We start from the raw sequence: 57,671 nt of genomic DNA, 5'->3' as shown, positions 1-57,671 counted from the left end.
ATTTGAAATGGCGTCGGATGAGTGTATTACCGAGCGCGAGCTAGGCGGAATTTAAATTATTACAGCAAACGTAAAAAGGGCCCAAGGCCCTTTTTAAATGTGTACTAATTTAATGTAATTGGTATAACTATAAAACTAATAGCAGCCGATTATTAATCGTATTTAGCTTCAAGCTCTTGTGCGGTATGAAATTTTTCATGGCTTTGTAATTGCTCATCGTACTTAACTAGGTTTTTAAAGTGCGCTAGTTGACCTGAGTTTTTAACAATTTCGACAATAAACGACATCATAAAATCGGCGCCGGTTAGGGTATCGCCTACTAAGTAACGTTTGCCTGCTAGGCGATCGTTAAAGTAGCTTATTACTTTAGCTGTTTCGGCGTCGGCGTAACCTTCTAAAAACTGGGTTTTAGCGCCATCTTTTAATACAAACATTTTAAGCAGCAGCGGTAAAATAGCTGAGCTTTCGGCAAAGTGTAGCCATTGCTGATAATCAACATAATCGCTAGTGCCTGCTTTAGGCGCAAACTTTCCGTTACCGTATTTAGTAATGAGGTAATCGGTAATTGCGCCCGACTCGGCAACAATAATCCCATCATCTTCTATCACCGGCGACTTACCAAGCTGATGAATATGTTTAAGTTCATCTGGGGCTAAAAAAGTGTCTTTATTACGTTGGTAAGCAACTATTTCATAATCTACGGCTAATTCTTCTAGTAACCAGATAATACGTTTTGAGCGTGATTTATTTAAATGATGTAGCTTGATCATAGTAATCCTTGTTGCGTTGCTACTTTATATAGACAGCAACGCATTAAATTTAAAGTGGGCTGTTAATTTTAACTACGGTTTTGCCGAAGTTTTTTCCGCTGATCATATCGTTAAAGGCAGTAATGGTATTTTCGATGCCTTCTACCATATGTTCGCGGTATTGAATTTTTCCATCTTGTAGCCATTGCTGCATAGCGGTTGCAAACTCATCATAACGATGGCCATAATCGTCAAAAATAATAAAGCCTTGCATTTTAATACGCTTAGAGAGAATTTGCCCCATTAGCATACCCAAACGATCAGGGCCTTCTGGTAAGCTAGTTGCGTTATACTGCGACACTAAACCACACACAGGTACGCGTGCTGATGTATTGAGAAGTGGCAATACGGCGTCGAATACCTTACCGCCCACATTTTCATAATAAACATCAATACCGTTATCACAGGCTTGTTCAAGTTGCTGTGCAAAATCATCTGCTTTGTGATCAATACAGGCATCAAAACCTAATACTTCTACTGCGTGCTTACATTTTTCACTGCCACCGGCAACGCCGACGACTCTACAGCCTTTAATTTTTGCAATTTGGCCAACGGTAGCGCCCACAGGGCCTGTTGCTGCAGCAACGACCACGGTTTCACCTGCTTTAGGTGCACCAATATCAAGTAATCCCATATAAGCGGTAAAGCCCGGCATTCCCATAATACCTAGTGCATACGAAGGATTAGCAGGCTCTTTGCCTAATTGCATTAACCCTTCGCCGTTGCTAATAGCGTAGTCTTGCCAGCCAGTGTAAGCCAATACCCATTCGCCTTCGCTAAAGGAGTCGTTTTTAGACTCTTGAACTTGGCATACAGTTGCCCCAACCATCACGTCGCCAACATTTACTGGGTCGGCATACGATTTAGCGTCGCTCATGCGGCCACGCATGTAAGGGTCAAGGGATAAGTAAATAGTACGCAGTAATACTTCACCATTTTTTAATGGCGGCAGCTCTAGTGTTTTTAATGCAAAGTTTTCATCGGTAGGAGCACCGTGTGGGCGTGATGCTAACGTGAGTTGTCGACTGGTTACTGACATATAAAATCTCCAATAGATGAGTGAACTACTTTGATCTGAATGTTTTAGTTTGTGTTTAAAGCAAAGTTGAAACTAAACAATAATGCGCAGATAAGTAGTAAGAAACCTGAGCTCCGGATAATAAACTTATCTCAAGCAGCTATTTTCAGCGCTAACTGCGTTGAATTTACTTGCAATAGGCCAGCTATTGACGCGTAAATTCGCCTTGTTTTCACTGAAAACCTCTGGCTAGAGAAAATAAAAATCAAATATAACGATGATTCAATACGTTAGTAAATCTCTTAACCAGAGCTCAGGTTAAGTATGTATATCTTAATACAGGAGTTTTGGGCACACGGTTAAAAAATCAACCCCAAGGTGTGAGTATTTACTCTAAGGTGAGTTTATAAGTGGATTAACTGATTTTTATAGCGCTATAACTTTTATTTAAACTATTCTAAAATGAATGCTATTAACTCAACAACAATAGATGCGAAATTATTATGCACCCACACATTAGTAAGCTTTATAACAGTGCGTTAAAGCCAAGCCGATTAATTATAGGCCTAATGAGTGGTACCTCGTTAGATGGACTTGATGTTGCCTTATGTAAAATAACTGCCGCGGGTGTGCATACCCAAATTGAGGTTTTAAAGTTTACTACGGTTGATTATAGCGATGATTATAAAACAAAAATAAAGCAGGTATTTGCCAAGCGTGAATGCAACTTAGAATACCTTACGTTACTGCACCCTTGGGTTGGTAAATTACATGGCGACATGGTTAATCAGTGTTTAAACAGCTGGCAGGTAAACCCAGCCAATATAGATGTAATAGCCAGCCACGGACAAACTATTTACCACTGTCCTAAAAGCCAGCATCAGTATAACGATTTTAACAATGGCACTTTACAAATTGGCGACAGCGACCAAATAGCCGTTACTACAGGTATTACTACCATTGGCGATTTTAGGCAAAAGCATATAGCAGCAGGCGGCGAGGGCGCACCACTTGCCGTGTATGGTGATTATTTGTTTTTTTCAAGCTCTGACGAAAACCGTATTTTGCTCAATATGGGCGGTATAGCTAACCTCACTTTTTTACCCCAAAATGGCGATAGCAACGCAGTATTTAGCTCTGACATTGGCCCATGTAATACCATTATGGATGCCTATGTGCAGCGTTATTTTAATAACATGCATTACGATGAAAACGCTGCGATAGCGAAAGCGGGCGTTATTAATACTGCGTTACTAACAGCGCTTTGCGACAATCATTTTTTAACCCTAAAAATGCCAAAAACTACTGGCCCTGAAGTGTTTAATCTGGCTTATTTAGAGGCTGCGCAACAGGCTTCAAATACCCAAAAGTTAAGTCATCAAGACGTAATGGCCACCTTAAACCGCTTTACCGCAGAGGTTATTGCCAATGCGCTAAATACGTGTGTAAAAATGGCGCCCAATAGTGTGGTGTATGCCAGTGGCGGCGGCATTCACAATTTACTCTTAATGCAACATTTAGTAACGCTTTGTCCGGCCATAAAAGGTTTTAAAAATACTCACGCATTAGGGGTTGATCCCGACGCGAAAGAAGCGGTACTTTTTGCTATTTTAGCTAACGAATGCTTAGCCGGTGAGCAGCTACACCTTGATAATAAAGCCCAAGGAATTGCAGGCGTTACTATGGGTAAAGTGAGTTTTGCAGATTGAAACCACATATTCTAAGCTTAAGTTTTTAGGTGAGACCTAGCCAAACTCACTGTTTGGCCTTTGCATAACTGCGACTTACTGTTTTAGGGTAAGCTTATTTTTTTGCGCTGCCATTAGCGTGAATATTGTTTTGTAGTAATTAATTGCAGCTGCGCTTTAATTATTATAAAAATGTTATTGCTTATTTACTTTTTAAAGATGCACCAATCCTCCCTTAGTTTCGCCCCTCAGGCCTTAGTGGTGCACTTTTATAACTAAAAAGACCAAACCCATCCAAATCAACTATGCGCTTTTTTAAAACATAAGGCATAGTTATTAAATGCAGTGTAAATGGGCTGTTAATAACTATTTTAGACTATATATATTCATATAATCTGAATGTATATTCATTTCTTAGTTGACTCAGCGTTATTTTACGGCTAGTTTTTATCCCCCTTTGATTAAAGTTTTCACTAATAAATACTGCACTATACAAATTCAAAAAGATTTTACAGTGGCTGTTTTAGGCATTTTAACGATTTTTTGAATGAGATAAGCGCATACCTCGAGTATATAAAAATATATGACTTAATTAGTAAGCACAATTTAGCTGATAGCAATAGGCTGATGAAATAGGAATAAGTAATGAATGATATGAGCAAAAAATCCCAAGGTCTTTATCGCGCTGAATTTGAACATGACAGTTGCGGCATTGGCTTTGTCGCTAACCTTAAGGGTAAAAAGTCACACGATATTATCGAAAATGCACTCACCATGCTCAGCTGCATGGAACATCGTGGTGGAACAGGGTTTGACGTTAAAAGTGGTGATGGTGCTGGTATTCTTATTCAAATTCCTCATGAGTTTTTCCGTCAAGAAACCGCAAAGCTAGGGTGGACGCTGCCAAGCGCCTTAAACTATGGTGTGGGGATGATTTTTTTCCCGCGCGATAAAGCACTTAGCGACGCGTGTAAAAAAATACTAAATCAAAATATTGCCGAACTGGGTTTAACCTTAATAGGGTATCGGGATGTTCCGGGCGATAACTCTATGTTAGGCGCGGCTTCATTTGAAAGCGAGCCAAATATTGAGCAAGTGTTTATTGCTAAGCCGCAAGCGCTAAGCGCACAAGAATTTGAACGTAAGCTGTTTGTGCTGCGTAAATACACCTCGCATAAAATTAATGGTTTAGATTTCACCGAACGTGACGAATTTTATGTAACCTCAATGTCATCTACCAAAATTGTTTATAAAGGCCAGTTTACTACCGAGCAAGTGCGCCAGTATTACCTTGATCTGCAAGACGAGCGTACTATTTCGGGAATGGCGATGTTTCATTCTCGTTTTTCAACCAACACTTTTCCTGCTTGGCGCCGCGCGCAGCCGTTTCGTTATATAGCCCACAATGGTGAAATTAATACGGTACGCGGTAATATTAACTGGATGAATGCTCGTGAGGCATTGTTTAGCTCGGTTAATTTTAGCGATGCTGAATTGAATATGTTAAATCCGGTGTGTAATAACGATAACTCAGATTCGGCTAATCTTGATATGGCTATTGAGCTATTAGTGCTCAGCGGGCGGTCTTTGGCGCAAGTAATGATGATGATGGTGCCAGAAGCATGGCAAACACAAACCAATATGGATGCCACCAAGCGCGCATTTTATGAATACTATGCGTGTATTATGGAGCCTTGGGATGGCCCAGCATCGTTATCGTTTACCGATGGCAACGTTATTGGTGCAACACTTGACCGTAATGGTTTGCGCCCTTCGCGTTACTTGTTAACCGAAGATGGCACGCTAGTGATGGGCTCTGAAACCGGTGCATTGTGCGTTGATCAATCAACGGTTGTTGAAAAAGGGCGTTTGCAACCGGGTAAAATATTTATTGCTGACTTAGAGCAAGGTCGCATTATTAGTGATGACGAAGTAAAACAACACGTTAGCTCGGCTCAGCCGTATGCTCGTTGGTTAGCTGAAAACAAAATTGAATTAGACAATTTACCCGTTCCTAGCGCGTCTTTTGCCCAGCCGCCATTGGCAGAGCTGCGAAAAATACAAAAAGCATTTGGTTACACCAGCGAAGATCTTAACCTAGTACTGGCGGGTATGGTTGGTACGGCTAAAGAGCCACTAGGCGCTATGGGTACCGACACGCCGCTTGCAGTGCTGTCGCATCGCCCGCAACAATTATCACATTATTTTAAGCAGTTATTTGCGCAAGTAACCAACCCACCCATCGACCCTATTCGTGAAGAGTTGGTTATGTCGTTGCGCGGTTATATTGGCCGCTCACTTAACTTGCTCGATGAAACACCTGGGCATTGCCATAAGGTTGAAATAGAACAGCCTGTATTGACCAATGAGCAATTACGCAAACTACAGTATATAGATAACAATCATCTTCAAGCTAAAACGATCGACATTACTTTTAAAGCCAGCGGTGGGCCAGGTGCACTAAAAAGAGCACTGGATCGTATTTGTTTATATGCCAAAAATGCCGTTGAAGATGATTATGAAATACTCATTTTAAGTGACCGTGGCGTAGACAGCGACCATGTTGCTATACCTTCGGTATTGGCAACAGCAGCGGTGCATCACTATTTAATTCGTGAAAAACTACGCTCATCTGCCGATATAATTTTGGAGTCGGGTGATATACGCGAAACGCATCATTTTGCTACTGTTATTGGTTATGGCGCTGCGGCAGTTAACCCGTATTTAGCCCTAGAGAGCATGTATGGTTTACGTGATGAAGGCGTACTTGATACTAACTTAACAAATGAACAAATTACCCAAAAATACACCAAAGCGGTAGGCAGCGGCTTGTTGAAAACCTTCTCTAAAATGGGTATTTCAACGCTACAGTCGTATTTAGGTGCGCAAGTTTTTGAAGCCTTGGGCATTAACTCTGAGGTTATTGATCAGTACTTTACCGGTACGGTTAGCCGTATTGAAGGCTTAAGCCTAGATCAAATTGCCCAAGAGGCGCTATTACGCCACCGTGAGGGTTTCCCTGAGGCCAACCGCATTGCTATAGATAAACTACTGCCTACGGGCGGAGAATACTCGTGGCGTCATGATGGTGAACGGCACTTATTTAATCCCACGGTAATTCGCTTACTGCAGCATTCAACAGCCAGTAATAATGTTGAGCAGTTTAAGCAGTATGCAAAAACGGTGGACGATCAAAGTAAAGAAGCCTTTACCTTACGGGGTTTATTACAATTGAATAGCGATCGTCCTGCTATTGCCTTGAGCGAAGTGGAACCGGTTGCCAACATTTTTAAACGCTTTGCCTCGGGTGCTATGTCGTTTGGCTCAATTTCGTGGGAAGCACACACTACTTTAGCTATAGCTATGAACCGCATTGGCGGTAAAAGTAACAGCGGTGAGGGCGGCGAAGACCCAATTCGTTATACACCGCTTGAAAATGGCGATTCGATGAATTCGCGAATTAAACAAGTGGCTTCGGGTCGTTTTGGTGTTACTAGCCATTATTTAGCGAATGCCGATGAGCTACAAATAAAAATGGCGCAGGGCGCTAAACCGGGCGAAGGTGGGCAATTACCCGGCGATAAAGTAGATGCATGGATAGGTAAAACTCGTGGCTCTACGCCAGGGGTGGGCTTAATTTCGCCGCCGCCACACCATGATATTTATTCTATTGAAGATTTATCGCAACTTATTTTCGATCTTAAAAACGCCAACCGCGACGCGCGCATTAACGTTAAATTAGTATCAGAAGCGGGTGTAGGTACGGTTGCATCGGGTGTGGCAAAAGCCTATGCCGATGTGGTACTGATTGCGGGCCACGATGGCGGCACCGGTGCGTCACCACTGAGCTCAATTAAACATACGGGCTTACCGTGGGAACTGGGTTTGGCTGAAACGCATCAAACTTTGGTGCGTAATAAACTGCGTAGCCGTATTACGGTACAAACCGATGGGCAACTTAAAACGCCACGCGACTTAGCCATTGCAACGCTGCTTGGTGCAGAAGAGTACGGCATGGCTACCACAGCATTGGTGGTTGAGGGATGTATTATGATGCGTAAGTGTCATTTAAATACCTGCCCAGTTGGTATTGCCACACAAGATAAAGGCCTGCGCGACAAGTTTACTGGTCGTGCCGATATTTTAGTTAACTTTTTTACCATGATGGCAGAAGGTTTACGCGAAATTATGGCTGAGCTTGGCTTTAGAAGTATTGAAGAAATGGTGGGCCAAACTCAGTGCCTTACGCAGCGCAAAGATGTTGACCATTGGAAATACCAAGGCGTTGACTTAACTCCACTATTACACAAAGCAGAATGCGCTGAAAACGAAACTCTGTATCAATCAATAAAGCAAAAGCATTTAATCGACGACATTATCGATCGCAAAATGATCAAAGATGCTCAAGCGGCACTAGAGTCTGGGCAAAGTGTGGCGCTTGAATACGATGTGATTAACACCGACAGAACCATAGGGGCGATGATCTCTAACGAAATCTCTAAAAAGTACCATGCAGATGGCTTACCGCAAGATACTATTAAGGTTAAGTTTAACGGCTCAGCGGGGCAAAGCTTTGGTTGTTTTTCAACCAGGGGTTTACGTTTTGAACTTGAAGGCGATGCCAACGACTACTTTGGTAAAGGACTCTCTGGCGCAAATTTAGTGGTGTACCCTAGTAAACAAGCTAAGTTTGCTGCTAGTGAAAATATCCTCATTGGTAATGTGGCCTTTTTTGGAGCAACTTCTGGTAGCGCCTTTATACGCGGTATAGCGGGGGAGCGTTTTTGTGTACGTAACTCGGGCGCAACAGCCGTTGTTGAAGGTGTGGGGGATCACGGTTGTGAATACATGACCGGCGGTAAAGTGGTTATTTTGGGCGCAACTGGTCGAAACTTTGCTGCAGGTATGTCGGGCGGTGTTGCTTACGTACTTGATGTAAATAATGACTTTTCGGCTAAATGCAATATGGAAATGGTCGCACTTGAAAGTGTAGATACCGACGCTGAAAGCCACGAATTAAAAGTCTTAATTAGCCAACATTTTGATGCTACAGGTTCAGATGTTGCCAGTGATTTATTAAAAGATTGGAACAGCAATGTTAAGCGCTTTGTTAAAGTAATGCCGGTTGATTACAAACGCATGCAAGGTTATATGAATGATGTACGCAGTAGCGGAAAATTCACCTCAGAGTATGACATTGCCGTAGAAGCATTCGACATTCATTTAAACAACATAGCTAGCGCTAAAGCTTAAGCTGCCAAGGAGAATATATTATGGGAAATCCAACAGGGTTTATCAACGTAGGTCGTGCCTTGCCAACTGAGCGTAACGCAGGTGAACGTTTAATTGACTGGCTGGAAGTATATGAAGAAATACCACAAGCAGATGTAGAGCAGCAAGCTTCGCGTTGTATGGATTGTGGCGTGCCGTTTTGTCAGTCGGCAAAATCAGAATTTGCACCGGCAGTAGCTGGGTGTCCGGTAAATAATGTAATACCGGAGTGGAATGACTTAATTTATCGCGGCCGCTGGCAAGATGCAGTAGAGCTATTGCATAAAACCAATAACTTTCCTGAGTTTACTGGGCGTGTATGCCCAGCCCCTTGTGAGGGTGCATGTGTACTGGGTATTAACGCCGATCCGGTGGCTATTAAGTTACATGAAAAAGAAATTATTGATCATGCCTTTAAGCAAGGTTGGGTGGTTGCTGAGCCACCTGCATCTCGCACTGGTAAAAATGTAGCCGTAATTGGTTCGGGCCCAGCGGGCCTTGCCGCTGCAGCACAGTTAAATAAAGCTGGCCATATGGTTACTGTATATGAGCGCGCCGACCGCATTGGTGGCTTGCTAATGTATGGTATTCCAAACATGAAGCTACAAAAAGAATTAGTGCAACGTCGGGTAGATATTTTAGCCCAAGAAGGCATTGTTTTTGTTACTAATACTGAAGTAGGCAAAGACATTAGTGTGGCGCAGTTAGAAACTGACTTTGACTCAGTCGTGTTATGTATTGGTGCCACAGTACCGCGCGACTTACCCGTTGCAGGGCGCGAGCTTAACGGTGTGCATTTTGCTATGGACTTTTTAACAGCCAATACCAAAAGCTTGCTCGATAGCGAACATCAAGACGGAGCGTTCATTAATGCGAAAGGCAAAAATGTAGTGGTTATAGGTGGCGGTGATACCGGCACCGATTGTATTGGTACTGCGCTTCGCCATCAGTGTAAAAGTGCTATTCAGCTAGAAATTATGCCTCGTCCACCCGAACAACGCGACGAGAGCAGCAATCCTTGGCCACAATGGCCAAAACGTTTGTTGGTTGATTACGGCCAAAAAGAAGCTATTGCAGTACAAGGCCAAGATCCACGTCAATATTTAGTGATGACTAAAAAAATTGAAAGTGACGGGCAAGGTAATGTTAAAGCTGTGCACACTGTAGATATTACTTGGCAACTTAACGATAAAGGGCAAATGGTGCCACAAGAAGTAGCGGGCAGTGAAAAGATAATTCCTGCCGATATAGTACTGATTGCTATGGGCTTTATGGGGCCAGAAGGTGGCCTTGTTGCACAATTTGGTTTAGAGCAGGATGCTCGCTCTAATATTGCAGCACAGTACGATAAGTTTGCTACAAGCAAGCCTGGCGTATTTGCCGCAGGCGATAGTCGTCGCGGACAAAGCTTAATTGTGTGGGCAATAGATGAAGGTCGACGCTGCGCGCGTGAGGTTGACAGCTATTTAATGGGTAAAAGCTATTTGCCTTAAAGCGATTACAAGTCTGTAAACTTTAACTGCTTTAAAAGTTAAAACCATCTATTATAGCAAGCCCTACCGCATTAATTATGCAAGGTGGGGCTTGTTTTTATAATTTGTTCTATTAATAAACCTTGTAAAAAGTAGGTAAGGTAAGAAATGACTTCTGAAAAACCACGTAAATATTCACAAAAAATTGTAGATGGTAGCGCTCAGGCTCCTAGTCGTTCTATGTTACGAGCGGTAGGTTTTAATGATGACGATTTTAAAAAGTCTCAAGTTGGTATTGCCTCTACATGGTCTATGGTAACGCCGTGCAATATGCACATTAATACACTTGCCGAAGAAGTGGGTAAAGGCGTAGATAGCGCCGGTGCGAAAAGCGTTATATATAATACCATTACCGTATCCGATGGTATTTCTATGGGCACCGAAGGGATGAAATATTCTTTAGTATCACGCGAAGTAATTTGCGATTCAATAGAAGCGGTATCAGCGGGTATGGGCCACGACGGTATTATTGCTATTGGCGGTTGTGATAAAAATATGCCGGGTTGTTTAATGGGTTTAGCACGTTTAAACCGCCCTTCTATATTTGTGTACGGCGGTACAATTTTACCCGGTGAAAATCATACCGATATAGTCTCGGTATTTGAAGCGGTGGGCAGCTACGCGGCAGGCGATATTCCAATTACGCAATTAGAACATATTGAAAAAACAGCCATACCAGGGGCCGGTTCGTGTGGTGGTATGTACACGGCAAATACGTTAGCCTCAGCAATTGAAGCTTTAGGCATGAGCATGCCAAATAGTTCTGCGCAAAATGCTATTTCACAAAACAAAAAACAAGACTGTATAGATGCGGGTAAAGCGATTGTTTATTTGCTGGAGCATGACATTAAACCTTCCGATATTATGACCAAAAAAGCGTTTGAAAATGCAATTACGCTGATCATTACCTTAGGCGGCTCAACCAATGCGGTGCTGCATTTAATTGCTATGGCTGATGCGGTAGGCGTTGAAGTAACATTGGATGACTTTGTGCGTATTGGCGATAAAACACCAGTAATTGCCGACTTGCGCCCAAGCGGTCAATATTTAATGTCGGAGTTGATTGAAATTGGTGGCATTCAGCCACTGATGAAGCGTTTATTAGATGCCGGTATGCTGCACGGTGACTGTATGACAGTGACAGGCAAAACCATGGCCGAAAATTTAGCCGATGTAGCAGATTACCCAACAGGGCAAAATATTATTTTACCTTTTGATCAGCCAATTAAAAAAGACAGTCATTTAGTTATATTAGCTGGCAACTTAGCGCCAGAAGGAGCAGTGTCAAAAATTACGGGTAAAGAGGGTTTACGCTTTACCGGCAACGCAAAAGTATATGACTCAGAAGAGCAAGGCTTTGCCGCTATTATAGATGGGCAAGTAGTAGCCGGAGACGTTGTAGTAATTCGCTATGAAGGTCCTAAAGGTGGCCCAGGTATGCGTGAAATGCTAAGCCCCACTTCAGCTATTATGGGTAAAGGTTTAGGTAACGATGTGGCGCTTATTACCGATGGTCGTTTTTCAGGTGGTAGTAGGGGTTTTGTTGTGGGGCACGTTACACCAGAAGCTTACGAAGGCGGCGCCATTGCACTAGTAGAAAATGGTGACAGCATTACCATTGACGCGCAAAGCCGTGAAATGACTCTTAATATTACTGATGAAGAAATGGCCAGTAGGAAACAACGTTGGCAACAACCTGCGCCAAAATACACCCGCGGATTACTAGCAAAATATGCCAGAACAGTAAGTTCAGCTTCTACCGGAGCCGTGACCGATAAGCCAAGTCAAGGCATAATTAATCGCTAAAATTAGCGATTAAACTCCCCTAAATAGAGCGAGTTTTAATCCGCAAAGATCAACACGCCCTAGATAACCTTGTTACTTTATTTGTAATTTAAGTAACAAGGTTATAAATCGCTCAAGTTTTTAGTTGGCCGACCGATATATACTTAATAGCAGTTTGCGATTAAGGATGATCATGATTAACAATGGGTTAAATAACCACTCTAGTTTAGCGACAAAGCAAGTACTGCCAGTTGATAATGCAAACCATACCCTTAGCAGCAAACTGCAACATAGCCCACTCGAAATAGCGCCAAAATTAATACCAGAGTTAGCAACAAAGTTAACACCAGAGCTATCACCCAAAATAACGTCCGATTTTCTCAGTCAGTTTAGCGACGAAAAAGTTGCCCAATTACTGCAACAACAACTTTCGGTGCTGATCACTCCTGCAAAAAAAGCAAATATATCGAGCTACCACTACAGCGCTGAAGAGTTAGCTATACGTACTGTAATAACGAGTCAGCAAGAAGGGCTACTTAAAAATGAGCATAGCGATAAGCTCATACAACGCTTAAATAAATCGGTAACAGATATTCAGGGTGCTTACGCCAACACCAGTGATATTTTATTTAATCTGGGGCAATTAGGGCATCAACAAACATCATTTTTAGCCTCTAGTCAGCAGCGTGTTGAGCGTGCGCTTAATCCTTATATGGAAAGCCTTAACCGCACTAAGTATGAAGATGACGATAACTATTTATTTGAACTTTCGGTAAAAACCAAAGAGGGTGATGTAATAAATATCACTTTTAATTCATCGCAAGGTTACGATGAAAAAACGGGTGAAGCCGTTGATAGCTTTGGCATAAGTTACGAAGTAAATGGCGATTTATCTGAGGCTGAACATGCGGCTTTAACGCAGGTTATGGCGGGTGTTGGTGAAATGGCTGATGAGTTTTTTAAAGTCAGTCAATATGCTAACAGCCGTTATGTGCCGGTAAACCAAGGCGATATGAACTTAGACTTTTTAGCTGATTTTAATCATCAGCAGTTATCTGGTTTTGATGTGTCTTTTTCAACAACGCAAAATGATGTGCTTGATACAGGCGAAAACACGCTTGATTTAAGTTACTCAATTGATGAAGCATCGAATCAGCAAGCACTTGTGTTTAAATCAGAAAGTGGGCAAAACGAAATAGACTTTGCACTCGATATGTCGACCATTGGTGCTAAAGACACACAGCAAATGCAGCAGTATTTAGCGTCGCTCGATCAAAGCTTAGAAGATAGCCGAGTAAACAGTACCGAGGATAGTAAAGACTCGGCATTTGGTCGTAAGGGCGACAAGACAATGCAACAAGGCTTTGAATTGTTTAAAGGGGCTTTTGCAAGTATGTCGTCGGCGGCTGAACGTTATAGTAGTATAGAGTCACTTGCAGATAAGCAATTTAATGACGGGCGCGCTATGGTTGCCGATTTAGTCGATAACATGATCACGAACGATCCTCGCTATCAAGGGCTTGGCAACAGTACGCAAAATTCTTTAGGGGCGGGAATTTCTAAGTTAGCTGATTTTGATGCAAAATTTGAGTTTGCTATGGACAGAGGCGACTATCAGCCTAAAAGTAATGTTGCGCTAAGCCAAACCACCGAGCAACAAAAGTCAGGTGAGCTAAAAGGGGTTACGCAAAGTAAAAACGTAAGTAGCCATTTTGACTATCAAAATACTCGGCCCGATTATTACGACAGCGAAGAAAGTTACAATATTAATACCGCCGTTAAAAATAACGAGTTAGTTGGACTTGATCAATATCAGCAAATAGATATTGATAAAAAAACCTATCAATACAACCAAGATAAATCACAGTATGAGCTAAAAATGGCACTTACTGAAAAAACCACTCACGAAAGTAACATTCGCCTTATTAACGATATTTGGCTTGAAAACAACGAAAACAGCCACAAAATGGATAAAAAAGAACGTATAAACGAGATTGGTGAGCCAGATGATTTTAAAAATACCAACCATTATTCACATAATAAGTTAGTTACATTAATTGGTGATTTAGACAAATTAGCGCAAGATAAAGATGCAAGACGAGAGTATTTAACGCAGTTATCGCAAGTAAACTTTTTTATGGATAACAATAAATGATGGCTTGATTATAGTAATGCTATTGACTTTCTTTGGTTGTAAAATAGCCATATATCAACTTAACTTATACTCTTAAATCGAGTAAATAAAACACTCACAGTATTAATACAAAAAGGCGCCTTAATGTTTAAAAAATTAGTTTTATTCTTTTTTCTGTGTTTGCCACTGTCCACTTTTGGGGCTACAGTGCCTTATACTGGGGGGATTAGCGCGGCAGATTTACTTGCAGAATATGATAACTTTGCTCAGCAATATAAAAACTTTACCCCTAGCAAACAAGATATTACGCTAATACAAAAATTAAAGGGGAAGGAGTTAACCGTATTATTTGGTACTTGGTGCCATGATAGCGCGCGCGAAGTTCCGCGTTTAATTAAACTGCTTGAACAGTCGAAAGTACAATTAGAGAGTATTAAATTTGTAGCCGTAGGATACAACAAGCAAGATGCTAGCGGCGTAGCACAGGCTCATAATTTACAATACACACCTACTATTATAGTTAGCCAAAATGGCAAAGAACTAACACGTATGGTTGAAAAACCAGCGGGCACACTTGCGCAAGATCTTACAAAAAACCTACCTTAATAATCGAGTGGGCTTGCAGGTTAAAGGCGCTGAGTAATGTTCAGCGCCACAGACATCAAATAACGGACTTTTGTTGTGCAATCCATTCATTTATTACCGCTTCTAACACCGCCATTGGCAGTGAACCTTGGCCGATTACAGTGTCGTGAAACTGGCGTATATCAAACTTAGCACCTAGCTCTTTTTCAGCTTTTGCGCGCAGTTCACGTATTTTTAGCTCGCCCATTTTATAAGACAGTGCTTGGCCTGGCCAAGAAATATAACGATCTATTTGATCCTCAACCGCACTTTGCGGCAAGGCTGTGTGATCTGCCAAGTAGTCAATAGCCTTTTGGCGGCTCCAGCCAAAGGCATGAATACCGGTATCAACCACTAAACGCACTGCGCGCCACATTTCGTAGCCCAAACGGCCAAAGTCGCTGTAAGGGTCTTGATAAAATCCGGCTTCTTTGCCTAAACGTTCGCTGTACAAGCCCCAACCTTCGCCAAATGCAGAGTGGCTAAGTGTTCGTCTAAACTGGGGTACATTTAACTCCATGGCAACGGCATTTTGTAAATGATGCCCAGGAATTGCTTCGTGTAAACTCAGTGCCTCTAGGTTATATAAAGGCTGTATTTTAGGTGTTGAAGCTAAAAAATAAGTACCTGGTGAGCGGTTATCAGGTGGTGGCATATAAAACGCGCCGCGACTTGCTGAGCCTTTAATGGTAAAGGTGTTGCGCGGTAAATGGCCAAAATAGGTAGGTAACTTGCCATACATTTTTTGGGTAATGAAAGCGGTTTTTTCGAGCAAGTCTTGCGCGTCTGTTGCGTAAAATTGCTTGTCGTTCGCTAAAAACTCTAAAAACTCAGCGTAAGTGCCATCAAAGCCCACTTTATCAATGATGTTTTGCATTTGCGTTTTTATACGTGCGACTTCCTTTAAGCCAAGTTCGTGTATTTGTTTTGGCGTGGCATTGGTGGTGGTGTAATAATTTACCGTATATTTGTAGTAATCAAGGCCATCTTTAACACTTGAAATACCAGGCTCGGCTCTGCAATTAGGCATGTAATCGTTTTCAAAAAAGTCGTAAAAATGCTGATAAGCGGGTACTACTTTTGAGCTAATTAAAGCTTTTGCTTTGTTTTGATATGTGGCTTTTTGCTCTGCACTAAACGTACTCGGAATACGGGTAAAGGGCTCGTATAAGGCGCTGTTCTCAGGTTTTTTAACGATATGAGCGCTAATGCTACTGCTGTAATTTTCAAAGGTTTTACAGTAGTGCGTATAACCATTTTTAATCCCTGTTTTCATCAAGTTAATGTTTTCTTGATTAAAACGAGGGTAGTCGGCAAGGCTGACTAAAAAGTGATCATAATCATTAGCAGTTAAAAATGCCATATTAGCCGGTGCTTCAGCAAAGTAGGTATGCCAGCCGCTTAAAAAGTTTACTGGAAAATACTTATCCTGAAATAGATAGCTTTGTTGCTCGGTTTCTCGTTCATATTTAAATAATCGGTAATTCATTAACTGCGCGTCGCTGAGCTTGCTAGGATCAATGTTTTTTAAATTGTCGAGCACGGCATCATTGTACTGTTGACGCTGAGCAATAGCGTGCTCGGTCCAATTAGCTAACTTGCCATTGGGTTTCCAGCCGTCGGGATCGGTACGAAAAAATATTTTTTCGGCTTGGGCGTGTTGCCAATGTTTATCAATTATATTTTTTAAATCGGCATTGTTATCAGCCATACTTGGCAGCGAAACTAGGGTTAAGCAAATAGCTAAAATACTTTTTTTGAACATGTTTATCTCGTTTTAGCGAGTTAATTTTTATCGTTCAAGGTTAACACGTGCTGTTTATAGATAACACTTCGTTAGTGCGGTTAACGTTCAGTACTCGCTTATTCGTTTTGAGCGGCTTAGAATGGTGTAAAGTAAACTCAAGTTAAATATAAGTACCATGCTAAATAGCGCACCTAATAAAACAATGCTTAACCAAGTAATAACCTTAATTGATCAAGCAAATAGCCAAGACCCTAATACTGAAATATATAATGCTCAGAGCCTGCCAAAAGAAAGTTTATACGCAACTCGTATGAGCGAAATGTTAGCGCGTTTTAACCCTAATGCTGATGAGCTTATGCAAATAGCAGTACGCGGCCAGCATATTGAACGCTGGCAGTCGCCGCGCAGTAACTTTGCTATGAATAAGCAGGGGTATCATCAGTGGCGTAGTGCACTTTATATATTTCATGCCTCAAGGGTAATTGAGTTGATGCAACAAGTTGGCTTTAATGAAGCGCAGCAACAGCGGGTTTATGCCGCGGTAGCTAAGCAAGATATTAAACGCAACCCAGACAGTCAGTTAGTGGAGGATATTGCAAGTTTGGTGTTTATTGAACATTATATGTTGGCCTTTACCAGTACCAAACCAGATTATGATGAACAAAAATGGCTTGGCATTATTCGTCGCACGTGGCAAAAAATGTCAGTAGAGGCACGCGATTTTGTGCTCGCTGGTAATGTAACATTACCCGAACCGTTAGTTGGGCTTATTCATAAAGCGGTTGCGTAATACTTTATTTTAAACAAAAAAATGGCGTACATTTAATGTACGCCATTTAATATTTTAGTACCTAGTACCTAGTACCTAGTACCTAGTACCTAGTACCTAGTACCTAGTACCTAGTACCTAGTACCTAGTACCTAGTACCTATTTGTTACGGTTTTCTTTACTAAACGCACGAATTTTACGTTTTTGCGATAGTGTTATTTTATTAACACGTCCGGCAAATGGGTTATCACCTTCTCTAAATTCGATTTTGATAGGTGTGCCCATAATTTTCAGTGCTTTACGGTAGTAGTTCATTAGGTAGCGTTTATAGCTATCAGGTAAATCATGAACTTGGTTACCATGAATAACGATACGTGGTGGGTTATAACCACCGGCATGCGCATATTTAAGCTTAACACGGCGACCACGAACAAGTGGTGGCTGATGATCCGCTTGTGCCATGTCCATAATACGACGTAACATTGCGGTGCTTATACGCTTAGTAGCTGACTCGTAAGCTTCATCTACCGACTCAAATAAATGACCTACGCCAGTACCGTGTAATGCCGATATAAAGTGCAGGCGGGCAAAGTCGATAAAGCCTAAGCGACGATCTAGTTCTGATTTAATACGATCTTTAACATAATCGTCTAAGCCATCCCATTTGTTCACCGCAATAACCAGTGAACGGCCAGAGTTAAGTGCAAAACCTAATAAGCTTAAATCTTGATCAGAAATACCCGCACGAGCATCAACGACTAATAACACTACGTTACAGTCTTCAATTGCTTGTAGGGTTTTAATCACGGAGAACTTTTCAACCACGTCGCTTACTTTTTTACGCTTACGCACACCAGCTGTGTCGATTAAAATATATTCTTTGTCGTTACGGGTCATCGGAATATAAATAGAATCGCGGGTTGTGCCTGGCATATCGTAAACAATTACACGTTCTTCACCGAGTATACGGTTGGTAAGTGTTGACTTGCCTACGTTAGGACGACCAATAATGGCTAGCTTTACAGGTTTGTCTGCAAATGCTTGATGAGAGTCATCTTCACTGTCTTCTTGGTATAAATCGATAAGCTCTTCATCATCGTTACTTACATCTTCATCAAGCGCCGCTAATTCAGCAATTAAAGGCTGTAGCGTTTGCTCAAGTAATAACGTAATACCACGGCCATGTGATGCAGCAATATGATGAATTTCGCCCAGCGATAATTGATAGAACTCAGCGCAGTTTGAATCGGCGTCAATACCGTCGGTTTTGTTAGCAACCACAAAGCATTTTTTCTCTTGCTTGCGCAAGTGATTAGCAATGGCTTGGTCAGCTACTGTCATACCTACACGGGCATCAACTAAAAACAGTACTATATCGGCTTCTTCAATGGCGAGCAGAGACTGATCAGCCATTTCGATTTCAATGCCTTCTTCAGAACCATCAATACCGCCCGTGTCTACCACGATAAATTCATAGCCATCGTAATTTGCTTGGCCATATTTTCTATCACGAGTTAAACCTGGAAAATCGGCTACGAGCGCGTCACGAGTACGTGTTAAACGGTTAAATAATGTGGATTTGCCCACATTGGGTCGCCCCACTAGAGCGATCACGGGAAGCATAAACTACCTCTTTAAAAAACAACAAAAGGCTTCGCGTTGCGAAGCCTTACAAAAAATAATTAACTATTAGTGGGTTATACTAATAATCATAAGTTAGTTTGGTATTTGTACCGCACTAACTTCCCCATCTCGGGTATATAAAATCAGTTTATCGTTGGCAACAACAGGCTCAACAAAAAAGCCTGAACTGTCAAAGTCTTCACGAGATACTAGCTCGCCAGTGACTTTATTTAGCCAATGTAGGTTACCTTCTTGATCACCTAACGCTAAATATTCACCTGCAACTGCAGGGCCTGTTAAATACCAACCACGTAGAGCGGGTTGGCTCCAACGTTCAATACCTGAATCTTTATCCAATGCGTAAATAACACCGTTGCTATCTACTACATAAATACTTTGTGCATCCATGGCAATATCGCGGTAACTGCTGTATTCACGTTTCCATACAATATTACCAGAACGAATATCAACTGCCGCTAGGTTACCATTATAAGCAATAGCATAAGCGTATGGGCCGCTAATAAGTGGTTGTGTGTCTACATCAACTAGACGCTCAAACTCTGAAGCACCTTTAGCAACTGCAATTTCGGCACTCCATGCAGAGTAACCACTGTCTGAAATTAATACGCTTAATTTGCCGGTTTCTAGGCCAACTAATACACCACCATTTGCAACCGTAGGCGCGCTTTGTCCACGTAAGGTTAGCGCAGGTACTTCTTGCTCAAAGCGCCAGCGTTCTTCACCCGTATCAGGATGAAGGGCTAATAACTTACCCGAAGCTAAATTTACAAATACCAAACCGTCACCGGCAGCTGGTTTTGAAAGTGCTTCACCGGGTACGTTTTTACGCCAAACTTCTTCACCAGTTTCACGATCTAGAGCAATAACATAGCCATGCTCCGAACCTAAATATATTTTACCATAAGCTTGTAATATTCCGCCCGATAATTTTGCACTATCGTTATCGGCCCATGGCCAAAACGATACATCTTGGCGCACATCGCTTTTCCATAGCGTATCGCCATTTTCTAGCTTAAGTGCTTTTACTTGGCCTTCGCGGTTAGCAACGTATACGGTATCTTTATATACAGCAGGTGATAAGCGTGAAAAATAATGCTCTACACCATTACCAATTGATTCTTGCCATACAATATTAGTTTCGAACTGGTTGGCTATTTCAGGCAGAACCAGTTCTTCTTCGTCATCACTTGACGAGCAACCCATTAAAGTTGCCATGCAAAGTGCAAGCGTTGCGATTGTTATTTTTTTCATAGCTAAAACCTTATGCCGCTGGGCTTGTTACTGCTAGGTCATCTAACTTAATTTGTAATAGTGGATTACTGGTTAGTCCACCGGCATCAACCGCTGCTTGATATGCTGCGCGAGCTTGTTTTTTGTCGCCTTGCTTAGTGTAAATATCACCCTTAAGCTCTGCAACATTGGCAGAAAATGCGTCAGGTAATGATGCATTTAACGACGTTAGCGCTTCATCATACTGCTGCTGGGCAATTTGAACGCGAGCTAGGCGTGTAATAGCAATGGCTTTTAATTCATCGTTTTTTACGTTAGACACTATCCAGCTTAGCTTTTCGCTTGCAGCGTCTAGGTCATTTGCTTCTACAGCATCTTTAGCCGCTACAAATGCAGCTAACGTTGCGTAGTTGGTATCTTTATTTTCGCTAATAAACGTATCAGCTGACGATAATACACTTTCGCCTGAAACCAATGTTGTGTAAGCGTCTGATGCTTGCTCAGCTGTGGTAATTTGGTTTTGGTTATACGCTTTCCAGCCATATAAACCACCTAAACCTACAATTACACCTAGTGCAAGAGAAAGGCCGTTTTCACGGAAAAAGCGCTTTATGGCTTCGGCTTGTTGTTCTTCTGTTGAATAAATATCCATTTTTACCTCTGTGATAGCTTTGGCATTAATATGCTTTTATTAAAATATTAGCTATTAATAAGCTCTGCTAATAGCGCTTTAGCTTGTTCTAATTCTAATGTGACTTGTTCTTTACGCTCGCGTAAATACTTAATGGTCACAACGCCTTGTTCTAATTCATCTTCACCGATAATAACGGCAACGAGTGCATCGCTTTTATCAGCACGTTTTAATTGTTTTTTAAAGTTGCCGCCGCCAGCATGCACCATAACGCGTAAGTTTGGCACATCGCGTCGAAGCGTCGCTGCAATAATAGGTGCTTGAATACTGGCTTTGTCGCCCATTGATGCTAAATATACATCAGCATTACGACGAATATCACCTACACACTCAAGTGCTTGTAGCAGTAGCACTAAGCGCTCAAGGCCCATTGCAAAACCTACTGCAGGGGTCGCTTTTCCACCAAGTTGCTCAACTAAGCCATCGTAACGGCCACCGGCACACACAGTACCTTGCGCGCCTAAGCTGTCGGTGATCCATTCAAACACAGTGCGGTTGTAATAATCTAAACCACGTACCAGTTTTTCGTTAATCGTGTATTTGACGCCGGCTGCGTCTAAACGTTCACATAAATTTGCAAAATGTTCTTTTGATTCAGTGTCTAAATGCTCAGATAGCTTAGGTGCATTAATTAAAATTGCTTGCACGTCAGGGTTTTTGCTATCAAGTACACGTAGCGGGTTTGAATACATGCGACGTTTTGAATCTTCGTCTAGTACATCAAGGTGTTGCTCAAGATAGGCAACCAGTGCATCACGGTAATTGGCACGTGCTTCGTTTGAACCTAACGAGTTAAGCTCTAAACGTACATGTTCGCTAATCCCAAACGATTCCCATAATTGCGCTGTAAGTAAAATAACTTCTGCATCTATGTCGGCACTCGCAATACCAAAGGTTTCTAAACCAAATTGGTGAAACTGGCGATAGCGGCCTTTTTGCGGACGTTCATGGCGAAACATTGGGCCCATATACCAAAGGCGTTGCTCTTGGTTATACAGTAAGCCATTTTCGTTTCCTGCGCGTACACACACAGCGGTGCCTTCTGGGCGAAGCGTAAGTAAGTCGCCATTACGATCGGCAAAGGTGTACATTTCTTTTTCTACTATATCGGTTACTTCACCAATAGAGCGTTTAAATAGGTCGGTTGATTCTACAATTGGAAAACGAATTTCTTGATAACCGAACGACGCAACGGTTTCGCGTAAAATATTTTCTACTTTTTGCCAAACTTGAGTATCGCCTGGTAGGCAATCGTTCATACCGCGAACTGCTTGAATTTGTTTTGCCACTGCTAAATCCTAAAAACTGTTGTTGTACAATGCTTGACTGCGACAACATAAAACTAAAAAAATTGACCCGATATTATAACCCTAATTTACACGTAAATGCGAGCTTAGAGGCGCGCTATTGCTAAGTTACCCAGCGATAGCACAATTTAAATAAAGGCCAAACTAACTAATTAAAGGTGTTACTCAACGATTTTAATATCGATAGGTGTTTGGTTTTGTTTTTTTGCAATAAAATCGCGCACGTAGCCTTCAAGTTGTTCAACAATATTATTGTTATCTATGCGGGCTTTTTGGCGTTCGCCATTAATATATAATCCTGAGCGACGACTAGCGCCGGCTAAACCAATATCACTTACCAATGCTTCGCCAGGGCCGTTTACTACACAGCCAATCACTGAGACCGAAACCGGTTCAATAATATCCTCTAAGCGCTCTTCTAATTGGTTCATGGTGCTAACTACATCAAACTCTTGGCGAGAGCAGCTAGGGCAAGCAATAAAGTTAATACCGCGAGAACGAATACGCAGTGATTTTAAAATATCAAAACCAACTTTAATTTCTTGCACCGGATCGGCTGCCAACGAAACACGTAGCGTATCGCCAATTCCTTCGGCAAGTAACATGCCTAAACCGACTGCAGATTTAACTGAGCCTGAGCGCATGCCACCGGCTTCGGTGATACCTAAATGCAGAGGTTGGTCTATTTCTTTTGCTAGCAAGCGATAAGCACCTACAGCTAAAAACACGTCAGACGCTTTTACTGATATTTTAAATTGATCAAAGTCTAAACGGCGCAATATATTTACATGGCGCATTGCCGACTCTAATAATGCCTCGGGCGAAGGCTCGCCGTATTTTTCTTGTAAATCGCGCTCTAATGAGCCGCCATTTACACCAATACGAATAGGAATGTTGTGCTCGCGAGCCGCATCTACCACAGCCCTAATTCGCTCTTCGCTGCCAATATTACCTGGGTTAATACGCAGACAATCTACGCCATATTTTGCCACTTTTAAGGCAATTCGGTAATCAAAGTGAATATCGGCTACTAACGGTATAGTTACCTGCTCTTTAATGCTTTTGAATGCTTCGGCGGCGTCCATAGTTGGTACAGATACGCGCACAATATCGGCGCCGGCATCTTGTATTGCCTGAATCTGTGCTACGGTTGCATCCACATCCATAGTGTCGGTGTTAGTCATTGACTGCACGGCAATGGGCGCGCCATCACCTATAGGTACATTACCAACATTAATACGGGTTGATTTTCTGCGTTTTATTGGGGATTCTGAAAACATAGCGGCTACTCTGCTAGTGGTAATTTAAATTTAGCTAAACGATTTTTTGGAAAAGCTGATAGGTCAACAGCTTCACCGTTTAGAGTAATATTAACTGCATCATGCTTACCCAGCACAACCGAAAAAGGAGCTATGCCTGTTAAGGTCATTTCATAGCCTGCTTTTTTTACTCCAAACGCAATTTTTTCACCTTCGGCATCATAAATTTCTACCCAGCTCTCATCATTAAAAAGCATAACGATAGTACTACTATTGTTTGCTTCGTTAGGGGCTGTAGTAGTGGTGTTAATTGTACTATTACCGCTAGGTAGCGCACTTAATTGCTCACTTTGCGGTAATGCTACATTATTTGTTTCCAGAACTTGCTGCTGTGATGCGCCAATATTACTTTGCGCAGCCTGCTCTTGTTGTTCACTCATTATTGAGTTTTCAACATTAATATTACTTGTTTGCTCTTCGATAGGCATAGCAGTTTGCCACCACCACAAGGCAGAGGAGCCAATTACAATGGCTAAAATAATATAGCTGGCAATCATTAAACGACTGTCGTTAGCTTCTTTTTCAGTACGACGCGAAAAACTCTGCATATCAACGGGTTTTTCAGGCGTTGTAGGTGCAGGTAGCATAGCCAAAATAGGTGTATGATCAATTTTTAGCTCTCGGCAATAATTTTTTATATACCCTTTTACAAAGGTTGTAGGGCCAAGTAACTGATATTCATCATTTTCCATGCGTTGTACTTGTAACACAGTCAGTTTTAAATGTGTTGCCATAGTAGCAAGGCTAATGTCAGCGTTTTCTCTGTGTGTTTTTAATATTTGCCCAAGAGAAGGTTGTTCGCTTTGGGGCTGAGTAATTTCTTCATTCATAATAGGTATGAGTCTGGATCCACTAGTAAAAGATTGTGCCCTGGTGTTAGTGCTATATCAGGACTTAATTTATTCCATCGCATTAATTCATCAATTAATACCTGCCGCTGGGTAGCTATTTCAAAAAGGGTATCACCAGCTTTAATTTCATAATAAATGTTAGGATCGTTAAGGTAAATTTTACTGCCATTCATTACCCGATCTGACTCTTTTAATCCATTCCATAATAGGAGCTTTTGTAGTTTAACATTGTATCGTACCGAAATGCTAAATAGGTTTTCACCAAACTCTATAATATGAAACGGGACTGTAAGCGGCGCAACCTTAGGGTTGAGCATAGGTAGCTTATTGTCGTTACTTGTTGGCGCATTTCTCAGCTCTATGGTGTCAAGTTCGTTGCTGTTATTGCTAGCAAATACATCTGCATTTTTAGTGGGCTTATAAAAAACCACCTGACCATTATTACTAGGTTGAGCACTCGCTTGGCTGAAAGTAGTGTTAGTTGTATTTGCTTTATTAGCGCTGTTAATAGCAGGTTGAGGAGCACCAAAAGAAATTATTTTAACGTTATTATTAGCTGCAGCCTGTGCTGCAGGCAAGGTGCTTGGTGGTGTCTCAGGCTGCGCGCTTAAAGGGCTAACAATAGCTTGTTTACTGCTTTGGTTTGTTGAGTTTGTTATTGGTTTTGCGTTAAGCACAGCGTTCGCCTGGCTTGGTGGTGCGACAGTTTTGCTTGATGGCAGAACTGGTTTAACTTTGGCTATTACTGCAGCTGGGTCTGTTACTGGTGCAACGGGCGTTTTATTAGCACTAATTAAGCTTGTTGAGTCATTTTGTGATGGACGCTTTTTACGAATTATTTTTATTTTAGGCTGTGAACTTAATTGCGCTTCGCTACCATCTTGTTTTAATTCATTGAGCTGCGCTTGACGATATTTTTCGCGCAAAACTTCAAATTCGGTTTGTTTTATTTGGCTATCTCTAATCGCAAAAGCCTGCTCACTACTTGGGTAAGTTTGTAGGATAGTTGCAGCAATTTTCTCTGCTTCTTCAATTTTACCCATGCGCTGTTTAATTAAATAACTAAGTAATAAAGCACGCGGAGATATTTGCGCGGTATCGTCGTAACGCTTTAACAGTGCACTTGCTTTGTATAAATCGCTTTTAGCGTAATATAAAGCCGCTAAACTAATCAGCGTTGAAGCGCGCTGAGAACTGTGATTTATTGCTTGCTGAAAATAAGTTTCGGCGTTATCAAAGTCGTCAAATTCTATAGCGCACAACGCTAAGTTTTCGTAGCTTTGGGCAACACGGATATAGCTGGGTATTGCGATTGCTTTTAAAAACTGATCAGTAGCACGGTCGTATTCATCTATACCACATAAAAATACCCCATAGTTATTTAAGGTATTAGGATCGTCAGGTTTAATAGCAAGTGCTTTTTGATAGGCTAAATCGGCAAGTTTATTTTCACCAACTTGTTGATAGTAATACGCTAAAGAGTAGTGGACTTCGGGTAGGTTTGGCGCATATTCGCTGGCACGTTCAAGGTTATATTTTGCTTGAGAGTTATTACCCGTATTTAAATATTGTAAAGCAAGGGCAATGCGAGTTCGAGCTGCGCCTGCGCTATTAATTTTATTTTCGACAACGGGTTTATCACTGCCGTTATAACTATTTTCTGTAACGCAACCGCCTAAGGCGAGCGTAGATATAGTTAAAACTAGTAAAGGTCGCATTACCTTGTCTCTTTATTTTTTGTCCATAGCGCCTATCTTACCTAAAAGCATCTATGTTGCATCAATTATTTAAAAATAAACGACTTAAAAGCAATCAGTCTTGATATGAAGTATTAATTAAGACTGATTGCTATTTAGAGATGAGGTTATGCTTGGTGAATATTAACGGTAATCGCGTTATCGTCACGCATTTTCTTTTTAGCCAAGCGTTTTGTTCTATCAACAACATCGCCAGCTAATTGACCACACGCTGCATCAATATCATCACCGCGAGGGCGACGTACAATACAAGTAATGCCGGCTGCTTGTAAAACCTTAGAAAAACGGTCAATACGACTATTACTCGAACGCGTATATTCGTTACCCGGAAATGGGTTAAACGGAATAAGGTTTACCTTACAAGGAGTGCCTTTAAGCGTTTGTACCAATGCGTGCGCTTGGTCGGTGCTGTCGTTAATACCATTGAGCATAACGTATTCAACGGTTACGTCTTTATTTGCTTTAGAGCCATCGATATAACGACGACACGCCGCTAAAAACTCTTCAATAGGGTATTTTTTATTAACGGGCACTAAAATATCGCGCAGTGCGTTATCAGGAGCATGCAATGAAATAGCCAGTGCTACGTCAATTTTTTCTTTTAGTAAATCCAGAGCCGGTACCACGCCTGAAGTACTTAATGTAACGCGGCGCTTAGATAAACCAAAACCCCAATCGTCCAACATCAGTTCCATCGCGGGGACTACGTTTTTAACGTTAAGGAGTGGCTCACCCATGCCCATCATTACCACGTTTGTTACCGGGCGTTTTTCGCTGTGACCATCAAGGCCAATATCTTTAGCTACACGCCAAACCTGGCCAATAATTTCAGATACTTTTAAGTTACGGTTAAAGCCTTGTTGTGCTGTAGAGCAAAAAGTACATTCAAGCGCACAACCAACTTGCGATGATACACATAACGTAGCGCGTTCTTTTTCAGGGATCCAAACAGCTTCTACTTCTTGGCCGCCTTCAAGCACTAATGCGTATTTGATCGTGCCATCTTTAGCTTGTTGACGCACTGATATTTCTGGGGCAACAATTTCGCATTCAGCTTTAAGTTTTTCTTTAAGCTTTTTGTTTACGTTGCTCATATCGTCGAAGTTGTCTACGCCAAAATGATAAATCCATTTCATCACCTGGTCACTACGAAACGGCTTTTCACCGAACGATGCAAATAGCTCGCGCATCCCTTCTCGGTTTAAATCTAATAAGTTAATCTTTTTTTGCTCGGTCATGAAACAACCTCAATCGGTGACGGTGGAGATAAAAATTTACGAGGACGAATTGTACACAATTCACTCAGCTTAATCATTAAGTAAAACATTATAAGTTTACTGATTAATACCTTACATAATGACTAAAAAAGGGCCCGAAAGCCCTTTTCAATATGTTAACGAGTTCGAATTAACGAGTACGTGAACAAAGCTCTTCGTCAGCGAAGAAGTACGCGATTTCGCGAGCAGCAGATTCAACAGCGTCAGAGCCGTGAACAGCGTTTTCGTCGATGCTGTCAGCGTAGTCTGCACGTAAAGTGCCTGCTAGTGCGTCTGCAGGGTTAGTAGCACCCATGATTTCACGATTTTTAAGAACAGCGTTTTCGCCTTCAAGAACGGTAACCATTACTGGACCAGATGTCATGAAAGATACTAAAGCACCGAAGAAAGGACGTTCGCTGTGTTCAGCGTAGAAGCCTTCAGCTTTCTCTTGTGAAAGGTGAACCATTTTAGCTGCAACGATTTTAAGGCCAGCAGTTTCGAAACGGTTGTAGATAGCGCCGATGTGGTTTTTAGCAACTGCATCAGGTTTTACGATTGAGAAAGTACGTTCTAAAGCCATCTTAATGCTCCAATAATTTTAAGTGAAAGTGTGAATATTAACGGGCGCGAATTATACGCGTTTTAACGTAAAAATACTAATTATTATTAATAACCAATTTGATTGTTATTTTGTGATCTCGATCAAATACAAATAATTTGCTGCATTTATACTGCCGCGCTCTACACTTATTGTATTTGTTAATTATTCATGCAACTGGCTTGTAACCAGTTTTATGTATGGAGCGCTCATGCCATCAACTACTGTTAACTCTTCAAAAAACACGCCGCTGTTTGCGTTCACCCCTGAACTATTATCGCCCGCGGGCAGCTTAAAAAACATGCGCTATGCGTTTGCCTATGGTGCCGATGCAGTATATGCAGGGCAGCCACGCTATAGCTTAAGAGTACGTAATAATGAGTTTGATCTTGAAACATTAAAAGTAGGTATAGATGAAGCGCATGCACTGAATAAAAAGTTTTATGTGGTATCTAATATTGCGCCGCATAACGCTAAAGTTAACTCGTATTTACGCGACATTGAGCCGGTTATTGCTATGCAGCCCGATGCGCTGATCATGTCTGATCCGGGTTTAATTATGTTAGTGCGTGAAAAATGGCCGACTATGCCTATTCATCTATCGGTACAAGCGAATGCGGTAAATTACGCGAGTGTACAATTTTGGGCAAAACAGGGGATCGAGCGAGTTATTTTATCGCGCGAACTGTCGCTAGAAGAAATTGCCGAAATACGCAGGCTTTGCCCAAATACCGAGCTGGAAATATTTGTCCATGGTGCCTTGTGCATGGCGTATTCTGGACGCTGTTTATTGTCGGGTTACATAAACAAACGCGATCCAAATCAAGGTACATGCACTAATGCTTGTCGTTGGGATTACGATGTAAAACCGGGCGTTGAAAACGAAACGGGCGAAATGGTACATAAGTTCGATCCTAAAAGTATAATACCTACGCTTGGTGAAGGCGCGCCTAGCAGCGAAATAGTCATGTTAGAGGAGCAAGGTCGCTCCGGTGAATATATGCCTGCTTATGAAGATGAGCACGGTACTTATATTATGAACTCAAAAGATTTACGTGCAGTACAATATGTAGAGCAACTTACCCAAATGGGTATACATAGCTTAAAAATAGAAGGGCGCACTAAGTCTTTTTATTATGTAGCACGCACCGCGCAGGTTTATCGCAAAGCAATTGATGACGCAGTAGCTGGTCGCCCGTTTGATACCAACTTATTTAAAACCTTAGAAAATTTAGCCCACAGAGGCTACACCGAAGGCTTTTTAAAGCGCCATGCGCACCAAGACTATCAAAATTATGAATACGGCCATTCGGTATCAACTAAACAACAGTTTGTTGGCGAAGTGCTGGGTAGAGATGCTAACGGCTTAGTTGATATTGATGTAAAAAATAAGTTTTGTGTTGGCCATTCATTAGAGTTAATGACCCCACTAGGTAATATTAGCTTTGTACTTGAGCAGATGGAAAATAAAAAGGGTGAAAGTATTAGCGATGCTAAAGGTTCCGGCCATATTGTTAAAATAGCGCTGCCTCAAGCACTAGATTTAGCGTACGCTATTTTAATGCGTAATCTTGATGAGCATCAAGATACTCGCAATCCGTTTAAGCAAGCCGTTTAGTAATTACAGCAATACTTTAAGCGACTTTTATAGCGTTATGGTACTGAGGCTGAGTTATTAAAAAATACCTTGCAGCGCTTTAGCTAAAGTGTTGCAAGGTATAGTCTATTAGTAACCTCACACGATGAGGGATTTGTTTTCTGTCGCGATAAAGCATAGAAAAAGGCTGCCCTTCACTTTGCCAATCAGGAAGAATACGCTCAAGCGTTCCTGACTCTATTAATGGCAATGCAATATAATCAGGTATATAACTAATGCCAACACCCGATTCTACGGCATGTTTCATCATTTGAATTTCATCAACTTCAAGCCTAATGTGTTTTTTTGGCTCAACGTTATACACTTCATTAGTCAGTTTATTTTTTAATTGCCACGGGGCTAATCCAAAGCAAATAACTTTGGGTTGTTCTTCTAATTGCTCAGGGTGGGTAATTAAATGAGTGGTTTGGTTAGGGCGGCCACATATTATATTATGGGTGAGTTTCAACTCTCTAATAACCCAATTATCAATAGCTGGGTTTCGTACTCTAAAAGCAATATCAATGCCTTTTTTTTCGATATCAATTAAGTCATTTGAAAAACGTAAATCTAACTGTATTTCTGGATACAGCAGTAAAAAATCACAAAAAATAGCGCTTAAAAAATGCTTGCCCATGTAAATTGGCGCAGAAATTCTAATTTTACCTTTTGGTTGCTGCTTCTCATCAGATAACGCTTGCTCTATGGCGTCTACTTCCTCAAACAGTTTACAGTAGCGAGCGTAATATAGCTCCCCTGTATGAGTTAATGTAACGCGATGAGCGTCTCGATTAAGTAAGGTTAACTGTAGAGTTTGCTCCAATAAACGTATTCTGCGGCTTAAGGTTGATAATGATAGATTTAGACTTTCGGATGCTTTTTTAAAGCTACCTAATTTCACTATAGTGCAAAAATAACGTAAATCATCAAGGGAGTAATTAGGCATTATTAAAACCGCTTATCATTTCAAAACTTAATTATTGTTGAAGTTATGTTTAATCATAACAGCGGCGCTGTTAAATATCATTAGATGTTAAAAGTAGTGATTTAAAATTGGCCGCCCCCCCCGTGATTAGGGCGAAGCGATATCGCTGGCTAGTTCGCATTATGATATCTTGAGACAAAATGGCTTTGTTAAACAAGTATGCCTAGCTTTTATTTTCTCACTAGCAATTGTTTGCTTATGTTTGTAGCGATAAATTGAGACTTAAACTTAAGGGTATTATGAATTTTTGTGATGATATTTTTGAAGCTGTATTAGCTTTAGATGAGTCTACTAGCAACGTAGCTGATAGTGATTATAACCTCAACTTAAAAGAGGTTAATTTGGCTCACTACCTCAGTATTTCAAACAACGAAAAGCTAGTTTTATTAGAAAAGCTTGGCCTTTTTGATTTAGTAAAATTAGACAATAAAATTGCATTATTAAAACATGATACTCAAAGAGTCCACTTAAACGTTGTAACAAATACAAAAGTAACTAAAAGTTAGGGCATAAAAGTTACAAATTGCATTATGACGCGCTTTGATTCGGTATATACCCCAAGGGATATTGCTGATCATGTAATGTTCAAACACATACTCGCGAGCACAGAGGTGTTAATTACAGATTTCCATAAAGGAGGTAGTGATGGACGCTTTTCGAGTTCAAGAATTAACACCGCATTCGAATTAGGGCACTTTGTTTATTTTTTAGATTTTGAAAAGCCTGAAGTTTTGCATGCTACTGACGCAGAACATTTCAATGCCCTTGCCCGTTCTATGGAAATTAAAGGATCAGATATCAAAAAACTTAGAGTGATAAGAGCTAATAAATAGTGTTTAAATGGGAGCACAGCTTCAACTTCTAATTTAATAACAAGTACGCATTGGATTATAATCTCCAAAATGCATTAAACATTGCGCATAGGAATAAAACTATGCACTTGTTTTACATCGGTTTTAGGTGCTACTTCGAAGTTAAAGAACACCTAAAAATGAATTATTGAAAATTATAGATAAAGAAGTAAAACTAAATTATTTTAAGCATGTAATTTATTTTTTATCCCATCGTTCTAGATCGAAAGGCAAATTCGTAAAATATAATTTAATTCATTTTTTAACGAAATTTAAGTTAGTTTATATTGTTAACTAACAAAATACTTTTACAGGTAATAATTATGGAAAGCCTTTTAGTCAACTTAAGAAAGTATCGTCCTCGGGAAAATACGGATCCCCTTGAAAACTTTATAACAGAAGCATTTGCTTGGCTGTTGCGAAGTAACCGCGAGGTTTTACAGAGCGTATTCGAATGTATAAATAATAAATTGCAATCGTCAATTAGTGCACCCGATGGTGAAGTTTTTATATCAACGCAGGAAAATTTTAATAATAAGTTCCCTGATTTAGTTATAAGTTGGGAGACCTGCACCTTAGTGTTCGAACATAAAGTAAAATCAGACTTACATCAAAACCAGCTGAAAAACTATCGTGAGTATGCATCTGAAACTTATGACGATTACAGAATTATATTAATAACAGCTACTCCTTTTCAACATGCTCAAAATCCAGATGCAGCATTGTGCTGGGAGGATATTTATAAATGCTTAATAAGTTTAGTTGATAAAGTAAATTATGAGCACGCAAGTTGGGCAATAGAAGATTTTTTATCATTACTTAAATCTGAAGGATTAGGACCAAAGTCCCCAATGAATCGTTTCTCTATTGCTCATTATTTAGAAGCAGTAAAATTTATTGAGCAAGTTGACTCGATCTTTAAAACGGCTCAAAAACGAGAATGGCCGTTACAAACTATCGGGATGGAACCCGTATTTAAACGCCAAGGAACTGAGTCAAGAGTTGGGTTAGAATTTTGCCCTATCATTAAAAATAAAGGCAGGCAGTGGCTTCCCGGTATATTTTGCGGTGTGTTGCTCGATGGAAGAGATCACGGAGTTAAAGAATTTATAAATAATGAATTAAAATTATGCTTAGTTCTTGATTTCAATCGAACAGGCCAAGAGATGATAAAAAATTCAGACAATTATAATAATTTAAAAGCGTGTTTTAAATTATTATTTAATGATTGGGAGTATATAGATACTGCTGTAGATCCGAGAGCCAAGCATAATAAATGGCATCCAATTGTTATTTTAAGGTCAATGCTTTCTTTGTTTGAACATGCCAATACTCATCAAGAGCAAGTAGATATAGTGCTAGAAGTTTTTACAGAATTACAAAATACACTCATGATACAGCCTGAATTTATAAAGCTAGTTGAAGAGCTCACAGTGACAAAATAAAACGTTAGTGATTATATAAATGGGTTTAATAATAATCTTAGACCATATCATTATAGCGCTAGCGTAGTGCTAAACGAGTTTAGGTTAGATACAAAAACTCTAAAACTGTGGCCAAATTTTATTGACCACTTGTATCTTGAGGCTTCTGGTACACAGTCAATGGGAGTGATTTTTTAATGAATGGAAAATCTGTTGTGGAGCCTGTACGGATTCTGTGTAACTGCCCGTTTTTAGATTTTATTCATTATTAAAATTCAAATTCTAATGCGAGCCTAAAACTATGATTTTTTTCTGATTGGCTTATCTCAGTGATAAAACCCGCTTCCCATTTTAATTGTTTTTGTCCATCAAAACGTTGCAAACCTATAAAACCAGGGCCAATTCCTACAAAGTCTTCACCTACGTAAACCTCAATAGATGGTTGAAAAGCAGAACGATACCGGTAGCGATATTGTGCTCTAAACTCACTTTCCCATTCGTTTTGAATATCCTGCCCCCATTCATAAACCAAAAAAGCGTTTAATGTTAGGCTTGTTTTTCCAAACTCTTTTTCGATCACAAAACCCGAGGTTGCTTCGTATACATCTTCGTTATGTTTTTTTTCAAGCTCAAATAATGCGCCCCAATCAGCCCATAACTTACCTTGCTCAATTAACTGCCAGCGCAATTCAAGCTCGTAAGCTTCTAAGCTAAAATCGCCGTTATCGTCTCGCTCACCAACTAAATACCCTTCTAGTGCCATTGTATCGCTAATAGCACCACCACCACCTAAGCGCTGCGCTAATATATTGCCACTATCAGTTTGATGCGATACCAGTCGCCACTCAAACTCACGTTCAAAAGGTAAAACATAGGGGTGATATACCTTATCAACAACAATACCATCAGCACTTGCCTGGGTTGGAAGTAACAACACACAAAAAGCGGTAAAACTAAGCGCTAAATATAGGTTGAGTGCTTTCATACACGTTCCTTAGTCATTGAAGCTGGAATAACGTAACAAATTAATAAAAATAACACGCTGCTTGTACTATATATAAGTACACTCATTAAATCAGGAGTGGCCTCGTAACCAACAAGAGCACGCAGTACGCGGCCTAGCTCAGAGTTTTCGCTTAACAAATCACGTAAATCCCACACGGTTGAGGTGTTGGTAATTAAGTCTATTTGGCTTGCCAAATCCAGTGCGACTAATAACTTAGCCGCGCTGTTAAAAGCAAGCAAAGTAAAAAGCGGGTACATACCAAAACGGTGCTTAATTGCATTCATTAAAAAGTACAGCAATACGCTAAAACTTAAACAAATTCCAACACCTAATAAAGTGCCAATAAATAAGCTTTGCCCTGCATCATTATTTTGCCAAAAACTGGTGAGGTAAATAATATAGTGGCTTAAATACAGCGTTATTGTGCTTATAACTGCGATATAAAATGCCGCTGACTTTTGCTTTAGTGCAAATACCAACACAGCAATAAATATAGTAATACATAGCCCTATTTGTGAGTACTCTAACCCTTGGTATTCAAACCACTGGCTCACCCACGATGCGCTTTGCATGTACAAAAACGACATTACCGCGCCAATTAATACAGCAGAGCATATTCGCAAAGAACTCTGTTTTTTTACTACTTGTAGTAGCACTAATAAAATAGCCACAGGTAGTAATTGATTAAGGCTCATGACTAAACTATTTATTAACATGCTGTGCCCCTTCATCGCTAACTATTACAACGCCCCTAGCTGTATTTGGCGAAAACTCACCAAAAAACTTGTAATACCCTTTACTAAGCGGTCCTATATAAATAATGCTTTTACGATTTGGGTAGAGCACTTTTTCTCTGTTTAGATCAAAGCTATCAAACTCTTCTGGTGTACTATCTTGGTTTTCTATCAATAGCTTTACTTTTTTATTCGCGGGAATAGTAATTTGTGAGGGATAGAACAAGTGATCTTTTAAAATAATAAGGTACTCTTTACTCGCCGCGTTAAACGACAAAAATAGCAAACAACAAAGGCATTGATTAAATAAACGTCTAGTCACTTTTTACTCCTGTAAAAGTAATCTTCACGGTTAGCCCGCCTAAATGACTATTCGCTAAATGAATATTTGCGTCATAAATAGCAATTATGTGTTGAACAATCGCCATGCCTAAACCCGCGCCTTGCTCGCCTGATGGATGCTGATCGCCACCTACGCGATAAAAGCGATTAAATATTCGGTCTTTTTGCTCTTCAGTCATGCCTGAACCTGAATCATCTATTTGCCAACTATAGTCATTATTACTAGATGCTAATTTAATTATTATTTGACCATCATTAGGTGTGTATTTAATAGCATTACTGAGTAAATTAGAGATAAGCGTCGTTAATGTAAACTCATCACCATTAATTACAAAATCATTACCTTCGAGGCTAATAGTTTGGTTTTTTTCGTCTATTTTATCGTATTGCTCCGACACGGCTTGTTGAGTAATAGTTAGCAATGACTGTTCACTAAACTGCTTTTGCCACTGTTCTGGCTGAGTGCGTCCTAAAATTAGCATTTGTTCAACAATATTACTTAAGCGATTAATACCTTGTGACATTGCTTTTAATTCTTGATTATTTTGCGAGTTACTTTGTTTATTAGCTAAATTATGTACATTAATTTTTAGACTACTAAGCGGAGTACGTAACTCATGAGCTGCATCTGAGGCAAAAAAGCGCTCTCGTAAGTAGGCAGTTTCTACTCGTTTAAATAAATCGTTTAAACGATTAATAACAGGTTTAATTTCTTCGTCGGTTACTTGCCAGTTAATTGGGGTAAAGTCGTTTGCTTGGCGAGAAGCCAACTGCCTAGACAGTCGGGTAAGAGGGGCTAATGCGTATTTAACAAAAAAGCTTATAAAAATAGCAAGCAGAGGAACTGCCCATAACATAGGTAACATTGCCGATAAAATAACGGCTTCAGCTAATTCAAACCGCTTTGCCATAGGTTCAGCAACGATAACCTTACGAGTATTTTTTCTCATTACAAACACTCGCATACGTTGCCCTGCTAAATTTGCAGTTTGAAGTCCTTCACTAAAATTAACACAGTTATTTGATAAACTCGATGAGCCACTAAGTAAACGATTATTATGCCAAATTTGGTACAACAACTGAGCACTATTACTACTTACTTGTGCTGCATTTGTGGTTAGTGCTAATGGTTGTTCAATTAAAACGCCAGCCACTATTTTAAGCTCATTATCAAGTAAGTTTTCACCGTGGTGCATGCTTTTTTGATAGCCTTTTACTAATGCTAAAAAACAGGTTAGCACCATCATTGAAAGTAAAATTAAGGTCAGGCGTTTACGAATAGACATTTTCAACCTCGAAATATAAACATACTCTAACGCTTACCAACCACGTAGCCGATACCACGTAAGGTTTTAATAAAATCGCTAGGGAATTTTTTACGAAGATGATGAATATGTACCTCTATGGCATTAGAGCCAACTTCTTCACCCCATTGGTAAAGTTTATTTTCGAGCTGTTGTTTTGATTGCACCCTTCCCAGATTTTCCATCAGCGCTTTTAAAAGCATGTATTCTTTTCGTGGTAGGGTAAGTGATTGCCCACTTAGCAATACTGTATGGGCAGAAGTATCCATTACTACATCACCACAGCGCAATAAGCTTGATTGTGTTTGATTAATGCGCCGACTTGCTACTCGCAATCGAGCAAATAACTCAGCGGGGTCAAACGGCTTTGCAAGGTAGTCATCAGCCCCCATATCAAGCCCTTTAACTTTGTCGTCAATACCGCCGCGAGCAGTTAAAATAACCACCGGAATAACTTTTTTTTGCGATTTAATATGTTTTAAAACTTGCGAGCCGTCGCCATCAGGTAATCCTAAATCGAGAATAACAAGCTCAATTTCACCACTAGAAAGGCACTCTAAGGCGTGTTTTACTGTGCCACTGTGCTCTACGCTGTAGCCCTCTTGGCGCAAAGAGCGAATAAGCCCTTGTGCCACTAAGGCATCGTCTTCAACAAGTAATAAATGCATTGTGTGTTTATCTTTTTAGTTTTTTATCTACTTTTACTAATAGCTGGCTAATTGCTTGTTGACGATATTCATCTGCTTTTGCACGAGTATCACGAATGCCCGCTGCTTGTGCTACAAGTAGTCGTGCTTTAGCTTGTTTATAATCGCCTTCGCCATACAAGTATTCACCGTATAAGTAATTAGTATCAATGCCTTTGAGATTAAAAGCGAGTGCTTGTTTAAATAATTTTTCAGCTTTGTCGTCATCACCAAAACCAATTGGCCAACCAGGTACTTTGCTGTAAAGCGTTGCAAGGCTTGCGTAAGCCGATCCATTTAATGCAGCACCATCTATTGAAAGTGCATTTTCAAGTGACGCTTTTGCCTCTTTTGCTAAACCAAGTGCACCCAAGCCACCTTTTGCGCCGGCAAAACTAGCTAACACAATACCATTCCAAATATGCGGTTGTGCCGAGTTAGGGTAGTTTTCAACAAATAACGCGCTTTGCTCACTTAATTGCGTAAACGCATCTATTTGCGCATCGTCTTCAAGCTCGTAGTTGGCAATAGCCCACTTTTGTTGAATAGAAATTAGGTCTTGCGCTTCATCTGCCTGTACTACGGTGGTAAATATAGCCGTTAATATTAAATAAAATGCGAGTGTAAATTTATACATAATTTTGCCCTTGTGTGTGTTTGTTAACTTAAAAAGCGTTTAATTTTAGGAAGTTGCTTTGCAATAGCGTTATCAACAACGCTTGGGAATACGCCATTTATGCGTGCAAATAATTTTTCAGGAAAACCAATAAAGCGCCTTGTTTGATTCGAATTTATTAGTGCTAATAACTCTTGAGCAACTAATTCTGGCGAGTCCATTTTATTACCGAGCTCTTTATTTATTGCCCGCGCTTTACTGCTATTAATAGATGTATCTGTTGCTCTTGGTGCTAAATAGGTCACTTTAACGCCTGAACCATTCAACTCACGTGATAATGCCTCTGTAAAGCCACGTAAACCAAATTTACTGGCGCAATAAAGCGTTTGAAACGGGTAGCCAATACTGCCAAACGATGATCCCACATTAACAATAGTGCCTTTGGTATACTCTAACTGTCCTAAAAATAGCTGGCATAGTTTAATAGGCACCGACAAATTAGTCATGAGCATATTATCTATTTGCTCATTACTTGTGTGCTCAAGGCTTTGCATTGTATTTATACCTGCGTTATTAATAAGTAATTTAACGTCACCGAGTTGCTTGGCTTTTATTGCTAGGTCAATACGTGTTGTATCGTCGGTTAAATCGCCTGTAAATATTTCACTGTCTGGGCATTCACGGCTCAGTTTTTCAAGGGCTTGGGTATTTCGCCCTACAAGTAGTAACTTCCACCCTTTTGCATATAGGGCTTTAGCAATTGCTTGCCCTATTCCGCCTGTTGCACCAGTGAGCACACATAAAGAACTACTCATGCCAATTTGCCTTGTGCACTTGCTTTAAAAAGTGGTTCGTCATCGAGTCCACGAAATATATCGCCGTATAAACGATAAAAGCGCTTTGCACCATGAAGTATGGCTTGTTGATCCGCCTCGTCTGTTATTTGGTTCATAAGGTTTTCAAAAAACTTTACATGCTCTATATCAAGTGCACCGTGAGAGGTTAAATAACTAAATGCTTTTTTAGGTAAGCCCACAGCATTTGCAATGTTTGAAGCCGCGCCATCAGCAAGCGCTATAGAAGTGCCTTCAAGTACATGCACCATGCCAAAAAAACTCAGCGGGTTTTTACGTGCAATGGAGTCGTACGCATACGACACCATCATTTCGGTAGCAAATTGCGGCTGACTACACCGTACTGTTTCTTTGTCAAAACCACAGGCTGCAATATCATTAAGTACCCATTCTTGATGACCTATCTCTTCTTCAATGTATTCTGCGACGGCTTCGCGCAGCCACTCTTGTTCGTCGGTTAATCGTGCACCAACCGACATCATTAAAGGCACAGTGTGCTTAACATGGTGATACGCTTGCACTAAAAACGAGGCATATTCTTCAAGTGATGCTTCGCCTTTAAAAACACGCTGGATAATCGGCGCTGCAAGCAGGTAATTTTGCTCTTGTTTAGTTTGCTCTTTAAGGGTGTTAAAAAAATCACTCATTAATTACTTCTCCAAGTCGGTAAAATTGCTCAAACACATCATGGTACTGCTTACTTATGGCATCTCGTTTTGGGCGATTATTTGTTGTTAATAATCCTTGTTGCACACTTAATGGGGCAGCTAAACGATGCCACTTTTGAATTCGAGCATAGTCGGGTAGTTGTTTATTAATTGCGTTAATGTATTGAGCTAACACTGGGTTACTTAGCTTTGTATCGGCGTAAATAATGGCACTCAGAAAAGGTCGCCCCTCACCAAACACAACCGCTTGTAAAATACCGCTTTGACTGAGTAATAGTGATTCAGGCCACTCGGCACTGATGTTGCGCCCCATGCTGGTAATAATTAGGTTTTTTAATCGGCCTTTAATAAATAAGGTATTTTGATGCTGCTCGACTAGATCACCGGTTCCATACCACTGTTTTTTGTTGTGAGGTTGATGGTTTAAGTAGCCTAAAAACAAATCGCCTTTTATAAAAAGCTGGCCATTTTCAATTTTGGTTTGAATATGAGGTAACACAGAGCCTGCACTTTGGCGGTTATCGTTTGTGGGGGTATTTAAACTCACTACAGATGCCGCCTCAGACAGCCCATAACCTTGATACACCGGTAAGTTTAAGCTACGCGCTTTAACTATTAGCATTTCGCTGACAAGCGCTCCACCCACTGCAATAAACTGCAACGAACTAGGCGGTTGCCAACCTTGCTCAGCAAAAGTAACTAAGCATGCTAATAGTTCAGGTACTAAAATAAGCGTATTTGGCTTAACTTTATCAATAGCAGCAATAAGCTGTGCGGGCTGTTTTAATGCAGTTCCAACAAAGCCTAATTCATTTAATGGTATTAAGTGTACTGTACCGCCACTTTTTAAAGGGGCATACACACCAGCTATATTTTCAAGCAATACAGCTAGTGGCAATAAACATAAATGAACAGGCTTTTTAATATTAATTTTATCGCAAAGAGATTGAGCTACCTGCATTTGGCTCTTTGCAGATAAACACACGCCCTTTGGCTGCCCAGTTGAGCCTGATGTAAATGTTACTTTTTGAGTTTCAGGAAAGTAACTGTTCGGTTTAGCCACAACTATTTCGTAAATATATAACGTGTAAAGTTCAAACACAGTAATAGAGGCAACAGGCTCCTCAAGTAAATGGTTTAGCGTGTCGCTAATAAATAAATTAGCGCCGCATTGCACTAATACATATTGAGTTTGTTGTTCACTGAAAAAGTGAGCAATTGGCACAGCCACTTTATTAGAAACCGCTGTAGCAGCATCAATAACAAGCCAAGCGGGTGTATTATCAAGCTTATAAGCGATACCTTTGCCGCTAAAGCCTTGTAGTATTTTTACTACTTTTTGTATTTGCTGGTTAAACTCATCGCCGTTAATTTCACGTGTTTGATCTTTATTATGGGCAATAATTAATGGCGATACTGAATGAGTATTATAGTAATTCATACATTCACCAATGCATTTACCAAAGAATTGATATTGCAGTGGTTTTGCTGCATCAAACTATAAAGCATTGGGGTATTTAATACTTGTTGGTGAGCTTGCTCTAGGCTCACAATGCATACTGTTGGTTGGTTGGCGTAATAGCTGCCCCACTTTAATGGGTTCTCAACTACAAAACTGCTCGCAAGTGCAATTTCAGTACACGTAACACCAAGTAAGCGCAATAAAGCACGCACTTTGTTGGTTGCACAAAACACTAAATGTTTTGCCCCCACACTTTGCAGAGCTTCGTTAACAATAATAAAATGTGCAAGAGTTGCTCTTCGATTTGTAGAGCAGAGATTACCAAGTTCAAAAATTTTATTGCGAGAAATGCTCTCATCTAAAAAATCTTCAACGGGTGATGCTAAATATTGCTCAATAAACAATGGCGAAGTTGCTTGCCTTAGCCCTAACGTGCACTTTCCTTGCTTGGTAACATATTGGCAAAGTAGTGGCATAAAAGAAGTAAGCTTAGCGTTATACGCAACTAAAAAACCTTCTTTCACTGTGTTTTCGAGATTTTTTCGATGCACATCATCAATACGAGCACTAATAAACTGACTGTTATTTTGTGTTAAACCTAATGATGTAGAAGTGTGGGCTAATTGCATAAGCTCGCTCATTTAAACCTGTTTATATTTCAGGGTTTAAACTTAACGAGTGAAACTTAAAGAAAACTTAAGAAATTTAATTTAAATGAAAAAAGCGCCTAACCACTACAATACAGATTAAGAGTAGAGCCTGCTTCTATTTATAAGTGATTCTATTACTTTTGGTTGGATGACCGAGTGGACTCGAAATACCGACTCTAGCATGTCAAGGCTTTTTTAGATTAATTTATAGCTGTACTTTTTGGTTGATAATGGTTTTGTTGCATAAAATCTTCTAAAAACCATGCAGCAAACTCGTGTCGGCCTTCTACATCGGCTTTGCTGTAAATATCGGAAGCTTGTTGACGGACGGTTTTTTCTTTTGTGCTTCTTAGCGCGCTTATTTCTTTAAAGCTTAGGCCTTTAAGTAACAACATGGCGACTTCTTGCTCACTGCGTGTCAATGCCCACTGTGAAAACTGGGTTTGAATAACGCCACTGTATTCATGGCGCGCATCCATCATTGTTTGTGATATGTTTTTAAGTTCTTTTTTTGAATGAGCTAATTTTTGTTTCAGCACATTGATATTGGCGGTACTCGAACGAATATCTCTAAATAAGTAAATAGCACCGGCTGCGGAAATGGCAACGATTAAGCTCTCAGAAAAAATATGCCACAGTGGTACTCCTAGTTTCAAATCTATTATCACATCAAAAAAGTTTAGCACCATTATTATTAACAAGGTGGCTGCGATTAACTTGTCTTTCATTAAATCCTCTATTATCAATTGTTTATAAATACAATGGACATATGTCCCATACCGTGAGTCACGCTTTTTTTGGGTACGTACGGCGTTTGCCTGATGATTTAACAGTCTAAAAAAGTCATGGTTCATTCTATGAAATTAATCAAATGTGAACAAACGCAATGCTGTTAAATTTTACAACAAAAATTCTTCACTTTTTACGTATTCAATATACGTTATTTTTATTCTTTATGGTGGCTTTATTAACACTTATCCCTGTGCATGCTTCACAAAATTTAGCACCTGTAGAGCTTTCTTCACTCAGTGGTTTTGATGTCGAATTTGCGCCAATTCAAAAAACAGAGTTTATTAACGGGCAAAGTTTAATTGGTGAAGTCAATTTCAAACCCGGGGTCAATTACACGGTGCTGTTTGCGTTTGATGTACAGCAGGTTCGTTACTTATACCCTAACGGCAGCATGGTAGAAAAGGGCGCCACTATCGCAAGCGTTGAGGGCAGCGATGTACACCATTTTTTAGATGCCTATCAATCAGCAAAAGACATGCTCGCTATTACTAAAAGCCATTACGACATAAACCAACAGCACTTAAAAAACAAAATAATAAGAAGCTCTGAATGGGTTGAAATTACTAAAAGCTATTTTGAAGCCAAGCTAAATTTTGAACATATGCAACATCAAATGGCATTTTTAAACATTGATGATAATGAAAACGTGACCTTAGTGAGTCCAAAAACGGGCATTTTAAAACTCACTAATGAGTCGGGAAACCGTGTGATGGGTGACACCGCGTTTGATATTATCGATGCAAGTAGTATTCGCGTTAAGATTAATGTCCCCCTTAGTTTTACCAACACGTTAGCGCATTTTAAGCTGTCACAAAATTGCAGCTTAAATATTGAGAGCTATGACAGTATTGTAGATAAATACCATCAAATAGTATGGGCGTCGCTAAGCTCGAATGAGTGCCAGCTGACACTGGGGCAAACCATCAAAGTCACACCGGTAAATAAATTAACAGGCTTTAAAATAGCAAAGTCAGCGGTGTTTGAATTTGAAGATGTTAATTACATTGCTTTAAAATCTGGCGATAACCTTGAGTTACTGCCGATTGAGCTCAAAGGTACACAAGGCAAAGACTACGTGTTTACTGCCAATAAAAACCTAGATGATCAGAAGATACTAATAAGCTCGGTAAGTGCGCTACAAGGTATGTTGCTTCACTTAGGGGGAGAGTAAATGTTAAACCAGCTTATTAAGTTTTCACTTACTCAGCGTTTGTTTGTTAGTATTTTTGTTATTGTTGCTATGGCCATTGGCGCTAAATCTTGGTTAAGTATTCCGGTGGATGCTTTTCCAGAAATATCGCCCACCCAAGTTAAAATAGTTTACAAATTACCCGGCATGAACGCCCTTGAAATAGAATCGCAAGTAACACGGGTGATTGAAACCGAATTACTGGGTATTCCGTCACAGCAAATGCTGCGCTCTACTACTAAATATTCTATTACGGATATTACCATTGACTTTAAAGAGGGCACCGACATTTATTGGGCCCGTCAGCAAGTTAATGAGCGTTTATTAAATATTTTGCCCACCTTGCCCAGTAATATTAGTGGCGGCATGGCGCCAATGAGCACGCCTTTGAGCGAGGTGTTCATGTTTACTATAGAAAGTACTCACTTATCGCTGATTGAAAAAAGAGAGCTTTTAGATTGGCAAATTCGTCCATTGCTGCGCACTGTAACCGGCGTTGCAGATGTGAATAGTCTTGGCGGCTTTTCAAAAACCTATGAAATACTTCCCAACACCTTATTGATGCAACAGCATCAAGTTAGCTTTGATGAAATGAAGTTAGCAATCACGCAAACGAATCAAAACGGTGGCATAGGGCGCTTAGAAAAAGGCAACGACACTTTTATTTTGCGCACTGAGGGCAAATACACCGATATAACCGCCATTGAAAATACTGTGATTAAGTCCACTCAAAATAAGGTTATTCGGTTAAGTGATATTGCCACGGTACACGTTGGCAGTTTAACCCGTTATGGCGCAGTCACTAAAAACAGTGAAGAGGCGGTACAAGGGCTTATAATTGCGCTTAAAAATAGTAATACAGCGCAAGTTGTTGAAGATGTAAAAGATAAACTTCGCACCATTGAAGCTTCATTACCGCAAGGCACAAAAATTAATGTGTTTTACGACCGCTCTAACTTAATAAATACCGCAATTAGCACCATTACCAGCGCATTAGGCCAAGCTATCATTTTAGTGATAGTGCTACTAGCCTTGTTTTTAGGCGATATTCGCTCTTCATTGGTGGTATCTTTGTCTTTACCTATGTCGGCATTGCTGACGTTTATAATGATGAATCAGTTTGATTTATCGGCTAATTTAATGAGTTTAGGTGGCTTAGTGATTGCCATTGGTATGCTGGTGGACTCATCGGTAGTTATTGTTGAAAACATAGTAAATCGGCTGGCTAATAATCAGCACCTCCCTCGGCTGCATGTTATTTATCGCGCATGTAAAGAAGTCGCGACGCCAGTGTTTTCAGGCACAATCATTATAATTATCGTGTTTTCACCGCTATTAATGTTAACAGGGCTAGAAGGCAAGTTATTTACCCCAGTGGCGTTAACTATCGTGTTTGCCATGCTAAGTGCGCTGTTGTTGTCGTTAACGGTTATTCCAATTTTAGCCTCGTTGTTATTAAAAAATGAACCCGTAACCCAACCTAAAATGGTGACGCTATTACAAGGCTTTTATACTAAAACACTTGCCCAAGCAATTAAAAAGCCGGTGGCTATTAGTGTTATATCAGTCGCTGTTTTAGTGCTCAGTGGGGTGTTATTTCAGGGGCTTGGCAAAAGCTTTATGCCCGTTTTAGATGAAGGCGACATTATTGTGCAACTGGAAAAATCGCCGAGTATTTCCTTGCAAGCCTCGCTGGATATCGATAAACAAATTGAAGCCACACTGCTAAAAAACACCCCAGAAATCGTACAAATTGTTGCCCGTACCGGCTCCGATGAACTCGGGCTTGATCCTATGGGGTTAAACGAAACCGATGTGTTTATGGAATTAGCACCAAAAGATACGTGGCGTTTTGACTCCAAAGCGCTGCTAATCGAGGATATTCGACAAACACTTACGCAATTTCCAGGGGTAAATATTGGCTTTACTCAGCCAATACAAATGCGGGTATCAGAAATGCTCACCGGTGGTACCGGTGATATTTCGATTAAAGTATTTGGTAATGATATTGCGACACTTGCCTCATTAGCTGAAAAAATCACTGCACTTGCCACTAATATTGACGGCGCAAGTGATGTGCAAATGGCGCTTATTGAAGGGGGTAAATACGTAAATATTAAACTTATTCCTGAGGTTGCTAGTCAGTTTGGTTTAACCACCGAAGGATTAAGCGATTATTTAAAGTCGCAATTAGAAGGCTTGCAGGTATCGGCACTTCAAGAAGGAAACCGCGTGATCCCAATTGTGTTTAATGCACAAAAAAGCGAAAGCGCAGCACACTTTGAGTTATCGTCAATGAGCGCATTAAAGCAAAAGCTAATTTTAATGCCCGACAACAGCCTACTACCACTTGAAGAGGTGGCTAATATTAGCTTTAAAACGGGGCCATTGTTAATAGAGCGAGAAAAAGCAAAACGCTTTGCTTCTGTAAGCGTTAATGTGGATAACCGCGATGTGGTTAGTTATGTGAATGAACTGGAAGCTAAAATTAATAGCAGCATAAAATTACCCAGTGGTTTTACCTTGTCGTTTGGTGGCGAATTTGAAAGCCAGCAACGTGCAACACAAAACTTGCTGGTGCTTATTCCGGTGGCATTAATACTGATTTTCATTATTTTATTTACCACGTTTAAATCGTTATCTAAATCAACGCTGATAATTGCTAATATTCCGTTTGCGTTAATGGGGGGAGTGATTGCCCTGTTTATTAGTAACGAATACCTCTCGGTGCCTGCATCGGTTGGTTTTGTTGCTTTACTTGGCGTAGCGGTACTCAATGGTATTGTGATGATCAGCCACTTAGAGCAAATGAAAATGTTTTCTGCCAATGTAATGCAGCGCATTTTAGATGGCGCAAGCAGACGCCTTCGCCCAGTGTTAATGACAGCCACAACCGCAATGTTTGGTTTACTGCCACTGGTATTCGCTACCGGCCCTGGCGCTGAGATTCAAAAGCCATTGGCGATTGTGGTTGTTGGCGGGTTAATTACCTCAACAATTACAACACTTTATTTACTGCCTATCTTTTATGGTTGGTTGGAGAAAAAACATGGCTGAACAGTTACTTTTTACCCTAAATGTACCCACAAACATAAAAGATGAAGTGGTTGATATATTAATTGGCATAGACTGCATTACCGGCTTTAACTTAAAAAACATTGAAGGCTACAGCAAGGAGCACAGTGAATTTGATATTGCTGAGCAAGTAGAAGGGCATCGCAGCTTTTATCAGTTTGAGGTGCATATATTATTAGCGCAGCTACAAATTATCAAAACAGCATTAAGCCCTGTATGCCAACACACATCATTAAAATACTGGGTTACGCCTATATATGAAAGCGGGCGTCTTAGATAATTAATACCCTTATAGTTAGATCATGATATGTATATTTAGTTAGGGGCTCTCTACACGGTCAGATACATAAAAGTCGTCAATATCAGCTGCTGGGTTATTGGATTCTGCCTTATTGATGTTATCAATAACTTTTTCTAACTCTCCAGCTGAAAGAGATTGGAACGCTCGCTTAAGCCGGGAGATGATGCCTGAGCTTTTTTATTCTGCATTGATATGTTCTGAGCGATGAAGCTGCAAATTTGGTAGGTGCGGTGTTATGGCGCTCTATTAAGCTTTGTTCAGTAAGCTTACGCGCTTTTGCTATCGTTAATTCAGGTACTTCACCTAATTTGGTATTGGCTATGCCAGATGGTTTAGGGAAATTAGAATAGAAAATGGCTGTACCAGACTTGGTGAAAATTAGTCGAATATGGTGTTGTGCTTCGTATTTCGATAATTTTTTAGTCCGACTAGATTTAAGGCCTTGTTTTCCAATGCTTTTTTCTTCAAAAAATATGATATTTTGAGCCAGCGTAGCACACCGATTTATGTGCTGCATAGAAAACGGCGGTTTGAGCTGATTCCATTCTATTTTTGCCTTAGTGTACTGAGCCTTGGTAAGTGTTGATAAAGAGTTTTTCACTTTGTTGTAACCTATATAAATAAAGGCCTTACGGCTATTTTTATTGATTAAGATCAACAAAGAAACAGAGAAAAATAGGCATAATCCGCGGCTGTAATTTACACCCAAAAATAAAATGGTGTGTTACGAATGTGTGCTACGATTTAATGAAAAACAGTGGTTTTTATTAAACTAAAGTTGTTTTAAAATCAGTCTAATTGCATCTGTTTTTATTTTATCTATATGTTTTATATGGATTTTAATTGGAAAGGCTAAAAAGTGGCTCTACTCATAAATAGTAAATGCATTAACTGCGATATGTGCGATCCAGAGTGCCCAAATGAGGCTATTTATATGGGGGCTAAAATATATCAAATAGATCCCAGTAAATGCACTGAATGCGTAGGTCATTATGATAAGCCTACTTGCGTAAGTGTCTGCCCAATTGATTGTATTAAGCCAGACCCAACCCATAGTGAAACTATTGATGAGCTTGCCGATAAGTACGTAAGGTTAACTAGTAGTTGTTAGGTAATTTGAAGCTAACTTATTGAGGATTGACATTTTTAATTGGCAGATTAAAACTCACTATAAATCTGTCTTCGTCATTTGTAAAAGCAACTGAACCTTGGTACTTTTCGGCGATGCTGGCCACAATTGATAGGCCAAGCCCAGCGCCGTTTGCTGCGCCTTTACGCCAAAAACGAGTTGCCATATTAGCTAAATCAGCTTGGTTAATATGGGCGTGGTTACTAATGGTTATTTTTAGTGCTGTGGCTGTTAAATTAGCGGCTAAAATGACTGGTGTATTCGCTTTGCTGTACTTAAATGCGTTATCAAGTAAATTACGACACACTATAGTGAGCATGGCACTGGGAATACAGTACACTGGCTGGCTTGCTGTTATATTATAGGTTAAGCGGGCGTTATTGTTGTTTGATTCTGTTACCACAGTAGTAATTAACGAATCAAGCTCCCAAGGCTCTGTAATGTTTAGCGGCGTGTCGGCATCTACATGGGCTAACACCAGTAGATTGTCTAAAATAGTATTTAATCTATGCGCACTTTTTTTAGCTTGCCCTAGTGCTTTTTGCTGGGTGGTATCTTGCGTAAGCTCAGCTAATTGTATTTGCGCTAAAATACCCGCTAGTGGGGTTCTTAGCTCATGCGCGGCATTACTGGTAAAGTGTTTTTCGCGGCTGATCCCTTTTGCTAAGCGGGCCATTAAGGCATTTTGGCTAGTTATAAGCGGTTGCAGTTCTTTTAAAGGCTGGTTTAACTGTATCGGTTCTAAGTCGTGACTGCCGCGTTTTTCAAGCGCGTGTATTAATAACTTTATTGGCCGTATTCCTGTGCCAATTGCAAACCAAAGTAATATTAGGGCAACAAAAATAGCTAACGCCGGTGGAATGAGTATGCTAATGAGCAAGTCGTGATAGAGCACATCGCGCTCGGCCACTTTATCGGCAATGGTAATTTTATATTGCGCAGTAATTAAGGTGAATGTACGCCACTGCGCTTGCTCAGAGCTTAAATAACTAAAACCTTGGTTTAAGCTAGGCTGATTGGGAAACGATTGGCTGTTACTGCTGGCAATTATACTGCCTTGCAGGGAGCTAATTTGACAGGTTAGGCCTTTTTCAGTGTTTACCCCACTGGCATTTATAATATCAGGGAGGCTTTTACTGAGCGCATCTTTGGGTACGTGGGCTAAAATGTTACCTAACATAAAAGCGGTTGAGCGCAGGCGCTGATCAAAGTTAACCTCTAACTTATTGTTTAACCCCGATATCATCCACACACTGGCGATAAGCCAAAAGCCTAAAAAGACCGCTGCAACCAATACCGTTAACCGTAACCGCAAGCTCATTAGTGGCTCACCTCTATTGTGCCTAATCTAAAGCCTAGGCCACGTATGGTTTCTATTGCCGGTGCGCCTAGTTTTTTACGTAAATTAAAAATATGTACGTTAAGTGCGTTACTCGCTACATCATCGCACACGCCATAAAGTACATTTTTTAACTGGCTTTGGGTTAAAATTTGTTGCGGACTATTTAAAAAGGTTTGCAGTAATAAGTCCTCGTTACGTGACAAGCAAACAAGCGTGCCATTGAGTAATGCTTTATGTTGCTCTAAATCGTATTGCAGTGCGCCGTGAGTAATTGTATTGCTGAGCCTATCGCTTGCGCGGCGCTTTAAGCTTAATAGCCGCGCTAATAACTCTCTTAAATCAAAAGGTTTTACCAGGTAGTCGTCGGCGCCTTTTTTTAATCCAATAACTTTGTCATCTATGGTATTGCTCGCGGTAAGAATAAGCACGGGTAGCGAAAAACGATTGTCACGCAGCCAGCTTAACCAGTTAATGCCATTACCATCGGGTAGGTTTAAATCAAGAATGCATAAATCAAAATTGCTCGATTGCATATAAGTAGTGGCTGCGCTTAGTGTACTAACGTGCTCAACGGCTAGCCCTTGGTGGGTTAAGTAAGTACAAATAGCGTCGGCTATTACGTCATCATCTTCCACTAACAATACAAACATACTCGCTACCCTGTTTAAAATACCCTAGCTAGAATACCTGTTTCCATTGGTGAAGTAACTGCTATATGCTTATTTACTATTAATTTTTGCTCTTAATATTGGCTTAATTAACGCTTTGTATACTATAGCGGCTAACCGTATTTAAAGAAGATTTATAGCCATGTTAAGTATTTCACTCGGGCCGTTTGTTATTGCCATTTCGCAGCTTATTATTTTATTAGGCTTAGGCGTATTTTGGTTGCTTACTTATTTACAAACTCGTAAGCAACCACAGCAAAAAGCAATTTTAGACACTGTATTTAAAGCATTTGTAGTGGGCTTTATTGTTGCGCGATTAATGTTTGTTTTGATTATGTGGGATGCGTATCAAGAAAACTGGTGGCAACTTATTAATATAAGTGATGGCGGCTTTATGCCTACCTATGGCTGGGTGGCGGGTGCGCTTGTGTTGGCGCTGTATGCGCGAGGCAAAAAAGCAGTGCTGAAAACCTATTTCATAGCGGCTATTGTCGCGTTGCTTACCATTATGGTGCCTACCTTTGCTGCCTCTATTTATAAAGCTGGGGTTGAGCTGCCACAATCTGCGGTATATAACCTGCGTGGTAAAGAGGTTGATTTACAGTCATTTAAAGGCAAACCTGTCGTTATTAACTTTTGGGCGTCGTGGTGCCCACCGTGCCGTAAAGAAATGCCGGTATTACAGGCTGCGCAAAAAAACAATCCTAATATAGCTTTTGTTTTTGTTAACCAAGGAGAGGATTTATTTACGGTACAAAAATTTATTAATGCTGAGCAGCTCGACTTACGCAATGTGTTTTTTGATCAAAACAGTAATGTAAGTCGTGAATCCGGAGCTGCTGGGCTACCAACCACGCTTTTTTATAGCAGTGATGGCAAATTAGTAACCAGTCACATGGGAGAGCTCTCACACGCGAGTTTGCGTTATTACATGCAAGCTATAAATCAACAGTCTGCACAATAAGGATGCCTCATGAAGTTAATTTATTTATTGCCATTACTTGCGTTTACCTCGCCCCTATTGGCTCAACAAAAAGCACTGCCAGCCCCCCTTAAGTTAGTTACTGAGCAAGGCGGTGAAATAGTCAGCGAGTTTGCAGCGCCTGCCAACATGAAAGGCTATGTTGCCGACTTTAAAGGCCAAGTTATTACTTTATATATCACCGCCGACGAGCAATATTTATTTACCGGCCCTATGCTTGACGCCAATGGTAATAATGTAGGAGAGCAAGCGGCAAACGACTACGCTACAGGCCCTAAAGCGCAAAAAGACTGGCAAACATTAGAGAGTAGCCATTGGATAGTCGATGGTTCAGCCAAGGCAAAGCGAGTAATTTATACCTTCACCGATCCCAATTGCCCTTACTGCAGACAGTTTTGGCAAAATGCGCGTCCTTGGGTGGATGCGGGAGAGGTACAAATACGCCATATTTTAGTGGGTATTTTAAAAGCCGACAGTTTAGGCAAAGCGGCGGCTATTATGAGTGCCAGTAACCCTGAAGAAGTATTAAAAAAGTTTGAAAACGATAATTTAGCGCGTACATTACAGCCGCTAAAAAATCCCCCTGAGCACATAAATGCGCAATTAATGAAAAACCATCAAATAATGATGAGTGTTGGTGCCAGAGCAACCCCCGCTACTTTTTATCACGATGCTAATGGGGCGGTAAAAATGCAAATGGGTTTACCGCCTGCGTCATTAATGACTGAGATCCTTGGCCCACTGCCAAGTAAGCCAACCAAGTAAGCCAACCAAGTAAAAACCCAACTTAGTACATAGTGTGCAACGTCAAGCCGGTAAAAGTTTTACCGGCTTTTTTATAAATAACGTTAAACATTGTTACACTTTGTTATTTACATAAGCTATTCAGTAAGTTATCGACTTTATTAATCGGCCATTAAGTTTGGCGCTGTAGACTTAGCAGCAATTTTTGACCCGCTATTGACCTTTATTGATAGCGCTGCCGCTAAGTATCAAAAGCGCATAAAACGGAACCGCACACTGTCATGAGTACTTGCAATAATCGCCCCTTTTCACTACCAGCATTAACATTTATAAAATCAGCGCTGTGTTTATCTGTTTTATCTGCAATAGGTAGCGCGTATGCGGCGCAACCAGCCATACCTGTTAAAAATAATGCCGATATAGAAGTAATAGAAGTACGCGGTATTCGCTCCAGTATGGCCGAAAACCTCGACATTAAACGTATGTCTAGCTCAGTTGTTGATGCCATAACCGCAGAAGATATTGGTAAGTTTCCAGATAAAAACGTAGCCGACTCATTGCAACGTATACCAGGGGTAATGATTGAGCGTGATGGCGGCGAAGGCGCATCGGTAAGTATTCGTGGTTTGTCGTCTGAGCTTACTTTTACTCAGCTTAACGGTAATTTTATTGCCTCGTCACCAGGCGAGCCTTCGCGTTCGTTTGATTACACGCTACTTCCTTCAGCCATGATAGCCAGTGTTGAGGTATATAAATCGCCCGAAGCGCGTTTAGATGAAGGTGGTGTAGGTGGCACAGTATTAATGCATAGCCGTAAGCCGCTTAGCATGGAGGCAAACTCTGGAGTACTCAATGTTGAAGGTACTTACAGTGATGTAACGCAAAACAGTGAGCCACAACTAACCGGTTTATATTCTTGGAAAAACGATGCAGAAACGCTTGGTTTTTTAGTAGGGTATACTCGCCAAGAGCGCACCAACCGTACCCTCTCTGGTGGCACCGATGCCAATGTGTGGCGCTACACGGGCGATGGCCAACCGGTAGATGTAAATGGTAATGCGGTCAATAACAATAATAGCTGGGATACAATTACCGATACCAATGGTAATAATTATGATGGCGTGTGGTTTCCACAAGTCGTGCGCGGCTCGGTACTTAATGAAAAACGTGAACGTGAAGGCATACAGTTTAGTACGCAGTGGCGTCCAACCAATCGTGTAGAAATAGGATTAAACTATTTTGGCTTTACGCTGGGGCAAAACAGAACTGAGTCGGTTATTGATATGCCAGAGTGGTCGTTAAATCCCGATTACCTAACCGATGTGAACTTGGATGAATCGGGCACGATTGTTAATGGTATGCAGTTTGATGCTACAGCGAGTGGCGCACAAGGTGACATGCAGTTTCCGTGGATGCGTGGCAGTTATGTTCGTGAGGAGTCGAGTTCAGATACCTTCGATTTTAATTTAACTTACGAAGGTGATGATTTTAAAGCGCGCTTTGTTGCGGGCAATACTCGCTCAAAAGGCGGCCCAGAAGAAAGTTGGGAGGCCGCCTATAAAAGCTCAAATACCAGCGAAAACCCAACAACCATTGAAAACGCAGCGCAAAATGCTGGTTGGCAACTTGGTAAAAACGATGTAACCCTCAATATAGACCCAAATACACTGGCTAATTTACTCAGTGGCGTAGGCGGTGGGCGCGATCCGGGTTCATCAAACTCAAGCTTTGTACGCAGCGAGCTTGAAGAAAGTTACTACCAAGGCGATCTAGATTTTTACACCGATTGGGGCTTTTTAACAACCATTAAAACCGGCGTAAAATACCGCGAAGCCACATTACACCGCGAAACCGGTAATACCTTCTTTTTAGATCCTCGTTTTGATATTGTCGCTGGGGAAGCCAAAGAGGGCGGCATAACTCGCTTTGACAGTTACCAGTGGAATAACGGTATGCCGGCAGCGCAAGATGTTTTTATTAACCAAGGCAATATTGCAGGGGGCTTTAATATAAACCAAATGCCCAGTATTGATTGGGATAAATACCGCGATATGATTACCAGTAACTACGTGCCTTACACCCGTATGGAAGACAACTTTGTATACGATATAGAAGAAAAAATAGCGGCTTTTTATCTGCAAGGTGACTTTGAATTTAATCAAGTTAGAGGTAATTTAGGAGTACGGGTTGTACGCAGCAAAACCATGAGTGCTTCTACCGATTTATATACCTACTTTTTAGATCATACCAATGATGAAACAGGGGAGCCTGTTACCGGTGATGATCGCTCAGTCGAGGATTACCAACTTGTAGTGCAACAAAACACCGACACCCAAGTACTGCCTAGCTTTAACATTGCCTGGGATGCCACAGATGACTTAGTTATTCGTGGCGCGGTTGCTAAAGTAATGTCGCGCCCCGATTATGCTGATTTAGGCGCGCAGCAACGCATTAGTTATATTTCAGACGAGTGGGCACAAGACAGAGCCGATTTTAACGAGCAACCTGGCTTTAGTGGCAGTGGCGGTAATAAAAACTTAAAATCGTTTATATCGGTACAAGCCGATTTATCTATCGAATATTATTACGCTGAAGGCTCAGCAATTGGCTTAGCGCTATTTCATAAAAAAGTTGATAACTTTGTAGTGCCAGTGGTAATTAACGCCCAACAAAATTTTGCTGGTAAAAACGGTATTGTAGAGGCGGGTAATATAAATATTACTCCTTACAGCACAGTAGGTAATGGCACTAACGCGGTATCTAAAGGAGCCGAGGTGTTTTTGCAACATGCCTTTGATAGCGGCTTTGGTTTTTACGCTAACTACACCTATAACAAAACCAATAAAGCAGAAGTAACCGTAGATGGCGAAGCATTTGGACAATCGCCACTGATCGGCAGTGCTAAGTATCAATATAATACTTCGGTTTATTTTGAGGGTGATGATTTTAACATACGTGCCTCATACAATAAGCGCGGCGAAACGGTACTGGGCTTAAATAGTGGCTTAAACGTGTACCAAGACCCATACGATCAAGTTGATGTTAATGCCTCAATTAACTTATACGAAGGCCTTAGTTTTACCGCAGCAATTATAAACTTAACCAAGTCAGAGTCGGTTACCCGTTTAGGTAACGATAGTGACGCACGGTTACTAAACTCAAGCTACTCGGGCAGGCGTTATTACGCTGGGTTTAACTACAGCTTTTAAACTGCTCCCTAAAGCAACTTTTAATAAGCCGGCTTAAACATAAAGTTGGCTTATTATTTGTGTTTACCTTGTTTCTTAACGGTATGAATACTATGATGAATTTATAATTAAAATTGAGTAATCACCGCGAGTAACTAATATTGATAACCTATCAGCCTTTAATTAATGACTCTGCGTCCTTAATCGAATTTACCCGCATTTATTTAGCCGTTTTTTATACCTTTGTAGCGGGGTTCTACACCGTTAGAATACTCTATAAAAACAGCAATACACCATCGGGAGTGATTTTTACAGGGACAAAATATTGCGCTAATTGGTGGAATCACTTCGTTTTTCGTTTTTTTAGAGCTGCTATTTGGTTGGTGTGTGTTGTAAGAGTATTTATACCTGCAACCGATAACTACCTCGGAATTTTTGTGCCGTTAAATACATGGCCAGGCGTAATGCTAGGTAATGCTTTATTAACTGTTGGTTTTATATTAACTATGGTGGTGCATTTTAATATGGCATCACTTTGGCGTTCAGGAATAGACCCACAAGGGCCCGATGAGCTAAAAGTAAACGGCTTTTATGCGTATTCTCGTAATCCTATGTATTTAGGCGTTGCTGCGGCGCAGTTAGGCTTTTTTTTAGCATTGCCGAGTGTGTTTAGCTTAGTGTGTTTACTGGTTGGGCTTACTGCGTTATATCGTCAGGTGTTGATTGAAGAGCAGCATTTAGTGAGCATATTTAACACCCAATATAAAAAATATAAAGAATTAGTACCACGTTGGTTATAATAATTACTCCGTTATTTTGCAGCAATGAGGGTTTTAGTTTAACTACCAATGAGTAATACTTTACTTTTGCTACAAAAAATCATGATTACAAAAGCAATTTATTGCTATTTTTACAAGTATATTTTAACGTTAATATATTGAATACTTAACTAGCTTCACCTTGCTTTAGAGGCAAACATAGTATGACAAAAAATGAGTTAATAGAACTAGAAGATGTGCTTGATTTAATGCTTGATGCTGTGTGCGTGGTAAATAAAGTAGGTAAGTTTGTATTTGTAAGTGCCGCGTTTGAACAAATATTTGGTTATAAAGCTGCCGAAGTAGTAGGCAAGCCTATGATTGATTACGTTTATAAAGGCGATCATAATAAAACTTATAATGCCGTTGCTTCACTTTTGTCGGGCGAAACAACTCATTCACGGTTCGAAAACCGCTGGGTTCGTAAAGACGGTCAAATAATTCATATTTTGTGGTCAGTGTGCTGGTCATCAGATCACCAAGTAAGAATTGCAGTTGCTCACGATATTACCGAGCGAAAAAAAATGGAAGAGCAGCTTCATTATATGGCTGGCCATGATGGGCTTACAGGTTTACCAAATCGCTCATTACTAATGGACAGGTTACAGGCTGCAATAGTAAAAGCAGAAAGAGAAAATACACTATTTTCGATATTATTTATTGATATTAATGGCTTTAAAGCTATTAATGATACGTATGGCCACCTTATGGGTGATAAGTTACTGCAACACATAGCACAGCGGCTTTTAAGCGTAGTAAGAGAATACGATACAGTAGGGCGCTTAGGCGGAGATGAGTTTTTGATTGTGCTAGAGGGCTTAAGTAGCGCTGGCGATACCACGGCTATTAAAAGAAAAATAATTGGGCAGTTCCAACAGCCATTTAAACTAGATGAGCTATCATTAAATGTATCTCCGAGTATTGGAATTGCAAATTACCCCACCCACGGAGAAACAGACCATCAATTAATAAAACACGCAGATCAAGCCATGTATAAAATCAAAAGAATGAGTGCCAATAGCATAGATTACCCAACTTAAAATTAAACGCTCAAATAATAAAAAAAGCAGGCCAGTTAGGTAAGTTAAGTATTTTATGTTACATAACTTGGATTCAAATAGTAAGTGCAGAGGTTAGCAATTAATACGTTATATATTACAGGCGCGGGCGTTAGCGCAGCCAGCGGTATTCCTACCTTTAGAGGTGAAGATGGTTACTGGACTATTGGTAGTAAAAATTATACACCAATGCAAATGGCCACACGCGCTATGTATCAAAACGCCCCTAAAGAGTTTTTAGCTTGGTATTACCACAGGTTTGCAACGTATAGAAACCACGGCCCTAACGACGTACATTATTGGCTAAAAGATAAAAACCTAATAACGCAAAATATAGATGGGCTTGATGGTAAAGCAGGAAATAAAAACTATATTGCAGTCCATGGCAGGTTAGATCAAATGACCCTGTTTCATCAGCAAGGCGAAAACGTAGAAACGGTGATTACCCCTTGGAATGAGGTAGATGAGGCTCATTTACACAACTCATTATTTGAGGTGTTTAATATTCAAAACCAAGCGCCAGTGATTAATCACTCTTTTAAACCGTTTGTATTATTATTTGATGAATACTACACCGAGTTATATAAAATTAGCGAAGCACAACAACGCATGGTCAATGCCGATAAAATTGTATTTATGGGTACATCGTTTAGCGTTAACATTACCCAAATGGCGCTGGAAATAGCCCGCGAATACAATATTGCGTTAGAAGTTGTAGATCCACACCCAGCACATATTTTACATCCAAATGTAAGTTATAAAAAAATGACCGCGCTTGAATATATTCAGAGTAATTAAAGTTTTAAACCGAGTGTTAGCTCCTTGTGAACTACCCATCGACGCCACTCCGTGTCGATCAATGGGCTTCTACAGCCTTGACTTAGAGACTAGGCTGCTTCTTTTTTCTCAGTTCCAACAGCAAACTTCGATAGCTCGAAGACTTTCGTTTTAATGGCTGATTTCTGCTGAGATGTGGGGGTAACCCTTGCGACGATCCCAGCCTCAATCAAATCTAATTCACCTGTTTTTGCTATGCTTTTAGCCGCTGACAAGTCTCGGCTTTGGTTAGTTTCACAAGCCGTACATGTGAAATTTCTGTCGTTCAATGTTAAAACATGATGTTGGCCGCATTCA

Annotated in this window: 49 protein-coding genes and 1 pseudogene (1 of these 50 running past the window's edge); 22 read left to right on the top strand and 28 right to left on the bottom strand. The window is 40.5% G+C overall.

Features of this window, described 5'->3' with window-relative positions; translation table 11 throughout:
* Positions 1-55: the end of a YkgJ family cysteine cluster protein gene (locus I6E78_RS09430; protein ID WP_176359701.1), read on the top strand. 254 nt of this gene lie to the left of the window's left edge; the window shows 55 of its 309 coding nt (coding positions 255-309); its start codon lies off the left edge, out of view; the stop codon is at positions 53-55.
* Between the two features lie 97 nt (positions 56-152).
* Here I6E78_RS09430 and I6E78_RS09425 read toward each other — a convergent pair whose 3' ends face one another.
* Both I6E78_RS09425 and I6E78_RS09420 read right to left on the bottom strand, forming a co-directional pair.
* Complete coding sequence (locus tag I6E78_RS09425) at positions 153-770, bottom strand: glutathione S-transferase family protein (RefSeq protein ID WP_011329762.1); 618 nt, start codon at positions 768-770, stop codon at positions 153-155.
* Positions 771-819: 49 nt separating this feature from the next.
* Positions 820-1,848 carry an NADP-dependent oxidoreductase gene (locus tag I6E78_RS09420; RefSeq protein ID WP_197182345.1) on the bottom strand — a complete coding sequence of 343 codons (1,029 nt, stop codon included), beginning with the start codon at positions 1,846-1,848 and terminating at the stop codon, positions 820-822.
* Between the two features lie 482 nt (positions 1,849-2,330).
* Between I6E78_RS09420 and I6E78_RS09415 the strand changes: the two genes are divergently transcribed.
* The 6 genes from I6E78_RS09415 to I6E78_RS09390 all read left to right on the top strand — a co-directional run bounded on the left by I6E78_RS09415 (position 2,331) and on the right by I6E78_RS09390 (position 14,843).
* On the top strand, positions 2,331-3,536 hold the full coding sequence (locus I6E78_RS09415) for an anhydro-N-acetylmuramic acid kinase (protein WP_182683765.1): 1,206 nt from the start codon (positions 2,331-2,333) through the stop codon (positions 3,534-3,536).
* 624 nt (positions 3,537-4,160) lie between these two features.
* Complete coding sequence (gltB, locus tag I6E78_RS09410) at positions 4,161-8,768, top strand: glutamate synthase large subunit (protein ID WP_193038855.1); 4,608 nt, start codon at positions 4,161-4,163, stop codon at positions 8,766-8,768.
* Between the two features lie 20 nt (positions 8,769-8,788).
* Positions 8,789-10,279 (top strand): glutamate synthase subunit beta, encoded by a 1,491-nt coding sequence (locus I6E78_RS09405; RefSeq protein ID WP_089369085.1) that lies wholly within the window; start codon positions 8,789-8,791, stop codon positions 10,277-10,279.
* Between the two features lie 147 nt (positions 10,280-10,426).
* A complete protein-coding gene (ilvD, locus tag I6E78_RS09400; RefSeq protein WP_197182344.1) occupies positions 10,427-12,124 on the top strand; it encodes a dihydroxy-acid dehydratase in 1,698 nt (565 codons plus the stop codon).
* A 172-nt stretch (positions 12,125-12,296) separates the two neighbouring features.
* Complete coding sequence (locus I6E78_RS09395; protein ID WP_197107784.1) at positions 12,297-14,258, top strand: hypothetical protein; 1,962 nt, start codon at positions 12,297-12,299, stop codon at positions 14,256-14,258.
* A 123-nt stretch (positions 14,259-14,381) separates the two neighbouring features.
* Positions 14,382-14,843 (top strand): TlpA family protein disulfide reductase, encoded by a 462-nt coding sequence (locus tag I6E78_RS09390; RefSeq protein ID WP_197182343.1) that lies wholly within the window; start codon positions 14,382-14,384, stop codon positions 14,841-14,843.
* Between the two features lie 55 nt (positions 14,844-14,898).
* Here the strand turns inward: I6E78_RS09390 and I6E78_RS09385 are convergent, their stop codons facing one another.
* Positions 14,899-16,626, bottom strand: coding sequence for a DUF885 domain-containing protein (locus tag I6E78_RS09385; RefSeq protein ID WP_197182342.1), 1,728 nt, complete (start codon positions 16,624-16,626; stop codon positions 14,899-14,901).
* A gap of 184 nt (positions 16,627-16,810) precedes the next feature.
* Here I6E78_RS09385 and I6E78_RS09380 point away from each other — a divergent pair, with 184 nt between their 5' ends.
* Positions 16,811-17,398 carry a DUF4202 domain-containing protein gene (locus I6E78_RS09380; RefSeq protein ID WP_011329771.1) on the top strand — a complete coding sequence of 196 codons (588 nt, stop codon included), beginning with the start codon at positions 16,811-16,813 and terminating at the stop codon, positions 17,396-17,398.
* Between the two features lie 138 nt (positions 17,399-17,536).
* Here the strand turns inward: I6E78_RS09380 and der are convergent, their stop codons facing one another.
* The 9 genes from der to ndk form a co-directional block, all read right to left on the bottom strand.
* Complete coding sequence (gene der / locus I6E78_RS09375; RefSeq protein ID WP_011329772.1) at positions 17,537-19,000, bottom strand: ribosome biogenesis GTPase Der; 1,464 nt, start codon at positions 18,998-19,000, stop codon at positions 17,537-17,539.
* A gap of 93 nt (positions 19,001-19,093) precedes the next feature.
* Positions 19,094-20,272, bottom strand: a complete 1,179-nt coding sequence (gene bamB / locus I6E78_RS09370; RefSeq protein ID WP_011329773.1) for an outer membrane protein assembly factor BamB — start codon at positions 20,270-20,272, stop codon at positions 19,094-19,096.
* A 10-nt stretch (positions 20,273-20,282) separates the two neighbouring features.
* Complete coding sequence (locus I6E78_RS09365) at positions 20,283-20,903, bottom strand: YfgM family protein (RefSeq protein WP_011329774.1); 621 nt, start codon at positions 20,901-20,903, stop codon at positions 20,283-20,285.
* A 47-nt stretch (positions 20,904-20,950) separates the two neighbouring features.
* On the bottom strand, positions 20,951-22,231 hold the full coding sequence (gene hisS / locus I6E78_RS09360) for a histidine--tRNA ligase (RefSeq protein WP_011329775.1): 1,281 nt from the start codon (positions 22,229-22,231) through the stop codon (positions 20,951-20,953).
* Between the two features lie 179 nt (positions 22,232-22,410).
* On the bottom strand, positions 22,411-23,529 hold the full coding sequence (gene ispG / locus I6E78_RS09355; RefSeq protein ID WP_086998188.1) for a flavodoxin-dependent (E)-4-hydroxy-3-methylbut-2-enyl-diphosphate synthase: 1,119 nt from the start codon (positions 23,527-23,529) through the stop codon (positions 22,411-22,413).
* Positions 23,530-23,534: 5 nt separating this feature from the next.
* On the bottom strand, positions 23,535-24,398 hold the full coding sequence (locus I6E78_RS09350; protein WP_197182341.1) for a RodZ domain-containing protein: 864 nt from the start codon (positions 24,396-24,398) through the stop codon (positions 23,535-23,537).
* Positions 24,395-26,137, bottom strand: coding sequence for a type IV pilus biogenesis/stability protein PilW (pilW, locus tag I6E78_RS09345; RefSeq protein WP_197182340.1), 1,743 nt, complete (start codon positions 26,135-26,137; stop codon positions 24,395-24,397). Before pilW ends, I6E78_RS09350 begins: the two co-directional genes overlap by 4 nt.
* Positions 26,138-26,283: 146 nt before the next feature.
* A complete protein-coding gene (locus I6E78_RS09340; RefSeq protein ID WP_086998182.1) occupies positions 26,284-27,414 on the bottom strand; it encodes a bifunctional tRNA (adenosine(37)-C2)-methyltransferase TrmG/ribosomal RNA large subunit methyltransferase RlmN in 1,131 nt (376 codons plus the stop codon).
* A 169-nt stretch (positions 27,415-27,583) separates the two neighbouring features.
* Positions 27,584-28,015, bottom strand: a complete 432-nt coding sequence (gene ndk, locus I6E78_RS09335) for a nucleoside-diphosphate kinase (RefSeq protein WP_011329780.1) — start codon at positions 28,013-28,015, stop codon at positions 27,584-27,586.
* 229 nt (positions 28,016-28,244) lie between these two features.
* On the opposite strand from ndk, the gene trhP reads away from it, so the two are divergent.
* Positions 28,245-29,651 (top strand): prephenate-dependent tRNA uridine(34) hydroxylase TrhP, encoded by a 1,407-nt coding sequence (gene trhP / locus I6E78_RS09330; protein WP_193038858.1) that lies wholly within the window; start codon positions 28,245-28,247, stop codon positions 29,649-29,651.
* 79 nt (positions 29,652-29,730) lie between these two features.
* On the opposite strand, the gene I6E78_RS09325 is transcribed toward trhP, so the two are convergent.
* Complete coding sequence (locus I6E78_RS09325) at positions 29,731-30,615, bottom strand: LysR family transcriptional regulator (RefSeq protein WP_011329784.1); 885 nt, start codon at positions 30,613-30,615, stop codon at positions 29,731-29,733.
* A gap of 278 nt (positions 30,616-30,893) precedes the next feature.
* Here I6E78_RS09325 and I6E78_RS09320 point away from each other — a divergent pair, with 278 nt between their 5' ends.
* From I6E78_RS09320 to I6E78_RS09310, 3 genes are all read left to right on the top strand, one after another.
* Positions 30,894-31,160 carry a hypothetical protein gene (locus I6E78_RS09320; RefSeq protein WP_197182339.1) on the top strand — a complete coding sequence of 89 codons (267 nt, stop codon included), beginning with the start codon at positions 30,894-30,896 and terminating at the stop codon, positions 31,158-31,160.
* Positions 31,161-31,184: 24 nt separating this feature from the next.
* Entirely contained in the window at positions 31,185-31,487 is a 303-nt protein-coding gene (locus I6E78_RS09315; RefSeq protein ID WP_089369098.1) for a hypothetical protein, read from the top strand.
* Positions 31,488-31,828: 341 nt separating this feature from the next.
* Positions 31,829-32,950, top strand: coding sequence for a PD-(D/E)XK nuclease family protein (locus I6E78_RS09310; RefSeq protein ID WP_197182338.1), 1,122 nt, complete (start codon positions 31,829-31,831; stop codon positions 32,948-32,950).
* Positions 32,951-33,197: 247 nt separating this feature from the next.
* Here I6E78_RS09310 and I6E78_RS09305 read toward each other — a convergent pair whose 3' ends face one another.
* The 11 genes from I6E78_RS09305 to I6E78_RS09255 all read right to left on the bottom strand — a co-directional run bounded on the left by I6E78_RS09305 (position 33,198) and on the right by I6E78_RS09255 (position 41,979).
* Positions 33,198-33,914 (bottom strand): hypothetical protein, encoded by a 717-nt coding sequence (locus I6E78_RS09305; protein ID WP_089369100.1) that lies wholly within the window; start codon positions 33,912-33,914, stop codon positions 33,198-33,200.
* Positions 33,911-34,651 carry an iron transporter gene (locus I6E78_RS09300; protein ID WP_089369101.1) on the bottom strand — a complete coding sequence of 247 codons (741 nt, stop codon included), beginning with the start codon at positions 34,649-34,651 and terminating at the stop codon, positions 33,911-33,913. The genes I6E78_RS09305 and I6E78_RS09300 overlap by 4 nt, the downstream gene beginning before the upstream one ends.
* On the bottom strand, positions 34,638-34,991 hold the full coding sequence (locus I6E78_RS09295) for a cupredoxin domain-containing protein (RefSeq protein WP_089369102.1): 354 nt from the start codon (positions 34,989-34,991) through the stop codon (positions 34,638-34,640). The genes I6E78_RS09300 and I6E78_RS09295 overlap by 14 nt, the downstream gene beginning before the upstream one ends.
* A complete protein-coding gene (locus I6E78_RS09290; RefSeq protein WP_179807906.1) occupies positions 34,984-36,297 on the bottom strand; it encodes an ATP-binding protein in 1,314 nt (437 codons plus the stop codon). Before I6E78_RS09290 ends, I6E78_RS09295 begins: the two co-directional genes overlap by 8 nt.
* Positions 36,298-36,323: 26 nt before the next feature.
* On the bottom strand, positions 36,324-36,983 hold the full coding sequence (locus I6E78_RS09285; RefSeq protein ID WP_089369104.1) for a response regulator: 660 nt from the start codon (positions 36,981-36,983) through the stop codon (positions 36,324-36,326).
* A gap of 7 nt (positions 36,984-36,990) precedes the next feature.
* Entirely contained in the window at positions 36,991-37,638 is a 648-nt protein-coding gene (locus I6E78_RS09280; RefSeq protein WP_089369105.1) for a hypothetical protein, read from the bottom strand.
* 23 nt (positions 37,639-37,661) lie between these two features.
* On the bottom strand, positions 37,662-38,432 hold the full coding sequence (locus I6E78_RS09275) for an SDR family oxidoreductase (protein ID WP_197182337.1): 771 nt from the start codon (positions 38,430-38,432) through the stop codon (positions 37,662-37,664).
* Entirely contained in the window at positions 38,429-39,118 is a 690-nt protein-coding gene (locus I6E78_RS09270; protein WP_089369107.1) for a TenA family transcriptional regulator, read from the bottom strand. Before I6E78_RS09270 ends, I6E78_RS09275 begins: the two co-directional genes overlap by 4 nt.
* Entirely contained in the window at positions 39,111-40,580 is a 1,470-nt protein-coding gene (locus I6E78_RS09265) for an AMP-binding protein (protein WP_089369108.1), read from the bottom strand. Before I6E78_RS09265 ends, I6E78_RS09270 begins: the two co-directional genes overlap by 8 nt.
* Positions 40,577-41,230, bottom strand: coding sequence for a thermostable hemolysin (locus I6E78_RS09260; protein WP_089369324.1), 654 nt, complete (start codon positions 41,228-41,230; stop codon positions 40,577-40,579). The genes I6E78_RS09265 and I6E78_RS09260 overlap by 4 nt, the downstream gene beginning before the upstream one ends.
* 221 nt (positions 41,231-41,451) lie before the next feature.
* Complete coding sequence (locus I6E78_RS09255) at positions 41,452-41,979, bottom strand: helix-turn-helix transcriptional regulator (RefSeq protein ID WP_089369109.1); 528 nt, start codon at positions 41,977-41,979, stop codon at positions 41,452-41,454.
* A 158-nt stretch (positions 41,980-42,137) separates the two neighbouring features.
* Here I6E78_RS09255 and I6E78_RS09250 point away from each other — a divergent pair, with 158 nt between their 5' ends.
* The 3 genes from I6E78_RS09250 to I6E78_RS09240 are packed head-to-tail and all read left to right on the top strand — an operon-like array spanning position 42,138 to position 46,587.
* Positions 42,138-43,214, top strand: a complete 1,077-nt coding sequence (locus I6E78_RS09250) for a hypothetical protein (protein ID WP_089369110.1) — start codon at positions 42,138-42,140, stop codon at positions 43,212-43,214.
* Positions 43,215-46,289 (top strand): efflux RND transporter permease subunit, encoded by a 3,075-nt coding sequence (locus I6E78_RS09245; protein WP_089369111.1) that lies wholly within the window; start codon positions 43,215-43,217, stop codon positions 46,287-46,289.
* Complete coding sequence (locus tag I6E78_RS09240) at positions 46,282-46,587, top strand: DUF3240 family protein (protein WP_089369112.1); 306 nt, start codon at positions 46,282-46,284, stop codon at positions 46,585-46,587. The genes I6E78_RS09245 and I6E78_RS09240 overlap by 8 nt, the downstream gene beginning before the upstream one ends.
* A 169-nt stretch (positions 46,588-46,756) precedes the next feature.
* Here I6E78_RS09240 and I6E78_RS09235 read toward each other — a convergent pair whose 3' ends face one another.
* Entirely contained in the window at positions 46,757-47,209 is a 453-nt protein-coding gene (locus tag I6E78_RS09235; protein WP_225741023.1) for a hypothetical protein, read from the bottom strand.
* Positions 47,210-47,467: 258 nt separating this feature from the next.
* Between I6E78_RS09235 and I6E78_RS09230 the strand changes: the two genes are divergently transcribed.
* The gene (locus I6E78_RS09230) at positions 47,468-47,719 is read left to right on the top strand and encodes a YfhL family 4Fe-4S dicluster ferredoxin (protein WP_089369113.1); all 252 of its coding nucleotides are present in this window, start codon (positions 47,468-47,470) and stop codon (positions 47,717-47,719) included.
* A gap of 16 nt (positions 47,720-47,735) precedes the next feature.
* Here the strand turns inward: I6E78_RS09230 and I6E78_RS09225 are convergent, their stop codons facing one another.
* Together I6E78_RS09225 and I6E78_RS09220 are read right to left on the bottom strand one after the other, a co-directional pair.
* Entirely contained in the window at positions 47,736-49,058 is a 1,323-nt protein-coding gene (locus tag I6E78_RS09225) for a histidine kinase dimerization/phospho-acceptor domain-containing protein (RefSeq protein WP_089369114.1), read from the bottom strand.
* Positions 49,058-49,729, bottom strand: coding sequence for a response regulator transcription factor (locus I6E78_RS09220; RefSeq protein WP_089369115.1), 672 nt, complete (start codon positions 49,727-49,729; stop codon positions 49,058-49,060). The genes I6E78_RS09225 and I6E78_RS09220 overlap by 1 nt, the downstream gene beginning before the upstream one ends.
* A 160-nt stretch (positions 49,730-49,889) precedes the next feature.
* Here I6E78_RS09220 and I6E78_RS09215 point away from each other — a divergent pair, with 160 nt between their 5' ends.
* The 6 genes from I6E78_RS09215 (at position 49,890) to I6E78_RS09190 (ending at position 57,335) form a co-directional block, all read left to right on the top strand.
* Entirely contained in the window at positions 49,890-50,711 is an 822-nt protein-coding gene (locus I6E78_RS09215; RefSeq protein ID WP_086999055.1) for a TlpA disulfide reductase family protein, read from the top strand.
* 9 nt (positions 50,712-50,720) lie between these two features.
* Positions 50,721-51,494, top strand: coding sequence for a thiol:disulfide interchange protein DsbG (gene dsbG, locus I6E78_RS09210; RefSeq protein ID WP_197182336.1), 774 nt, complete (start codon positions 50,721-50,723; stop codon positions 51,492-51,494).
* Between the two features lie 260 nt (positions 51,495-51,754).
* Entirely contained in the window at positions 51,755-54,682 is a 2,928-nt protein-coding gene (locus tag I6E78_RS09205; RefSeq protein ID WP_197182335.1) for a TonB-dependent receptor, read from the top strand.
* 143 nt (positions 54,683-54,825) lie between these two features.
* On the top strand, positions 54,826-55,461 hold the full coding sequence (locus I6E78_RS09200) for a methyltransferase family protein (protein WP_089369325.1): 636 nt from the start codon (positions 54,826-54,828) through the stop codon (positions 55,459-55,461).
* Between the two features lie 182 nt (positions 55,462-55,643).
* Entirely contained in the window at positions 55,644-56,519 is an 876-nt protein-coding gene (locus tag I6E78_RS09195; protein WP_089369119.1) for a sensor domain-containing diguanylate cyclase, read from the top strand.
* Positions 56,520-56,618: 99 nt separating this feature from the next.
* The gene (locus I6E78_RS09190; protein WP_089369326.1) at positions 56,619-57,335 is read left to right on the top strand and encodes an SIR2 family NAD-dependent protein deacylase; all 717 of its coding nucleotides are present in this window, start codon (positions 56,619-56,621) and stop codon (positions 57,333-57,335) included.
* An 89-nt stretch (positions 57,336-57,424) separates the two neighbouring features.
* On the opposite strand, the pseudogene I6E78_RS18660 reads toward I6E78_RS09190, so the two are convergent.
* Positions 57,425-57,671, bottom strand: a pseudogene (locus I6E78_RS18660) (RNA-guided endonuclease InsQ/TnpB family protein); the annotation flags it as partial.

The sequence above is a fragment of the Pseudoalteromonas sp. NZS127 genome, assembly GCF_015864805.1.
GTDB classification, from domain to species: domain Bacteria; phylum Pseudomonadota; class Gammaproteobacteria; order Enterobacterales; family Alteromonadaceae; genus Pseudoalteromonas; species Pseudoalteromonas nigrifaciens.
The sequence above is the reverse complement of the archived record's forward strand: the minus strand, read 5'-3'. Positions and strand labels throughout refer to the sequence as shown.

Bases quoted from the DNA above. Each gene is read 5' to 3' on its own strand.
- I6E78_RS09215 (WP_086999055.1), top strand. From the start codon at position 49,890: ATGTTAAGTATTTCACTCGGGCCGTTTGTTATTGCCATTTCGCAGCTT.
- I6E78_RS09425 (WP_011329762.1), bottom strand. From the start codon at position 770: ATGATCAAGCTACATCATTTAAATAAATCACGCTCAAAACGTATTATC.
- bamB (WP_011329773.1), bottom strand. From the start codon at position 20,272: ATGAAAAAAATAACAATCGCAACGCTTGCACTTTGCATGGCAACTTTA.
- I6E78_RS09240 (WP_089369112.1), top strand. From the start codon at position 46,282: ATGGCTGAACAGTTACTTTTTACCCTAAATGTACCCACAAACATAAAA.
- ilvD (WP_197182344.1), top strand. From the start codon at position 10,427: ATGACTTCTGAAAAACCACGTAAATATTCACAAAAAATTGTAGATGGT.
- I6E78_RS09405 (WP_089369085.1), top strand. From the start codon at position 8,789: ATGGGAAATCCAACAGGGTTTATCAACGTAGGTCGTGCCTTGCCAACT.
- I6E78_RS09315 (WP_089369098.1), top strand. From the start codon at position 31,185: ATGACGCGCTTTGATTCGGTATATACCCCAAGGGATATTGCTGATCAT.
- ndk (WP_011329780.1), bottom strand. From the start codon at position 28,015: ATGGCTTTAGAACGTACTTTCTCAATCGTAAAACCTGATGCAGTTGCT.
- dsbG (WP_197182336.1), top strand. From the start codon at position 50,721: ATGAAGTTAATTTATTTATTGCCATTACTTGCGTTTACCTCGCCCCTA.
- der (WP_011329772.1), bottom strand. From the start codon at position 19,000: ATGCTTCCCGTGATCGCTCTAGTGGGGCGACCCAATGTGGGCAAATCC.
- I6E78_RS09340 (WP_086998182.1), bottom strand. From the start codon at position 27,414: ATGACCGAGCAAAAAAAGATTAACTTATTAGATTTAAACCGAGAAGGG.
- I6E78_RS09245 (WP_089369111.1), top strand. From the start codon at position 43,215: ATGTTAAACCAGCTTATTAAGTTTTCACTTACTCAGCGTTTGTTTGTT.
- trhP (WP_193038858.1), top strand. From the start codon at position 28,245: ATGCCATCAACTACTGTTAACTCTTCAAAAAACACGCCGCTGTTTGCG.
- I6E78_RS09390 (WP_197182343.1), top strand. From the start codon at position 14,382: ATGTTTAAAAAATTAGTTTTATTCTTTTTTCTGTGTTTGCCACTGTCC.
- I6E78_RS09225 (WP_089369114.1), bottom strand. From the start codon at position 49,058: ATGAGCTTGCGGTTACGGTTAACGGTATTGGTTGCAGCGGTCTTTTTA.
- I6E78_RS09270 (WP_089369107.1), bottom strand. From the start codon at position 39,118: ATGAGTGATTTTTTTAACACCCTTAAAGAGCAAACTAAACAAGAGCAA.
- I6E78_RS09385 (WP_197182342.1), bottom strand. From the start codon at position 16,626: ATGTTCAAAAAAAGTATTTTAGCTATTTGCTTAACCCTAGTTTCGCTG.
- I6E78_RS09195 (WP_089369119.1), top strand. From the start codon at position 55,644: ATGACAAAAAATGAGTTAATAGAACTAGAAGATGTGCTTGATTTAATG.
- I6E78_RS09265 (WP_089369108.1), bottom strand. From the start codon at position 40,580: ATGAATTACTATAATACTCATTCAGTATCGCCATTAATTATTGCCCAT.
- I6E78_RS09290 (WP_179807906.1), bottom strand. From the start codon at position 36,297: ATGTCTATTCGTAAACGCCTGACCTTAATTTTACTTTCAATGATGGTG.
- I6E78_RS09415 (WP_182683765.1), top strand. From the start codon at position 2,331: ATGCACCCACACATTAGTAAGCTTTATAACAGTGCGTTAAAGCCAAGC.
- I6E78_RS09280 (WP_089369105.1), bottom strand. From the start codon at position 37,638: ATGTATAAATTTACACTCGCATTTTATTTAATATTAACGGCTATATTT.
- I6E78_RS09420 (WP_197182345.1), bottom strand. From the start codon at position 1,848: ATGTCAGTAACCAGTCGACAACTCACGTTAGCATCACGCCCACACGGT.
- I6E78_RS09275 (WP_197182337.1), bottom strand. From the start codon at position 38,432: ATGAGTAGTTCTTTATGTGTGCTCACTGGTGCAACAGGCGGAATAGGG.
- I6E78_RS09350 (WP_197182341.1), bottom strand. From the start codon at position 24,398: ATGAATGAAGAAATTACTCAGCCCCAAAGCGAACAACCTTCTCTTGGG.
- I6E78_RS09205 (WP_197182335.1), top strand. From the start codon at position 51,755: ATGAGTACTTGCAATAATCGCCCCTTTTCACTACCAGCATTAACATTT.
- I6E78_RS09305 (WP_089369100.1), bottom strand. From the start codon at position 33,914: ATGAAAGCACTCAACCTATATTTAGCGCTTAGTTTTACCGCTTTTTGT.
- ispG (WP_086998188.1), bottom strand. From the start codon at position 23,529: ATGTTTTCAGAATCCCCAATAAAACGCAGAAAATCAACCCGTATTAAT.
- I6E78_RS09320 (WP_197182339.1), top strand. From the start codon at position 30,894: ATGAATTTTTGTGATGATATTTTTGAAGCTGTATTAGCTTTAGATGAG.
- I6E78_RS09250 (WP_089369110.1), top strand. From the start codon at position 42,138: ATGCTGTTAAATTTTACAACAAAAATTCTTCACTTTTTACGTATTCAA.
- I6E78_RS09285 (WP_089369104.1), bottom strand. From the start codon at position 36,983: ATGCATTTATTACTTGTTGAAGACGATGCCTTAGTGGCACAAGGGCTT.
- I6E78_RS09255 (WP_089369109.1), bottom strand. From the start codon at position 41,979: ATGAAAGACAAGTTAATCGCAGCCACCTTGTTAATAATAATGGTGCTA.
- I6E78_RS09380 (WP_011329771.1), top strand. From the start codon at position 16,811: ATGCTTAACCAAGTAATAACCTTAATTGATCAAGCAAATAGCCAAGAC.
- I6E78_RS09365 (WP_011329774.1), bottom strand. From the start codon at position 20,903: ATGGATATTTATTCAACAGAAGAACAACAAGCCGAAGCCATAAAGCGC.
- pilW (WP_197182340.1), bottom strand. From the start codon at position 26,137: ATGCGACCTTTACTAGTTTTAACTATATCTACGCTCGCCTTAGGCGGT.
- I6E78_RS09300 (WP_089369101.1), bottom strand. From the start codon at position 34,651: ATGTTAATAAATAGTTTAGTCATGAGCCTTAATCAATTACTACCTGTG.
- I6E78_RS09325 (WP_011329784.1), bottom strand. From the start codon at position 30,615: ATGCCTAATTACTCCCTTGATGATTTACGTTATTTTTGCACTATAGTG.
- I6E78_RS09260 (WP_089369324.1), bottom strand. From the start codon at position 41,230: ATGCAATTAGCCCACACTTCTACATCATTAGGTTTAACACAAAATAAC.
- I6E78_RS09310 (WP_197182338.1), top strand. From the start codon at position 31,829: ATGGAAAGCCTTTTAGTCAACTTAAGAAAGTATCGTCCTCGGGAAAAT.
- I6E78_RS09220 (WP_089369115.1), bottom strand. From the start codon at position 49,729: ATGTTTGTATTGTTAGTGGAAGATGATGACGTAATAGCCGACGCTATT.
- I6E78_RS09395 (WP_197107784.1), top strand. From the start codon at position 12,297: ATGATTAACAATGGGTTAAATAACCACTCTAGTTTAGCGACAAAGCAA.
- gltB (WP_193038855.1), top strand. From the start codon at position 4,161: ATGAATGATATGAGCAAAAAATCCCAAGGTCTTTATCGCGCTGAATTT.